Annotated in this window: 47 protein-coding genes (1 of these 47 running past the window's edge); 23 read left to right on the top strand and 24 right to left on the bottom strand. The window is 50.7% G+C overall.

From position 1 onward, the window contains the following. Both ACO0K9_RS10250 and ACO0K9_RS10245 read right to left on the bottom strand, forming a co-directional pair. On the bottom strand, positions 1–309 hold the 5' portion of the coding sequence (locus ACO0K9_RS10250) for a TetR/AcrR family transcriptional regulator (protein WP_422984465.1). Its footprint begins 279 nt before the window's first position; 309 of the gene's 588 nt are visible here — the first part of the coding sequence; the start codon lies at positions 307–309; its stop codon lies beyond the left edge, outside the window. 464 nt (positions 310–773) lie between these two features. Then, positions 774–2,177 carry an aspartate kinase gene (locus tag ACO0K9_RS10245; protein WP_422984463.1) on the bottom strand — a complete coding sequence of 468 codons (1,404 nt, stop codon included), beginning with the start codon at positions 2,175–2,177 and terminating at the stop codon, positions 774–776. 249 nt (positions 2,178–2,426) lie between these two features. On the opposite strand from ACO0K9_RS10245, the gene ACO0K9_RS10240 reads away from it, so the two are divergent. Further along, entirely contained in the window at positions 2,427–3,923 is a 1,497-nt protein-coding gene (locus ACO0K9_RS10240) for an FHA domain-containing protein (RefSeq protein ID WP_422984461.1), read from the top strand. A gap of 5 nt (positions 3,924–3,928) precedes the next feature. Here ACO0K9_RS10240 and ACO0K9_RS10235 read toward each other — a convergent pair whose 3' ends face one another. After that, entirely contained in the window at positions 3,929–4,804 is an 876-nt protein-coding gene (locus ACO0K9_RS10235; protein WP_422984459.1) for a hypothetical protein, read from the bottom strand. Positions 4,805–5,000: 196 nt separating this feature from the next. On the opposite strand from ACO0K9_RS10235, the gene ACO0K9_RS10230 reads away from it, so the two are divergent. Beyond that, entirely contained in the window at positions 5,001–7,283 is a 2,283-nt protein-coding gene (locus ACO0K9_RS10230) for a hypothetical protein (protein ID WP_422984457.1), read from the top strand. Between the two features lie 233 nt (positions 7,284–7,516). Then, a complete protein-coding gene (locus tag ACO0K9_RS10225) occupies positions 7,517–8,944 on the top strand; it encodes a protein kinase domain-containing protein (protein ID WP_422984455.1) in 1,428 nt (475 codons plus the stop codon). 28 nt (positions 8,945–8,972) lie between these two features. Here the strand turns inward: ACO0K9_RS10225 and ACO0K9_RS10220 are convergent, their stop codons facing one another. Together ACO0K9_RS10220 and ACO0K9_RS10215 are read right to left on the bottom strand one after the other, a co-directional pair. Next, complete coding sequence (locus ACO0K9_RS10220; protein WP_422984453.1) at positions 8,973–9,746, bottom strand: tRNA-uridine aminocarboxypropyltransferase; 774 nt, start codon at positions 9,744–9,746, stop codon at positions 8,973–8,975. A 305-nt stretch (positions 9,747–10,051) separates the two neighbouring features. Then, a complete protein-coding gene (locus ACO0K9_RS10215; protein WP_422984451.1) occupies positions 10,052–10,300 on the bottom strand; it encodes a DUF3297 family protein in 249 nt (82 codons plus the stop codon). A gap of 356 nt (positions 10,301–10,656) precedes the next feature. Here ACO0K9_RS10215 and katG point away from each other — a divergent pair, with 356 nt between their 5' ends. Next, complete coding sequence (gene katG, locus ACO0K9_RS10210) at positions 10,657–12,849, top strand: catalase/peroxidase HPI (protein WP_422984449.1); 2,193 nt, start codon at positions 10,657–10,659, stop codon at positions 12,847–12,849. A 193-nt stretch (positions 12,850–13,042) separates the two neighbouring features. Here the strand turns inward: katG and ACO0K9_RS10205 are convergent, their stop codons facing one another. Further along, positions 13,043–14,317 carry a flavin-dependent oxidoreductase gene (locus ACO0K9_RS10205; RefSeq protein WP_422984447.1) on the bottom strand — a complete coding sequence of 425 codons (1,275 nt, stop codon included), beginning with the start codon at positions 14,315–14,317 and terminating at the stop codon, positions 13,043–13,045. Between the two features lie 248 nt (positions 14,318–14,565). Here ACO0K9_RS10205 and ACO0K9_RS10200 point away from each other — a divergent pair, with 248 nt between their 5' ends. The 4 genes from ACO0K9_RS10200 (at position 14,566) to ACO0K9_RS10185 (ending at position 20,293) form a co-directional block, all read left to right on the top strand. Then, positions 14,566–15,099, top strand: coding sequence for a MarR family winged helix-turn-helix transcriptional regulator (locus ACO0K9_RS10200; protein ID WP_422984445.1), 534 nt, complete (start codon positions 14,566–14,568; stop codon positions 15,097–15,099). Between the two features lie 468 nt (positions 15,100–15,567). Further along, complete coding sequence (locus ACO0K9_RS10195; protein WP_422984443.1) at positions 15,568–16,710, top strand: ABC transporter substrate-binding protein; 1,143 nt, start codon at positions 15,568–15,570, stop codon at positions 16,708–16,710. A gap of 190 nt (positions 16,711–16,900) precedes the next feature. Continuing rightward, positions 16,901–17,875 (top strand): AAA family ATPase, encoded by a 975-nt coding sequence (locus tag ACO0K9_RS10190; RefSeq protein WP_422984441.1) that lies wholly within the window; start codon positions 16,901–16,903, stop codon positions 17,873–17,875. 21 nt (positions 17,876–17,896) lie between these two features. After that, the gene (locus tag ACO0K9_RS10185) at positions 17,897–20,293 is read left to right on the top strand and encodes a S8 family peptidase (protein WP_422984439.1); all 2,397 of its coding nucleotides are present in this window, start codon (positions 17,897–17,899) and stop codon (positions 20,291–20,293) included. A gap of 78 nt (positions 20,294–20,371) precedes the next feature. Here ACO0K9_RS10185 and ACO0K9_RS10180 read toward each other — a convergent pair whose 3' ends face one another. The 3 genes from ACO0K9_RS10180 to ACO0K9_RS10170 form a co-directional block, all read right to left on the bottom strand. After that, positions 20,372–20,899, bottom strand: coding sequence for a hypothetical protein (locus ACO0K9_RS10180; protein WP_422984437.1), 528 nt, complete (start codon positions 20,897–20,899; stop codon positions 20,372–20,374). A gap of 49 nt (positions 20,900–20,948) precedes the next feature. Next, positions 20,949–23,873 (bottom strand): polyprenyl synthetase family protein, encoded by a 2,925-nt coding sequence (locus tag ACO0K9_RS10175; RefSeq protein WP_422984435.1) that lies wholly within the window; start codon positions 23,871–23,873, stop codon positions 20,949–20,951. Positions 23,874–24,120: 247 nt separating this feature from the next. Beyond that, entirely contained in the window at positions 24,121–24,975 is an 855-nt protein-coding gene (locus tag ACO0K9_RS10170) for a DUF6920 family protein (RefSeq protein ID WP_422984433.1), read from the bottom strand. 389 nt (positions 24,976–25,364) lie between these two features. On the opposite strand from ACO0K9_RS10170, the gene ACO0K9_RS10165 reads away from it, so the two are divergent. From ACO0K9_RS10165 to ACO0K9_RS10145, 5 genes are all read left to right on the top strand, one after another. After that, positions 25,365–26,225: an ATP-binding cassette domain-containing protein gene (locus ACO0K9_RS10165; protein WP_422984431.1), complete on the top strand. Its 861-nt coding sequence runs from the start codon at positions 25,365–25,367 to the stop codon at positions 26,223–26,225. After that, on the top strand, positions 26,222–27,046 hold the full coding sequence (locus ACO0K9_RS10160) for a hypothetical protein (RefSeq protein ID WP_422984429.1): 825 nt from the start codon (positions 26,222–26,224) through the stop codon (positions 27,044–27,046). The genes ACO0K9_RS10165 and ACO0K9_RS10160 overlap by 4 nt, the downstream gene beginning before the upstream one ends. Beyond that, positions 27,046–27,786 carry a hypothetical protein gene (locus tag ACO0K9_RS10155; RefSeq protein ID WP_422984427.1) on the top strand — a complete coding sequence of 247 codons (741 nt, stop codon included), beginning with the start codon at positions 27,046–27,048 and terminating at the stop codon, positions 27,784–27,786. The genes ACO0K9_RS10160 and ACO0K9_RS10155 overlap by 1 nt, the downstream gene beginning before the upstream one ends. 191 nt (positions 27,787–27,977) lie before the next feature. Next, positions 27,978–28,655: a class I SAM-dependent methyltransferase gene (locus ACO0K9_RS10150; protein WP_422984425.1), complete on the top strand. Its 678-nt coding sequence runs from the start codon at positions 27,978–27,980 to the stop codon at positions 28,653–28,655. A gap of 164 nt (positions 28,656–28,819) precedes the next feature. Continuing rightward, positions 28,820–29,581 (top strand): alpha/beta hydrolase family esterase, encoded by a 762-nt coding sequence (locus ACO0K9_RS10145; protein ID WP_422984423.1) that lies wholly within the window; start codon positions 28,820–28,822, stop codon positions 29,579–29,581. Positions 29,582–29,721: 140 nt separating this feature from the next. On the opposite strand, the gene ACO0K9_RS10140 is transcribed toward ACO0K9_RS10145, so the two are convergent. The 6 genes from ACO0K9_RS10140 to dnaA all read right to left on the bottom strand — a co-directional run bounded on the left by ACO0K9_RS10140 (position 29,722) and on the right by dnaA (position 39,573). After that, positions 29,722–31,335 (bottom strand): ADP-ribosylglycohydrolase family protein, encoded by a 1,614-nt coding sequence (locus tag ACO0K9_RS10140; protein WP_422984421.1) that lies wholly within the window; start codon positions 31,333–31,335, stop codon positions 29,722–29,724. Positions 31,336–31,340: 5 nt separating this feature from the next. Then, positions 31,341–31,988 carry a DarT ssDNA thymidine ADP-ribosyltransferase family protein gene (locus ACO0K9_RS10135; RefSeq protein WP_422984419.1) on the bottom strand — a complete coding sequence of 216 codons (648 nt, stop codon included), beginning with the start codon at positions 31,986–31,988 and terminating at the stop codon, positions 31,341–31,343. Then, entirely contained in the window at positions 31,985–33,376 is a 1,392-nt protein-coding gene (locus tag ACO0K9_RS10130) for a 3'-5' exonuclease (protein ID WP_422984417.1), read from the bottom strand. Before ACO0K9_RS10130 ends, ACO0K9_RS10135 begins: the two co-directional genes overlap by 4 nt. Before the next feature lie 311 nt (positions 33,377–33,687). Further along, entirely contained in the window at positions 33,688–36,183 is a 2,496-nt protein-coding gene (gene gyrB, locus ACO0K9_RS10125; protein ID WP_422984415.1) for a DNA topoisomerase (ATP-hydrolyzing) subunit B, read from the bottom strand. 280 nt (positions 36,184–36,463) lie between these two features. Then, positions 36,464–37,570 carry a DNA polymerase III subunit beta gene (gene dnaN, locus ACO0K9_RS10120; RefSeq protein ID WP_422984413.1) on the bottom strand — a complete coding sequence of 369 codons (1,107 nt, stop codon included), beginning with the start codon at positions 37,568–37,570 and terminating at the stop codon, positions 36,464–36,466. Between the two features lie 614 nt (positions 37,571–38,184). After that, positions 38,185–39,573 carry a chromosomal replication initiator protein DnaA gene (dnaA, locus tag ACO0K9_RS10115; protein WP_422984411.1) on the bottom strand — a complete coding sequence of 463 codons (1,389 nt, stop codon included), beginning with the start codon at positions 39,571–39,573 and terminating at the stop codon, positions 38,185–38,187. 477 nt (positions 39,574–40,050) lie between these two features. Here dnaA and rpmH point away from each other — a divergent pair, with 477 nt between their 5' ends. The 7 genes from rpmH (at position 40,051) to ACO0K9_RS10080 (ending at position 45,700) form a co-directional block, all read left to right on the top strand. Next, positions 40,051–40,185 carry a 50S ribosomal protein L34 gene (gene rpmH / locus ACO0K9_RS10110; protein ID WP_061535510.1) on the top strand — a complete coding sequence of 45 codons (135 nt, stop codon included), beginning with the start codon at positions 40,051–40,053 and terminating at the stop codon, positions 40,183–40,185. Between the two features lie 40 nt (positions 40,186–40,225). Continuing rightward, positions 40,226–40,642 (top strand): ribonuclease P protein component, encoded by a 417-nt coding sequence (gene rnpA / locus ACO0K9_RS10105; protein WP_422984409.1) that lies wholly within the window; start codon positions 40,226–40,228, stop codon positions 40,640–40,642. 1 nt (position 40,643) lies between these two features. Further along, positions 40,644–40,940, top strand: a complete 297-nt coding sequence (yidD, locus tag ACO0K9_RS10100) for a membrane protein insertion efficiency factor YidD (protein WP_422984407.1) — start codon at positions 40,644–40,646, stop codon at positions 40,938–40,940. A gap of 9 nt (positions 40,941–40,949) precedes the next feature. Further along, positions 40,950–42,626, top strand: coding sequence for a membrane protein insertase YidC (gene yidC, locus ACO0K9_RS10095; RefSeq protein ID WP_422984405.1), 1,677 nt, complete (start codon positions 40,950–40,952; stop codon positions 42,624–42,626). 359 nt (positions 42,627–42,985) lie between these two features. Beyond that, on the top strand, positions 42,986–44,392 hold the full coding sequence (gene mnmE / locus ACO0K9_RS10090; protein WP_422984403.1) for a tRNA uridine-5-carboxymethylaminomethyl(34) synthesis GTPase MnmE: 1,407 nt from the start codon (positions 42,986–42,988) through the stop codon (positions 44,390–44,392). A gap of 9 nt (positions 44,393–44,401) precedes the next feature. Beyond that, positions 44,402–44,842 (top strand): hypothetical protein, encoded by a 441-nt coding sequence (locus tag ACO0K9_RS10085; RefSeq protein ID WP_422984401.1) that lies wholly within the window; start codon positions 44,402–44,404, stop codon positions 44,840–44,842. A gap of 33 nt (positions 44,843–44,875) precedes the next feature. Then, positions 44,876–45,700 (top strand): helix-turn-helix domain-containing protein, encoded by an 825-nt coding sequence (locus ACO0K9_RS10080; protein WP_422984399.1) that lies wholly within the window; start codon positions 44,876–44,878, stop codon positions 45,698–45,700. Between the two features lie 32 nt (positions 45,701–45,732). Here ACO0K9_RS10080 and ACO0K9_RS10075 read toward each other — a convergent pair whose 3' ends face one another. The 4 genes from ACO0K9_RS10075 to ACO0K9_RS10060 form a co-directional block, all read right to left on the bottom strand. After that, complete coding sequence (locus tag ACO0K9_RS10075) at positions 45,733–46,320, bottom strand: LysE family translocator (protein ID WP_422984791.1); 588 nt, start codon at positions 46,318–46,320, stop codon at positions 45,733–45,735. 112 nt (positions 46,321–46,432) lie between these two features. Continuing rightward, positions 46,433–47,134 (bottom strand): DUF6058 family natural product biosynthesis protein, encoded by a 702-nt coding sequence (locus ACO0K9_RS10070; protein WP_422984397.1) that lies wholly within the window; start codon positions 47,132–47,134, stop codon positions 46,433–46,435. 19 nt (positions 47,135–47,153) lie between these two features. Beyond that, complete coding sequence (locus ACO0K9_RS10065) at positions 47,154–47,498, bottom strand: antibiotic biosynthesis monooxygenase family protein (protein ID WP_422984395.1); 345 nt, start codon at positions 47,496–47,498, stop codon at positions 47,154–47,156. Continuing rightward, the gene (locus ACO0K9_RS10060) at positions 47,495–48,751 is read right to left on the bottom strand and encodes a cytochrome P450 (RefSeq protein ID WP_422984393.1); all 1,257 of its coding nucleotides are present in this window, start codon (positions 48,749–48,751) and stop codon (positions 47,495–47,497) included. Before ACO0K9_RS10060 ends, ACO0K9_RS10065 begins: the two co-directional genes overlap by 4 nt. Positions 48,752–48,776: 25 nt before the next feature. Between ACO0K9_RS10060 and ACO0K9_RS10055 the strand changes: the two genes are divergently transcribed. After that, positions 48,777–49,484 (top strand): ArsR/SmtB family transcription factor, encoded by a 708-nt coding sequence (locus ACO0K9_RS10055; protein ID WP_422984391.1) that lies wholly within the window; start codon positions 48,777–48,779, stop codon positions 49,482–49,484. Between the two features lie 8 nt (positions 49,485–49,492). Here ACO0K9_RS10055 and ACO0K9_RS10050 read toward each other — a convergent pair whose 3' ends face one another. Then, positions 49,493–49,816 (bottom strand): hypothetical protein, encoded by a 324-nt coding sequence (locus ACO0K9_RS10050; RefSeq protein ID WP_422984389.1) that lies wholly within the window; start codon positions 49,814–49,816, stop codon positions 49,493–49,495. 290 nt (positions 49,817–50,106) lie between these two features. Here ACO0K9_RS10050 and ACO0K9_RS10045 point away from each other — a divergent pair, with 290 nt between their 5' ends. Both ACO0K9_RS10045 and ACO0K9_RS10040 read left to right on the top strand, forming a co-directional pair. Further along, positions 50,107–50,904 (top strand): class II glutamine amidotransferase, encoded by a 798-nt coding sequence (locus tag ACO0K9_RS10045; RefSeq protein ID WP_422984387.1) that lies wholly within the window; start codon positions 50,107–50,109, stop codon positions 50,902–50,904. Beyond that, a complete protein-coding gene (locus ACO0K9_RS10040; RefSeq protein ID WP_422984385.1) occupies positions 50,901–51,827 on the top strand; it encodes a LysR family transcriptional regulator in 927 nt (308 codons plus the stop codon). Before ACO0K9_RS10045 ends, ACO0K9_RS10040 begins: the two co-directional genes overlap by 4 nt. A gap of 10 nt (positions 51,828–51,837) precedes the next feature. Here ACO0K9_RS10040 and ACO0K9_RS10035 read toward each other — a convergent pair whose 3' ends face one another. The 4 genes from ACO0K9_RS10035 to ACO0K9_RS10020 all read right to left on the bottom strand — a co-directional run bounded on the left by ACO0K9_RS10035 (position 51,838) and on the right by ACO0K9_RS10020 (position 57,486). After that, positions 51,838–54,087 carry an EAL domain-containing protein gene (locus ACO0K9_RS10035; RefSeq protein ID WP_422984383.1) on the bottom strand — a complete coding sequence of 750 codons (2,250 nt, stop codon included), beginning with the start codon at positions 54,085–54,087 and terminating at the stop codon, positions 51,838–51,840. Between the two features lie 267 nt (positions 54,088–54,354). After that, positions 54,355–54,693, bottom strand: coding sequence for a circadian clock KaiB family protein (locus ACO0K9_RS10030; protein WP_422984381.1), 339 nt, complete (start codon positions 54,691–54,693; stop codon positions 54,355–54,357). 16 nt (positions 54,694–54,709) lie between these two features. Continuing rightward, positions 54,710–56,410 carry a circadian clock protein KaiC gene (gene kaiC / locus ACO0K9_RS10025; protein WP_422984379.1) on the bottom strand — a complete coding sequence of 567 codons (1,701 nt, stop codon included), beginning with the start codon at positions 56,408–56,410 and terminating at the stop codon, positions 54,710–54,712. 635 nt (positions 56,411–57,045) lie between these two features. Beyond that, positions 57,046–57,486, bottom strand: coding sequence for a hypothetical protein (locus tag ACO0K9_RS10020; protein WP_422984377.1), 441 nt, complete (start codon positions 57,484–57,486; stop codon positions 57,046–57,048). Between the last annotated feature and the right edge of the window lie 185 nt (positions 57,487–57,671).

Raw genomic sequence — 57,671 nt, 5'->3', positions numbered from 1 at the left:
ACATTGCACACTTTCGCCCGGGCGTTCCGGCAACCAGCCTTGCCAGTAGCGCATCAGGCGCTGGGCTGCCGGTTCTTCACTGGTTTTCAAGAGCGCATCAATCGCTGCCAGATAGCCAGCAAAATAATCATCCAGCAAGGCTTCACCAAACAATTCCTTGGATTTGAAATAGTGATAAAACGAACCCTTGGGCACCGCTGCGGCTGTCAATACTTCATTCAAACCGACCACAGAAAAGCCCTTGCCCAAAATAATGGGCTTGGCTGTATCGAGGATATGTTGCCTGACATCGGCGCGCGGAGTAGTCATGGTTTGCATTCTAAAACAAATTAGACCAGTCGTCTAGTATTTTGTTTTCTGCGAAGGCTCACTGTTGTCAGGATTGACCGGAATAATTATCTTGACTCGTTCTGAACCTCAAAGACCGGCAGTGTTGCAGCAATTTCTCTTCATTGAAGACATGATTATTAAATTAATATTTCTTCGGCAAAAACTGCCTTCTAGGCCCCTTCCCCTTCAAGGGGAAGGTTGGGATGGGGATGGGTTTCCGACGTAAATTCATCTATCATTAATCGACCGAAACCCATCCCCACCCCAGCCCTCCCCTTGAAGGGGAGGGGGCGTCCTGGTCATTTTTTATCAGGTACATTATTCCGGACAGCAGTGAGCGCAGGCTGGAGCCCAGCGGCTTTCCTTGATCACGACAGAATTTTTTGCCGGAAAGCATCAAAGTCTGATTTTTAAGACAACAAAAGCTGCAAGCGCCGAACCCCTCACCCCCCAAAGAACTCCGCGTGTATGGCTTGCAAAGCCAGCTTCCTGTCATCCTGCTGCACCAGCATATACGCTGCCACTTCGCTGGCCCCGGCAGCAGCCAGGCAGACATGCACTCCGGCAGCAATGGCAGCCGACAGGGCGCGGCTGGCAATGGCACCGCCTACGTCGGATGCTTCCAGCACGCCGTCGCCCACCACCGCGACGATGGCAACTTCATCATTGCGTGACACTTCGACCACGCCTGCCAGATGATGTTCCACCAGCGCTGCATAGGCAGCATCGAGATGGTCGCGTGACACCAGGATATTAATCGCGGTCTGCGCCGTCAGCACACTCTTGATATTGATACCATTCGCATCCAGCGTCTGGGTCACCTGTGCCAGGATGCCTGGCTTGAATCCCACGCCGGGGCCATGCAGCTTGAGTATCGCCACGTCTTCGGTCGACGTGACGCTTTTCACCACATCGCGCGTCACCTTGCGTTGCGCATTGATGATGGTGTAGGGCTGCAAGCCGCGTTCCGGGCGGGTGATGTTCAAGATACGGATAGGAATATTTTGGTCAAACAAAGGTTCTACCGTGCGCGGATGTAAAATCTTGGCACCAAAGTAAGACAGTTCGGCTGCCTCCAGGTAATTCAATTGCGTGATCGTGTGCGGCACCGCCACCGTGCCGGGGTCGGCGCTCAGGAAACCATCGACATCCTTCCACACATCCAGCGATTCGGCCCCTATGCAACAGGCAATGGAGGCAGCTGAATAGTCCGAACCGCCGCGCCCAAACAACGTCGCCTTGCCATTGCTGTCTACGCCATAAAAGCCGGGTACGACTATCACTTCATCCCCTTCCAGTGCCTTGGCGACAGCCGGTGCACTGACTTTAAAATCGCAGGCAGCATTGCCGAACACACCATCCGTGACCAAACCTATATCTTCAGGCAAGGCTTCACGCGCCTTGATGCCACGACTCAGCAAGACTTCAGTCAGCAACAGGCTGGACAAGCGCTCGCCATAGCTGAGGATGGCATCATTCACGAAAGTGGGTACGTCGCCTATGCAATGTATGCCCGTCAGATAACGGTCTAACTGATCCAGGCGCACTGCCAGTGCTTTTTCTATACGCGCACGCTGCGCTGCATCGCTGATATTCGCTTCCAGGATCTGTTTTTTCAATGCGCGCAGATTGAGTGTGTAATTCTGGCTTTCGGCCAGGGCGGCTGCCGTGCCCGCACCTTCTTTGGCGGCTTGCACGCAGGCAATCAATGCATTGGTAATGCCATAAAACGCCGACACCACCAGCACCAGCGGGCGCTGGTAAGTTTGTACTACGTTGACGACGCGATTGATATCTTCAGGCTGACGCAGGTTGGAACCACCAAATTTGACGACGATTTTTTTCATTGCATTTTCCAAAACAGGGATGGCATATTGGTAACAGACATTTCACAAACATTCTGCAAAAAAAATCGTAGCAAATGCGAAATGCAGCATATCGGAACCGACAAGGGTAATGTAGGGGCGATGGCAGGTCAACGCAACTACCCGAGCATCCCGCAAGCAAATGGCAAAAGCCAGCCTTGTTCGCCAATATGATCTGGCGCTTTGCCCTCTATAGTAGGATCATCGCCCGTACTGTGACCCTGTCTTACCATGAAAAAATGCCAAGCCCCGGATCACCCCTATTGCACGCATTGGGTGGCTGAAGGCGAAGCCATCTGCGCCGCTGGCCACACGCAAGCCGCGCAGGTCAGCACCAGCCGCACCGCCGTGTTAAAGGCATCTGCAGGCGTCATCACCCGGCAAGCGGTACCAACTGCGCCAGCCAATCTGCACCTGCATTTCAGCGGGTATGACCCACGCGCAGCAGGTGGCCGTCAAACCATACGGCTGGAATTGCGTGGCACACTGCCGCCGGACATCCGCAGCCTGGCCGTGCATTTACGTTCAGACCTGATTGCCGCTGGAGCATCCACACATAGGCTATTGCGCACCGCGTCCGGTCAATGGCAACCACTGCTGATCAGCTTCACCTCCAAAAACAAAGAGCATGGACAATACCCGCTGGAAGTCGCCCTCTTATACGAACAGGCAGACAGCATCCTGCGCAAATGGCTGTGCACCAGCGTGCTCTTCATCCCACGGTCAGATGTCTCATTGACAGAAGTCCATAGCGTCTATTTAGCTGCACAAAAAAATGTCCGGGTCATGGCAGAAAATGGTGCGATTGCCACCCTCAGCGGGCTAGGGCAATCCAACGGCTATGCGCAGGGCAATATGAATATAGAAATCAATGCCAAAGATGCATCCATCGCCAAGCTCGACATGCGCTCACCCACGGGCAAATATGAAATCGCCATGGGCACCATTGCGTGGGATGAAGAATTGATCGAAGTCGCGGCGGACCAGGAAGCACCCGCCAAACCCGGGCCAGTTGCCCTACCAACTGTCGCAAAGACGCCAGTCAAGGCGGTCAGCAATACAGTCACCAGTGCAATCAAATCTGTAACAAATTCGGCCAGCCTGGCAGCAAGAGATAAGACGCAGCCGCACAGCACTATCCGGCTCTTCGCCCAGAATGAATGGGTACTCGGTCGCATGGAGCCACAACCCCAGGCCGATATCCTGCTATGCCACAGCAGCAGTGGCGCATCAGAAAATGCCCGACTGACCCGCCGCATCAGCGCCCGCCACGCCATCATCCGCAGAAAAGCCCAGGATGCAGAGATTACCGATGTATCACGCTACGGCACCTTGCTGGATGGCGTCAACCTGGAGAAAAATCAGCCCTATCCATTGCTGGCTGGCATGCAAATCGAATTCTGCGCCAGCGTCAGAGGCATAGTGAAGCTGCAAGTCCTGGCCATACTGCCGCATGCCATCATCATTGGCGATGCAGATGCCAATCTGGATACAGAATTGTTGTACCTGATGAAACCAGAAACCCACCCAATTTCTTCAGATACAAATGCAGCACCAGCATTGCCGTTGCTATTCCATTCCAAGGCTGGTTTTTGGTACAGGAACGCTCAAACTTTGCAAGACACACGGCTGGACGGCCTTGTAGGCGTAAAAGCACTACCGCAGCTACCAACGGGCTGCCGTTATTTCAATGTGCCGTACGTCAATGTTCAGGGGAAGGTCGCCTGACAACTTCAACATCCCCAACTATGCAAAGATGCTGTAGGTGCATTCTTACCTGGTTTGGCGGTGGAGGACAATAAAACAAACCTACCCCCGCTATTTGAGCCATTGATATCGATAATGAAATCAGGAAAACCATCACCATCGATATCTGCGATAGCGAGAACGCGCGAATCCCAACCAAAATAACCTAGCGCATACTCAAATTTCTTGCCATCGTATTCGATGAAGTAAGTCGCACCTTCACCATAAGGCGCACCATTTTTTCCTTTCAAACCATTCTGTACGCGCAGGCCGAATGGTATGCCATTCAATTCCAGATGATACTGATAATCCAGTTGCGGTTGTAAAGTACCTGTTCCATTTTTGAATACATAGATAGGCTGTTTGCCTGTTTTGAATTTGACACCCGGTACGCGCAGGTATTGAAGTCCATCATATTCCTGCGCCCTTTCGCCTTCCATATTGGCTTGCTGATCCTTTTCCGGGATTTGCCCTACGATTTTTTGCATCCAGTCCGGCATTTTCTCTTTATCTGAAGCAGGGGCTATTTCTAACAAGTTGTCCTTGATGGACAGGGAAACCCAGTCATTTTTCGGCCATTTGGCTGGTAATATTTTTTCAAATTGCTTCGGCACGCCATAACTGCCGACGTCCTGTCGCCATTCCCCCGACATCAGCAAAGCGCCGACTTCCTTATCCGCCGCATGACCGGCAGGTACAAATAAAGAGATGCTCAATAACAGCAAGGTGGGCCGAAAAGTTTTCATGTAGTAGATATTGAATAAGATTATTGCTTTGTTGAAATGAGGGGGTAGCAAATCTGATATAAATCTCATCTTTGAGCGTTCTGTATTATAACTTTCCCAATAACTGGCGCGTACCAAAAGGTATTTTTACCTCAAAATCGTTCCTTGACCAATGTGAACAATTGCAAAGGTGCGGCATCTACCTTACCATGCGCCGCCAATGCCCCGATCTAAGCCCGATTCCTCCTTCTGTTCACCTCTTTCAAATCCACCCCCGGTGCTACCATTTTTGCTCAGGTGCAAAATTCATGTCCCCGCACCGGAGGAGTCTCGCATGTTCAGTCTGTCCAGCCCGTTTAGTACTTTTAGTATTTTTAGTACTGCCAAACTCAAATGTCCCCGTTGTGACCACAACAATATACAAGCAGCCGTGTATTGCACGCATTGCGGTTTGATGTTGAGCAGCCCCAGGCATGACGCCGTGCTGCACCATAACCGCTGGTTACCGACCGAGAATGAAGTCGCCCTTTTTTTTGGCGTGCGCCCACTGAGTAGTATCACCAGACAAAATCTGCATATCCCCGTCTGTGCGCGCGCCTATGTGCTGCAAGATAGCCAGATTGTTGAATTACATGCCGGTGATTATGTGGACAAGGATATTTTTGGCCAGCTAGCGGGTTTGCAAACAGAGCAGGCGGCAGAAATCTTGCTGACACGTCTCAACCCCTTTGCCTTGCTATTCAGTTTTGATGATTTGCATACGGCAGAATTTTTGGCGATCGTTGCCAAGTTTGTGGTCAGCGTCAAGATTGCCGATGTGCCTGCATTTGCCAAACACTTCATGCATGCGCCTGGCATCATCACCTGCCAGCAATTGCAGCAATTGCTGGAACCCATGGTGCGCCAGATCGCGGTTGAATTTTTGGGTGCGCAATCGCTGCGCGAACTGCAAGACAATCTCCATCTGCGCCAGCAACTTGATGAACGCCTGCTGTCCGCCCTGAACCAGATGATAGCCCAATACGGCTTTGTGGCAACCCAGGCGGTCACCCGTGAAGTGCGTCACGACAAGCTGACGGATGACAGGGAAAAAATCAGCGAAAAAATCGGCACCCTGCATCTGGTCATCGACGGCCAGCGCGCACAGCTGGAACACAGCAAGCGCCTGGATGCCATCTACACCAATAGCGAATGGCAAAAAGTCGCCAAACAGGAAGAGCAAATCCGCCTTCGTTACCGGCGTGAAGAAATGCGCCAGCAATTTGGTAAAGACCTGGGCTGGCTGTATATGCAAGGCCAGTTGGAAAACGCCAAGAAACGCCTGGGCCGTGCCAAGCTGCGCCAGGATGAAAACGAACGCCTGCAAGCCATACGCGCGCGCGAGCTGGAATTATATGGCCGCGTCGTCGAAGCCACTAGCCGCAAGCATGCGCTGGAACGTGGTGCCGCAGAGACCATCAAAGAGCTGGAACACAGCCTCAAACAAAAGTCAGAACATCGCCAGAACGAAGCTGACCAGTGGCTGCACATACGTACCCTGGCGCGCATCAAGATGCGTTCAGAATCAGAAATCACCCAGTTGCAAAGCAAAGAAGCCGCGCAACTGATGCATCAAAAAATCCAGCATCAGTTACAAAAATTCCAGCTGGAACATGAAGTCGCCCAGGCCAGCCTGATCGCCGATCAAGACCAGCAAAAAGCCCAGACGGAATTACTGCGTCACAAGCAAAACCAACTGGCACGCCGTGAACAGGAACTGGAAGACGAAGAACAAAAGAGCCGTCTCATCCTCATCAGCATAGAAGCCGAAGCCAAGGCACGTGAATTCCAGCGCATACAAGCCTGGGAAGAAGAATTGCAGCAACAACGCAAACGTGCCCTGTTGCGTGAAGACAGCATCAGTGACGCCGATACCGGGCTACAACTGAGCCAGTTGCAAGAAAAGGTCAATAGCATCCAGCGCGGCGACAACCAGGCCGATGCCATGGTTCAGCATGAAAAACTGCTCAACACCTTGAAAGCCCAGTCTCTGTTTGAACAACAAGCGCAGCAACAACGCCATCAGACAACAATGGCAGAGATAGAAGCAGAAACCCTGCGCCAGCAACTTAAACAGCAGGATGACGAACGCCGCTGGCAAAGAGAATTGCAACAGGCAGAAGCAGAGCATGTCGACCAGTTCGCCAGACTGAATCTGGAACGTGAACAGCGTCAGGCACAACAGGCGCACGATGCCTTGCTGGCCCGCATCGCCATCGAGCGTATGAGCGCGATTGCCAACTTCAGCGAAACCGGCAAGATCGCCACTGCCGATGCGCCCAATGCAGTTGCCCTGGCCGAGATTGTCAAAATCCAGACACAAGCCAGTTTGACGGCAGAACAAATTCTGGCCATGCAGGCCGGCATGTCAGCACACGCGGCCCAAGCCATGAGTGCCATGGCCAGCGTGCAACAAGGTATGACCTGGGAACAGGCCGTCAAGATGCTGCAGGAACGCATCCAGGACGAGCGGCAACAAAGAGAAACCGAACAGCAAAGACGCCACGAGATCGATCTGAGTATGGCGCAAAACGCCAACCACCGCGCTTCACAAACCGGGCATGGTGGTCGCAAATGAAAATGACATGATTGGTCAATCAAAGAAATAACACACTGCACGACAACAATTGATTTTACCGTTTAAGAACCTGTTTACGATCTGTAGCGAGCGAGCGTCAGCGGGGTGAAGAGCAGCGCAAAAAGCGGAATGTACTTAAGTACATGAGCATTTTGAGCAGCGCATGAGCCCCGATCACGCTCGCGCAGTAAGATCGGAAACAGGTTCCAAGAAAAGTAGCTGCTATCAAAACTATGCAAACGCCAATACAAAAAATCCGTGAATTGCGCGCATTGCTGGATGAAGGGCTGCTGACAGAAGACGAATTCAAGCAGCGTAAAGACGCCATACTCGATACCGAACTTGCCCCTGTTATCTCCCGGCAGGCCAGCAAACCTGCACAAGAGAATAGCCAGGGCACCGACCTCGGTTTTCTGGCGGGGCAAGAAGTGGGCGGATTGTCCAAACGCTATCGGCTGGAGCGCCTGTTAGGGCAGGGTGGCATGGGCCAGGTGTGGCAAGCCACAGACCTGGCAACCCAGGCAGAGCTGGGCCATAGCGAAATGGTGGCACTCAAGATTTTGTCGCCGCAGTTGACCCAAAGTACCATGCATGCGCGCCTGCTGGTGGAAGAAGCATCTCTGGTGCGCAGGCTGGCGCATGAACATATCGTCAGGGTATATGACTGGGCGCGTGACCCTGCCACCAGCAGCTATTTCATCATCATGGAATACCTGGATGGGCAAGACCTGGAAAATTATCTGGCCAAACACAGCCGTTGCACCCTCAGGCAAGTGCTGGACATGCTTGGCCCCGTGGCCGATGCCCTCCACTATGCATGGGACAAACACAAACTCGTCCATCGTGATTTAAAACCCGGCAACCTCTTGCTGACGCAGGCTGGCGATATCAAATTGCTGGACTTTGGTATCTCGGCCCGTTTGCGCAGCCACACTGAAGCCGGGCTTGTTTCCACAGGCATGACGCCATCACGTTCACCCTATGCAGGCACCGCCGGCTACCGCGCGCCAGAAGCAGGCAGCCATCAGCACAGTCCGGGTCTGGATGTGTATGCAGTTGCCGTCATGATCTACCAGATGCTGGAAACGGCCATGCCCTTTGGCGAATACCGTCATCCACAACAACATCCCATGCCGCCCGCCGCACTCAATGCCGCACAATGGCAAGTCTTGCAAAGCGGCTTCGCCATCCAGCCAGACCAGCGCCCCGTCAGTGTGCGGGCATTGCTGCAAGCCTTGCAAACTGCCGGCAAACCAGGCCTGGGTGCAGTGCAGGGTAAAGTGAACGTCAGCAAGGCAGGCATTAAGGAATCGCCCATAGAAGCCGCTGCCCGCCAGCGTGCCGAACAAAGGCGGCAACGTAAAGAACTGGAAAAGCAAAGACGCGAACACGCCAGCGCCGCACTGCATGCACTCATCGCCAGGCAAAACCGTTTGCGCGCCATCGAAGACGCCCAACTACGCCAAAAGGAAGAACAGCTGCGTCAGAAGAAAGAACAGCAAGCACAAAAACGCCAGCAAGAAGAAGCCATGCTCGCAACAGCACAAGACGATGTACCTACCGATGTCACCATTACCTGGGAAGAAGCGCAACGCTATCTGGCTGCCATCAGCCGCAATGCCGGGCCAGATAATGGGAAGTTGCCAGGGGTGTCGGGCTAGTTAGATATCGCCCGACAGGACCAAGAGGTTAAGTCGAAGAAGCGGCCAATGCCCGCAACTGCAAATGCAAGACATCGTCCCACTCCACTTTCAACTGCTGTTTTGCCCGCAGATAGTGGTCTGTGAACAGGTCCAGGTACATTTCCAGTGCCTGCGCTGCGGCATGGTCGCCAGCCAGGCCCAGGCATATGGCGGCTACTTCAGATGTGCATAAATGATCATCGCGGCGTGAGCGGCGCAGGCGATAGCGCGACAATTGTTCTGGCAACAGGCTGAGTACCGGGAATTGCGTCAGGTAAGGGCTTTTCTTGAAAATTTTGCGTGCTTCTGGCCAGGTGGCATCCAGCAAGATGAATAGCGGGCGTTTGTTTCCAGCGCCGCTTGTTGTGGATGTCGGTTGCGTAGTTGCTGGTAACAATTCCGTAATCACCCGTTCAGGTGTCACAAACTCACCGGGAAAAACGACATACGGCTGCCATTGCGGGTCTGCCAGCACGGCCAGCAGTGCCGGGTCCACCTCGGTACGCGCCCAGCCAAATGCCATCGTATCTGGCACCACATCGGCAATCAGCCAGCCGGTGTTACTGGGCTTTAAGGTTTCGTGTTCCGCCATCAGCAGGCATACCCCGGCACGGGTGGGCACGACAGGCCGCAGCGTGCACAGGCAATGACTAAGGATCAGCCGACAGCCGCCACAACGTTCACCCTTGGGCCCACCACGCGCCAGAAATGGCCGGGTGCTGCGCAGCAGACGGGCAGAGCGCAGGCGCGATACAGCATGGGGCGGGTAGGAGGGTTTCATTAGCGGTACAGCGTCAAGGTATCATCAGCAAGCATACAAGGCAGCATATCAGTGGACTGTAACAATTGAAAACAGAGTGCCTTCCGCTTGCGCGACGACCATGGCTGCGTTGCAAATGCTCGCGATAGTTCACTATCGCTCCGCTTTGCGCCTTGCCCTGATCGCCGGGCAAGCGTCTTTCACTTCTGTTTCAAAGTTACAGTCCACTGTACAGCGCTTACCACTGCGCCAAAGACACCGGGCAAGCCCGGCAATAGAAATAATAGAAATGCTGGCTGGATGCTTTCTGCATCCAGCCAAATCAATCAGCGATAAAACGCCTCGACCACGCCCTTGACCTTGATCATCAAAGGATGGCCCTTGCGGTCACGTGCCTTGCCAGCAGCAACGCTGACCCAGCCTTCGCTGATGCAATATTCCTCAACATCGTTGCGCTCTTTGCCATTGAGCTTAATACCGACATCGTGTTCAAACACGGCGGCAACATGATAAGGGCTGCGCGGATCAACTGACAGGCGATCCGGTAATGGGGGGTATTGTGTAGTGTCGTTCATGAGCGCAATTATCCCTTAGAAGTGCAGTGGATTCAATGGCCCCGGTGTTTTGGTGTAAATAAGCTAATATGTAAATTCATTCAGCGCAGATACTACAAAAATAAGTACAAAAATAAGTACGAAAATAAGTACAAAAATAAGCCTGTCATTTTGAAGGCAGATGCAATGCTCAATCTGGCAGTCGATAGTTAAAATGAATTGAATCAATAAATTAAATTAAGTATACCTATTAATCATCCATCCCTACAATCGGCCATGTAATCAGTGTCATTCAGAGGCTGTTGCGAAATCAAGTTGGTGTTATGTCGTATAGCCAGCTTGATTTTGCAACAGCCTCCCCATCCAAGGAGATAACGATGTCAAACGAAGCAAAATGCCCGTTCGCGGGTGCCGCCCGCACTGCAGTGGCAGCCAGCCACGCCAACGCAGACTGGTGGCCAAATCAATTAAACCTCAAGATATTGCATCAACATGCCCCCGCATCCAATCCGCTGGGTGAAGATTTCAATTACGCTGCAGCATTCAAGACCCTGGACCTGGACGCCGTCATCAAAGACCTGCACGTCCTGATGACCGATTCGCAAGAATGGTGGCCTGCCGATTACGGCCACTATGGCCCCTTCTTTATCCGCATGGCCTGGCATAGCGCAGGTACCTATCGCACTGCTGATGGTCGCGGTGGTGGCGGCGCCGGTGCACAACGCTTTGCCCCACTCAACAGCTGGCCTGACAATGGCAACCTCGATAAGGCACGCCGCCTGCTGTGGCCCATCAAGCAAAAATACGGCAACAAACTGTCATGGGCAGATTTGATGATACTGGCCGGTAACGTCGCGCTTGATTCCATGGGCTTCAAGACCTTTGGTTTTGCCGGTGGCCGCCCCGACATCTGGGAACCAGAAGAAGACATCTACTGGGGCCCCGAAGGCAAATGGCTGGATGACCAGCGCTACAGCGGCGACCGCGATCTGCAAAACCCGCTCGCCGCCGTACAGATGGGCCTGATCTACGTCAATCCCGAAGGCCCGAACGGCAAGCCAGATCCGCTTGCATCGGCACGCGACATACGCGAAACCTTTGCCCGCATGGCCATGAATGACGAAGAAACCGTCGCCCTGGTAGCCGGTGGCCATACCTTCGGCAAAGCCCATGGTGCAGGTGATCCATCCCAGGTCGGCGCAGAACCAGAAGGTGCCAGCCTGGAAGAACAGGGCCTGGGCTGGAAAAACAGCTTTGGCACAGGCAAAGGTGTGCACACCATCACCAGCGGTATCGAAGGTGCCTGGACCGCCACCCCAACCACCTGGGACAATTCTTACTTTGAAACCCTGTTCGGCTACGAATGGGAACTCAACAAGAGCCCAGCCGGTGCCCATCAATGGACACCCAAAGACCCAGCCGCCAGGACCACCGTGCCCGATGCGCACGACCCGGCACTGCGTCACGCACCAATGATGACGACCGCAGATATGGCCCTGCGCACCGACCCGGCCTACGAAAAAATCTCGCGCCGCTTCCTGCAAAATCCGCAAGAGCTGGCTGATGCCTTTGCCCGTGCCTGGTTTAAACTCACCCACCGCGACATGGGCCCCATCGCCCGCTACCTTGGCCCTTTGGTACCAAAAGAAGAACTGATTTGGCAAGACCCTGTTCCAGTCGTTAACCATGCCCTGGTGGATGACGAGGATGTGGCTAGCCTCAAGGCCAAGCTGCTGGCGTCTGGTCTGTCTGTATCCCAACTGGTGAATACTGCCTGGGCATCGGCATCCACCTTCCGTGGCAGCGACAAGCGCGGCGGTGCCAACGGCGCACGCTTGCGTCTGGCCCCGCAAAAAGATTGGGACATTAACCAGCCTGCAGAGCTGGCCACTGTGCTGGCCAAGTTGGAAGCCATACAGGCAGAGTTCAATGCCAGCCAATCCGGCAAAAAAATCTCGCTGGCAGATTTGATCGTGCTGGGTGGCAGTGCCGGTATCGAAGCAGCGGCGAAGAAAGCTGGCCATGACATCAAGGTGCCTTTCACCCCAGGGCGCATGGACGCCACACAAGACCAGACCGACGTCGCATCGTTTGAAGTGTTGGAACCGGCGGCAGACGGCTTCCGCAACTACCTGCGCAAAGGTTTGGAAGGAACAGCTGCTGCCTTGTTGATCGACAAGGCACAGTTGCTGAACCTTGGTGCACCTGAGCTGACAGTCCTGATAGGTGGCCTGCGCGTACTGGACGCCAACGCCGGAAAAACACAACTCGGTGTATTCACCAAACGACCAGAAACCCTGAGCAATGATTTCTTCGTTAATTTGCTGGACATGAACACCAAGTGGCAACAGTCAGGCACCGCAGGCGTACTGGAAGGCCGCGACCGCGCCAGTGGCGAGGTGAAATGGACTGCCAGCGTGGTTGACCTTGTCTTCGGTTCCAATTCACAACTGCGCGCCGTGGCAGAAATCTACGCAAGCAGCGATTCGCAGCAGAAGTTTGTGAATGATTTTGTGGCGGCGTGGACCAAGGTCATGAATGCGGACAGGTTTGATTTGGCAGTACGTTGAGCCGGTAGTAGGGTAACTCCTCCCCTTCAAGGGGAGGTCAGGGTGGGGATGGGGTTCCGTTGATTAACTTGCGATCAAATTGCAAAAGAAACCCATCCCTACCCTAACCCTTCCCTTGAAAGGAAGGGGACTCGCCACTGCCCGATATGAGATCACTGGTATTTCAAAAACAATTAGCCTTCCTCGTTGCAGCTCAAGAATTTTTATCCGTAGGCCCAGCCATTCCAGCCACCCCTGTCCCCCGTAAGGCATCCTTATCAAACCCAGCCAGTCGCTTATAGCGCAAAGAAATCGCCTCCAGCTCTGACTGCGCGATCACATCCGTTACATTCGCAAAACCCTGCGGCGCACGTTCTTCTGCCAGTTGCATCACCTGTTCAGGCCCGTTCATACGGTTGCGCAACACAATGCCGGTGGTGCGTGGCAAGCGTTCTGCTTCGTATTCGCGCAGGGCGCACAGGACGTTGACTTCATTGCTCAGGCAATCGGCCAGGTAACGGGCATCCAGAATCGCCTGTGCACTGCCGTTTGAACCTATTGGATACATAGGGTGGGCGGCATCGCCCATCAGCGTTACGCGCTCGAAGGTCCAGCGCGGTAACGGGTCGCGGTCTACCAGTGGAAATTCATACACCACCTCTGCCGCTTCGATCAGCGCAGGGATATCGATCCAGCCCCATTTCCAACTGTCAAACGGCTTGCTGAAGGTGGACTTGTCGACCTTGCGGTTCCAGTCTGACGTAGGCAATTCACCACCCGGCACGCGCAGCTCTGCAATCCAGTTGATCAGCGAGCGGCCTTGCGTGCGCAAGGGTTCAGAGATAGGGTAAGCAACAAATTTCTGGTCCTGGTAGCCTGCCATGAACATACTGCGCCCATCCATATAAGGCTCTGCCTCCGTCACCGCTCGCCATAACATACGGCCAGAGAAGCGTGGCTGATCACCCTGCGGATACAAAAAGCGCCGCACTGCAGAATGGATGCCGTCCGCACCGATCAACAAGTCAGATTCCACCTGCACCGCCGATTGGTCTGCCTGCCTGGTAAAGGTAGAAATCACCTTGTCTGCCACTTGCTCAAACGACGCGAATGCATGTCCCTGGTGAATGTGGTCCGCGCCCAGCCGGTCTATCGCGCTTTGCAATAAGGTCATTTGCAATTCACCACGGTGTATGGAATATTGTGGCGAATCATAGCCAGCGGCCCGACCACGTGGCTCTTGCCAGATTTTCTGGCCAAATTTATTGAAATAAGATAGCGATGCAGTCTCAATACCGCGCTCGGCCAGGCAAGCTTCCAGCCCCAGCTGACACAATTGCTGGCTGGCATGGGGCAACAAATTGATGCCCACGCCCAGCGGCTTGATTTCACTGACTGCTTCGTACACCTCTACATGGATCCCACGCTCATGCAACATCAGCGCAAGAGTCAGGCCGCCTATGCCGGCACCGGCGATAACCACTTTCATGTCTGCCTCCAGCAGGATTTTATTTGGCACGCCTTTATAAGTGTGGCGTAATTGTTATACTGTATTACAGTTATCCAAGGTAACACAAGATTTGTTGCATTTTCCTGGAGTTGCGAGTGCGTGAATTCAGGCTTGCGGCAGTGCCGGATGCTACCGTGTTTGTGTATCAGCAAGGTTCCCCCGTTTTATAACGACGCCCAGCATGTACAATAGATAAGACAAGAAGCCCACCGCAAATACGTCTTAACATGCCCAAACAGAAACCAGCCACCAGCAAACGACAGCCTGGCACCGCAATGCCCAGGCGCTCAACCAGCACGGCGCAAGCTATCACTTTCAATGCGCGCATAGAAGGCATCAACTACGACATCCTCGAAGAACTGACAGGCTACGCCGTACGCCGTGCCCAGTTATCGATTTACGCAGATTTTACGGTCAGCCTGGGTGCTTATGACATTACCCCCCAGCGCTTTTCTTCATTGGTCATTATCAGCAGCAACCCCGGCATTTCGCAGACCCGCCTGGCCGAAGTCATGGGCATTGCACGATCAGGTGTTGTTTCCATCATAGACAATTTTGAACAGGCCGGCCTGCTGGAACGACAAGATTCCGGCGACCGCCGATCCTACAACCTGCACCTGACCAAAGAAGGCCAGCGCCAGTTGGAAAAATACAAACAGGCAGTGAAAGAACATGATGACAGAGTCAGCCAGCAATTGACCGCAAAGGAAAGGCAACAGTTGCGGGCATTGTTAGGTAAGTTGTGTATAGAGTCCAAATAAAGCAGCGGTCATTTGGCGGCGGTTGAGCATATTTGTAGGGTGCGCCGCGCGCACCGTCCAATTGCCAAAATTCAATATATGCTGATTTCGTGCACCGCAGCATGTTCATACACCAACAAACCGGTGCGCGTGGCGCACCCTACGGGGTACAGGTCAGTTCGTAGGTTGGGCTATGCCTTATCAGCCCAACACTCAGCATTTAAATAACGTATTCGTTTAACATTGGCCCAACGCGGTCCGGCCGAACCCATGCGGTGCAGTCATCCACTAACACCCGCCCCAAAAAACCTCAAACCCCACTTGCATCTCACCCAAAATATTATTATATTGAATAACTGTTATACAGCATAACAATAACGAGTCGCAATAAGCACCCCCATCAATTCCAAGCCCAGCCTGGCAAACAAGGCGCAATAACACCCAGCCACACCCGCATCCGCAATACCAACAATAAAACAGGAGACTGCAATGCAACTCATCACCAAACCCACGCTACTGGCCCTGCTGATAGGCGCGACCATAGGCACCGCCCAGGCCGACATCACCATCGGTGTCAGCCTGCCCCTGACCGGCCCTGCATCCGGGCTAGGCATCCCCACCAAGAATGGCATTAGCCTGTGGCCCGACACCATCGGTGGTGAAAAAGTCAAACTCGTCATCCTTGACGATGCATCTGACACCACCCAGTCCAGCAAGAATGCCCGCAGGCTCATCACCGATGACAAGGTGGATGTCATCATCGGCTCCACCGCCACACCCGCTTCGGTGGCCCTGGCAGAAGTCGCATCTGAACTCAAGACGCCACAAATCTCTACCTCACCAGTTGAAATGGCACCGGGCAAAGGTGCCTGGACCTTCCGCATCGCGCAGTCAACATCGCTCATGGCTCATGCCGTTGCTGACCACATGAAAAAAGTGGGCGTCAAAACCTATGCCTACCTCGGCTATTCAGACGCCTATGGCGAAGCCTGGTTGAAAGGCATCACAGCCGCCGCCAGCAAAGATGGCCTGCAGTCCGTCGCCACTGAACGCTTCAACCGCCCCGACACCAGCGTCACCGCACAAACCCTGAAGCTGGTTGCTGCCAAACCTGACGCCATCCTCATCGGCGCATCCGGCAGCGGCTCAGCCATGCCGCACAAGGCCCTGATAGAACGCGGCTACAAAGGCAAAATCTACCAAACCCACGGTGCGGCCTCGCGTGACCTGATACGTCTGGGTGGCAAAGATGTGGAAGGTGCTTTCGTCGTTGCTGGCCTGGCCATCCTGCCAGAGCTGCTGCCAGAAGATCACCCCTCCAAACGTCTGGCCACCGACTTCACCAATCGCTATGAAAAACAATTCGGCGAAGGCACCAGAAACCAGTTCGCCGCCCACGGCTATGATGCCTACCTGCTGCTGAATCGCGTTATTCCGCTGGCACTAAAAAAAGCCAAACCCGGCACACCGGAGTTTCGCACCGCCCTGAAAGACGCCATGGAATCCGAAATCGACATCCCCATCACTCAGGGCGTGTTGCATTACACCGCCAATGACCATTTCGGCCTGGAAGAAAAAGCGAGGGTGATGTTGATGATACAGAATGGGAATTGGAAAGCGGTTGCGCCTTGAGGCGTAAAAGGAGCCGCTACAATTTGCAGTATCGTTTATGTGAGCAATGTCTTTCACGGTAAAGAGTAGTCTGCAGAAAAGATTGAAATTTGTGTTTTTTTTCCCAAAAGAGTAAGCATGACTGAGATAATCGGCATATGATGGTAATGCTTGCTTAATTGATATTTAATATTGAAATATTGGAACTTGTATGGCTAGTGGAAAAATCTTGCGACAACTTTTGAAAGCGGGTACCGCTGGAGATAAGGAGGGTTTCCGCTTAGCTTCAGAGTCGATAATTGAAGAAGAACGGTTAAAGCAACACCATCTTCTCGCGAATGATTTAGAAAAAATTCTTTATACGTCCGGCGTTGATTCAGAGGGAAAATTATCAAGACTATTTCCTTCAGTTCCAACGGATAAAGAGCGTGGTTTACCACTTTTTGATATTAGGCATTCGCAGCGAACACTAGAAGAATTAATCCTCCCACCAGAAAATTTGTCTGCCGTGGAGGAATTACTTGGTGAACATCGCAGGCAGGATATTTTGCGATCTTATGGCATGCGACCAGCAGGTAAGGTTCTTTTTTTCGGACCACCTGGGTGTGGAAAAACGTTGACTGCAGAAGTTATCGCTTGTGAACTGGACCTTCCTTTAGCAATAGTAAGGCTTGATGCTCTGGTATCTTCATTTCTTGGTGAAACTGCGGCAAATTTGCGTAAAGTTTTTGACTATATTAGTCAGTATCCAATGGTCGCGCTTTTCGACGAATTTGACGCGATCGGTAAAGAGCGCTCCGATAGCACTGAACATGGCGAATTACGGCGGGTAGTTAATGCTGTGCTCCAAATGATGGATGCGTATCAAGGAAATAGTTTGATAATCGCAGCAACCAATCATGAGCAAATTTTGGACAGTGCAATTTGGCGGAGATTTGATGACGTTTTTGAATTTTCAAAGCCTTCTCGCGACATGATAGGTGCAATTTTACGCTCTAAACTGCGCGGTGTTCGGAGACAATTTGAAACTGATCAGGTAGAGATTCTCGACTTATTTGATGGATTAAGTGGCGCAGATATTGAGCGTGTAGTTCGCCGTGCGATCAAACGCAATATTCTCAAAGGTCAAGAATTTCTCAATCTTAAAGATCTTTCTAGCGCACGAAGCAAGGAAATTAGGCGGTAGGGATTATTGGGGAAGCTAACAATGGCAGAACTGTATAAACATATCCGTATCAAGAAAGAAGAGCTCATAAATGATCGACGAACACGACAATATAAAATTCCTGCCTTTAAGCGTGGCGACCTAGCTACTCACGGGCAAAAACTAGGTAGCCTTCTCCAAGAAGCCATCTTTGAGGCTCGAAAGCAAAATTCTTCAAATGCCAATCGATTTGTCCTCAAGTTAGAGCATATCGGTATGCTTGATATTCAGCACTTGAATAAGCATGGGGTTGAATTCATCAGTCAAGAAGAGGCAGGTATTTGCATTGCATTTGCAAATGAATCTGGATTAGTTCAGTTTGCAAATCACTTATCACTTTTGGGTTTGGATGATAGTAAATTAACCTACAAGCAAATTCTTACAGCGCTGGAGAGCGTTGGTAATTGGACTCGCCAAGATCGTGAGAGTTGGGCTGTTAAATATTATGGTTTGCCTGACAGCCCTTTGTTTAGACTTGACGTGGAACTTTGGCCTATAGAAGTAAGTAACCATCCAATGAGGGCGCGTTTAGTTGCAGAATTTGGAAATTGGTTGACTGGCAACGGGATTCATCAAATCGACCTTATTAGCTTGGATAGCCTTTTACTATATAGGCTAGAAGTCAGCTCAGCTCAAGCAGATTTGCTTTTTGAACACAGCGATGTACGATATATCGATTTATTGCCTCAATCAGGTATACAGCACGCGCAGCTGAATATTGATATTTCTGATATTCCAAATCAATTACCTTCTCCAAATCAAGATAGCGCCAGAATCTGTATTTTAGATAGTGGTATAAATACCAATCATCCTTTACTCAGATCAGCCGTCGCAGAAAATACCAGCTACATTAGTGGGGTAGCCGAAGATGACGATGTTGGTCATGGCACAGCCATAGCCGGGATTGCATTGTACGGAGATATAGAAGCCTGTGCCGAAAGTAACTACTGGAAACCTGACTTATGGTTGTTTAGTGGGAAGATACTATATTTAGATAAGCATACGGGTGAAGCGCAATTTGATCCAAGAACGATTGAGACAGTATTGAGTAGTGCAGTGCATTATTTTTATACTGTTCATGGGTGCAGGATTTTCAATTTGTCTATTGGTAATCGTAATGCTCCGTATGACAGTAGACATATAAAGGGTGTTGCATATTTACTAGACAAATTGGCTCGTGAATGTAACGTGCTGTTCGTTGTGTCGGCTGGTAATTTTAATGGATCGGACACCCCGCCCGTTCCTCGTGAAAGTTGGAGGGCTGAGTATCCTGAATATTTGACTTGCCCAGAGTCAATAATTATTGATCCTGCACCTGCTTTAAACGTTCTTACAGTAGGTAGTGTCGCTAGACATAATGCACACATAAATGAGCAGCGTTACCCCGAGATTCATGCACTGTCCCCAGCATCTGATCGTCAGCCTTCCCCATTTACTCGACATGGCCCGTCAATCAAAGGTGCAATCAAACCAGACGTAGTGGCTACGGGAGGAAACCTCGCTTCTCCTATGAGACAAGAAGGGGGACAGTGGAAAGCCGATGCAAGGGGAATGGGGGTATTGACTCTACATCATGATTTCATAGGAAAAACTCTGCTAAAAGAAATTTCCGGCACTAGTTTTGCTGCACCATATATTGCACATTTAGCTGGCCGGATACTCAATGAATACCCGGGGTCTTCTGCAAATCTGTTAAGGGCAATGCTCGTAAATCACGCGGTATTGCCTCAGCAAGCAAAAGAAATATTTACTGATGAACTTAAAGACAACCATAAAGAAAAGTATGGAAGTAATTTATTTCATGATGTTCTAGGATACGGCCTTGTGGATACTGATACCTTGTTTCGTTCATCAGAATCTGCAGTAGTATTATTTTCTGAAGAAGTAATAGAACACGACTCACATCAGTTTTTTGAATTACCTTTACCCGATTCTTTTTTGCGCTCAAATAGAGCGAAAAGAGAGTTAAGAGTTTCGTTAGCTTACTCTCCTCCAGTGCGGACAACACGGTTAGATTATGTAGCTACAAAGATATTTTTCCGGTTGGTTAAAGGAAGCTCGTTAGAAGAAGTACAAAAATCGTTTAATCATGAAACTCAATTGGATACTGAAGTTAGAAATGACGATGCTATAAGTAATCGTTCGATTAGTGCGCAAGCTAGAGGTAAAGGTACTGTGCAGTCTTCAACATGGGAGTTTAAGCAGTTGTCGCCGAAAGTCAAATGGTTCATTGTAGTAACCCGCCAAGATCGTTTGGGTTGGGGAAATGAGCTTTGTAACAAAACCGAATCATATGCATTAGTTGTAACTGTTACGGATAGAGATAATGCTGAAGCACAACTCTATGCGCAAATACAAAGCCGTATTGAAGTTCAAGAGCAGGAGCGTGTACGAGTTTAGAAATTATTATTGTGAAACTAGTTGGGAGTTAGGAATGCTCAATGTTACAGCACACAAAATTACTGTATCGACGGGTAGTTATACTTTGGGATCAGTCCAGACGCCGCCGCCAAATCCATCGCGAGCATAAATCTTTAATGGTTGTCTGGATATATATTTTCTGCCGTCTAAATCTTGGTAACTTACTGAAATCTCAATTTCTGTCCCGTAGCGCAACCAGGGATCGTCAGAAGGGTTACTATTTGTAGCTCCGAATGACGTACTCAATTCTTCGCCATTTCTTAGCAGAGGAATTTTGCTTTCTGATGTGAAGACCCTAGAGATGGAATCGAATTTCTCTGGTTCAGCATTCACGTCAAGTAAGCTAGATATTTCGTCGCGCGAAGCATGTAGTTGGACATGCACTGCTGGGCGACTGCCAGTGTTGGCAATAGTCAGATTAAATACCGCAGCCGTATTTCCCGAGCTATGCTCAACGACGAAAGCAGATATGACGGGGCGGTTTGATTGAAGCCAATTAATTCTGGTGAAATAAAGTGATAGGAGTGAAGCAGCGAAAGCTAGTAGTGAAATCGCTGTCTTGATGTCATCCGGTGTGAGGGCCATAAGAAATAAAAATATATCGTGATTTGTGAAAGGCTAGACAGTGTCTATACTACCGCAATCGCCTCGTAGACGCCCGCGCCAATTCAATCAGTGCAGCCTTCGCGGCAGAATGCCGCACCGGTAGCAAGACCTCGACCCCCAGCGCAATCTGTCTGGCGGCTTCGGCCCGTGTAGCATCCAGCGCTGCGTTGGCGACCAGCCATGCACTGACCTTAGCAGCGTCAGCAAAGCCATCAGCCGCCAACACATCAAAACCTTGCGGGTCGCGTTGGCGTGCCAGTAGCAGAGGGTAAGTCAGCAGGCCAGTAGACAGGTCGGTGAAGCGGGTTTTGCCGGTGTCGCTGGTGGCGGGGTCAAGGTCCAGTATGTCGTCTATCAGTTGAAAGGCCAGGCCCATGTGGCGGCCAAACTGGGCGGTGGCAGTGACGGTGGCGGCGTTGCAGCCGCCTACGGTGGCACCGGCGCGGCAAGACCAGGCGAACAGCCCTGCGGTTTTGCCATCGATGATGCGCAGGTAATCTTCTTCGCTGGCTTCCAGGTTGCGTCGGCCTGACAATTGGTCAGATTCGGCAGCGATCATGGATTCTATGACTTCGAAAAGGTCGTCTGCCAGCCCGTTATAACCGATGCGGTACAGTGAACGCACGGCGCGTGACACCAGCAGGTTGCCTGCCAGCACACCAGCACCCACGCCATATTTTTTCCATGCGGTGGGGTGGCCGCGCCGCTGATCGGCTTCGTCGATGATGTCATCGTGCAGCAAGGTGGCTGCGTGTATGGATTCGGTGATGATGGCAACCTGTATCGCTTCGTCCGACAAAAACCGCCGCATCAGCATGGAGCAAAGCAGGGCGCAGCTTGCCCGCAAGCGCTTGCCGGATTGAAACAACGAATCAGCCAGCACGCCATCAATCAGATGGCGCTGGTGGCTAGCCCCGTATTCACGAAAATGTTTATCCGTCTGATCAAGCGCGCTAATCAAATGCGCACGCAGCTTGTCCAGATCGTCAGCCAGCGCCTTATCATTAATTGCACCGACAACATCATTGATAAGGGCATACACACCAGATGCCTTAGCTTGTGCCTCTTGCTTACCGTGATCAGGGGTGTCTGTAGTATTGCCCGTAGTATGGCCCGTATTATTGCCCGTACTGCTGGCCCACTTGGATACAGGGGCCACACCCCGGCCCAGGTTGTTGATAAAACGCATGGCCCTGGATTCAAATTCAGGCAAGCGTTTGTCCCAACCCAACTGGCGCACTAGGTCACCGGCCTTCACTGAATAGTCGGCGACGCGGGTAGTCATTGCGCCCAGCCATGCGATGGTTTCCCCAGAAAATACCGGCACCAGATCCAGCAAATGCGGCAAGCCAGCATCAAACCGCAGCTTGTCGATGACCTTGAGCGGGGTCAGTGCCGTCGGTTCTTCCAGCGGGAATAGCTGGCAGCGCTGTGCACTGGAACCAGTCAGTTCCAGCAAGTGGTTGACAGCCCTGCGTGCGGATTCATTGGCGCTTTCCATCGTCGCCACGTCAGTAGACGTACGCACAAAATCGCCAGCGACAAACAGGTTGCTGATACCGATATCAAGCTCTGGTCGCGCTGCCCATGATCCGGCAGTGTTGACGAATAGTGGCGCATCGTTTTCCATACCCGCAGCAGTCCAGCGCAATGACGGGTCGATGGAGCAGGCAATGACCCCGGCAGCTTCAAGTTCAGCCCTGTCTGCTGGTGCAAGGTGGGCGAGGATTTGTTGCCAGACTTCTTCCTGAATTTCTGCTGGCGTGCAATCCCTGGCGGGTTTGCGTATGTATTCGCCGGGTGCATCGAAATCAGATATGCAGACGCTAAGTATGCCGTGCACCGTGCCATCCCCATATTGCGCCAGCCCACGCGGCCAAAAACGCTGCTGGCACAACGAGGTCAGTGCCCATGGCGCATCCAGGAAAATAGTGTGCCCGTGATTCAGTTCTATGTCTTGCCCCAGATAGAAAAGGATGCCGTTCATCCACTCGGTTTTGAGCTCGTCCAGCCTGCTAAGACCAGGTGCCCTGGCCAGCATGTCTTCATTGCTGATTGCCTGCAAGGCTTCCAGCGGCAACGCCAGGATGAAATGGTCGGCTGTCAATTCTGTGCCGTCACTGAGTTGCAGCGCACGTGCTGCTGTACCATCCCACAGCACATTTTCTACAGAAGCACCAAGTACAAATTCCACCCCCAGATGTTGAAGATGCGTGACCCACGGTGCTATCCACACCTCGCTGGTGGGGCCGTTCAACACCCTGTCGGCACAACTGCGGTAGATATCACTGAGCAATTGTATGCCTACCACCACGTTGGAGCGTGCACTCATATCCGCTGCGCGACAGGCCACCAGAGTGCGGGTCACCGCATTGATGACATATTTTTGATAGGCTTCTGAGCGTGACGGTGCCTGGAAATAATCCCAGGCGGAGAGGTTTTCGAATTCACCAAAACGTCGCTCGTCCGAGCTGGTCAGCATGGTGAACACGCAACGTACATAGTGCAGCATATCTTCGCGTGGCACATCAACACCACTACCCACAAAAAGATCATACAGAAATGAGAGCAATGACGCCGCATCATGCGATGAAGACCTTAACTGGTTGGGTACCTCCCACCGACCCTTCTTTGACAATGCAAGCGTGCGGGAAGTGTGCGCCAGGTTGTCTGCCACGCTACCGTAAGAGCCATCGGCCAGCACGCAGGGAATACGCGCCATCGTATCGGGGATATGTCGGTAAAACCCCGGAAAGAAGCGAAAACCATGTTCACCCGGCAAAGCCTGGCTATCTGCAGTAGCTGATCCTTCCACCGGGATACTGCGCGATTTTCCGCCGGGTGCGGCCAGCGCCTCTACCACTGTCACCAAAAATCCACGTTCGGCCAGCTCCTGGGCTGCCGTCAAACCAGCGATACCTGCGCCAGCAATAAGTACTCTAGTTTGCTTCAACGAGCTTTCTCCTGAAGTGAAATCGCGGAGATGAGTCACAGATGAGCTCACCCGCCAGTAATCAGCAGGTATTATGCTGGCAGTCTGCAGGTCTTAGGCAAGCAAAGTGCTGGTGAGCTTTGATTTGTTTAAAAAAACAGACAGTGGCGATCAGTCAGCTTTACTTTATGCGCATTCTAATGCTGCGTCATAAGTTGCGTCACAACAGGGCTTAAAGCTATGCATAGCTGCCATGCCGGTTGCCAGCTTAAAATTCATACGTCATTGAGGTGATGGTGCCGCGCCAATAAGGCTGGCGTCCATCAGGGTGCAGCCACGCTGCCTCGCCGCTAAGCGGCACCAGCATGCCATTACGTTCTTGATAGTTGTACCAGCGCCCTTCCCACGGTGTAGGCACGACGACCTTGCCCACCGTCGCGGCACGTGCCGCAACGTGTACCGATTCAATCAGGCCAGCCGGGTTGAAATTGACCAGCATACTTGCGCTGATTGTTCCATCGGCAAGCGTGGCAATGGCAGAATGGTCGTCAACAGCTTGCCAATGTACCCCCTGGCTTGGGAGTAAAGCCGTGGGGTACCAGGCAGCTTCAGCAAAAAACCGTATGAATTCACCTTCAGCCAGATCGCGGGCGCTGATGTTGCCCGCCAAAGTCAACAAGCCAAGTAAGGCAGGCGTCAGCATGCCTTCACCGCCCACATAAGCGTCGTGTACATAAACACCTATACCCGGAGCCATGGCAATACGGGCATTCCATACAAAGCCGGGCCTGCGGGTGATAACCCGCTGTGCGGATGCAAAAGGCTTCCACTTATCCGCAGTCGCACTCAGGTTAAAGCTGCCCACATGTTCAACCCTTGCCGCAGAGATGATACGCTGGCCATCCTTCAATACGGTACGGAAGTATCTGCTTACCGGTGCCGGCAGCTTGTCGATTTCCTGAACGTCATATGACAACGGTATTACCGACAGGCGAGTGTTTTCAAGCCGCAGCAACAACGCCCGCGTCTTACCTGCCCAGCGCGCAGCACCGTAAGCGGCAAGGCCAGCTACAATGGCTGCGGCAGAAACAAGGGCAAGTAACACCCATATAATCCAGGTCATAGTGAATTTGCCAGTGAAGGGGAAGAGATGGAGTAGATTATGCCCAAAGCACACAGCCTTGTTTGTCGGGTATCAAACATAAGCGAACCGGATTTGTGCCGGTGTTTTCAATTCTCTTTACCTGTCAGAAAGCAAGTGTTGATACGGCGCGTTTGCCACGCGGGCTTTTCTTGTTCGTGATGGAAGCGCACTAGTCGTAATGGTGTGAACTTTTGAATTTCCTTTATTTGCAAAAAAGTAATAAACTCTGACACTTTGCAAGTACATCTTTTGCTGCAAAAGATGCTTGAGGGATTTTGCTTACAGAATGCCCTCAGTTGAAAACGGCGAGCCAAAAATAATAGATGTCTACAGGAACCTCAGGAACCTCAGGAACTTCAGGAACTTTGATGATCAAAGTCACACAACTGCAATTTGAATATGGGCGCAAACGCGTCTATGACGATTTTTCGCTGACGCTTGCCCAGCCAGGCGTATATGGCTTGTTTGGACGCAATGGCAGTGGCAAATCGACGCTATTAAAGATACTGTCGGGTTTGCTGTTTCCCCACGGCGGCAGTGTAGACGTGCTGGGGTACAAACCTACGGCCCGCTTGCCCACGTTTTTGGAACAAGTGTATGTAGTCCCCGAAGAGTTTCACTTACCCAATATCAAGCTGGAGGTGCTGCTGAAGACGCATGCGCCATTTTATCCGCGCTTCTCCAGTACCGATTTTCAAAGCTATACAGATATTTTTGAAGTGCCACGCGACAAGGGCTTTGCCTCCATGAGCCTGGGGCAAAAGAAAAAAGCCGTGATCGCCTTTGCGCTGGCAACCCACACCCCAGTGCTATTGATGGATGAACCGACCAATGGGCTGGACATTTTAGGCCGGGCGCAGTTTAAAACCATCATGGGCGGCAAAGAACACGCAGATCGCATCGTCGTCATCAGTACCCACCAGGCACATGATTTGGAAAGCCTCATGAGCCACGTGCTGTTTGTTGATGCCGGCAAGCTGGCATTGTCCGCCAGCATGGACACACTGCAACGCGCCTTGCATCTGGGCGTCGCAGACAATCAGGCAGACATTGCCGACAGCATCTATCAAGAAGCAATCGGCCATCAATGGGCCTATGTCGCAGCCAACAAGGGCGATGCCCCGGGGGCAGTCAATCTCGAATTGTTGTACAAGGCCCTGAGCATGAACAAGCAAGCCATTCTGGATGCAGTGGCAGTTCATCAAGACCCAACAAGGAATCCGCAATGAGCAATTTTTTCAACAGCGCGCGTTTTGCCCGCTTGTGGCGCGCCCATTGGGCAGAAAGTTGGCGCGACTATGCCTGGTTCGTCGGCATCATGGTCATGATCAATCTGATTACCATTCTGATTTCCTTCACTACGGATACAGAGCATACATTCTCGCAGTTTCACTTCGGCAGCCAGGTTCAATGGTATGTGGGGGGCTTGCTTGTGTCGGCAATGGTGTTCTCTGGCCGCTATTTCAAACACATGGTCAACCCTGGGGCCAGCCTGATTACCCTGATGCGCCCAGCTTCGGTGTTTGAGAAATGGTTGCTGGCATTCGTGTTCATCGGCATCTTGTTCCCGCTGGCATATACCCTGGGCTATATGCTGATGAATTATCCCGCCGTCCAGTTGGCCAAGGCGTCATACATTACGCCACCGCTTTGCGAATCCTGCTCCCTCGCCCAACAGGACTTTGGCTTTTATATCCCATTCATTACCTCAGAAATGGGAAAGACCGGTGCCGATGTGCAGAGATTCATTAAGATGCAAATATTTTTTATGCTGTTCTTAACGACGGGGCAGGCAGTAATTGCCGGCGGCACGGTATTTTTTAAACGTTCGCCCGTGCTAAGAACAGTTTTGACATTGTTCTTACTAGCCATCTTCATGGCATGGATAGGCTGCTTCCCACAGTTGGAAATATTTGCATCGCTCAATGACGATGTGCTTGTTCCGCAGGGTGCGGTTGAATATGGTCTTTCAATTGGCTTATGGCTTGGTTTGCCTGTGTTGCTTTGGGCGGCACTATTCTTCCACCTCAAAGAACGTGAGGTGTCATGATGAAACGCCTGTTTTCAAAAGCTGGAGTCTGGCTATTTCTCGCTGCCGTAGTCTGGTATGTGGCAGGCAATTTCACACTGGATAACATCAATAAAAATAACCGGGCACGCGCCAAAAGCCAGCACCAGGCCGAGCATCATTTCGATATCGGTGAACAGGCAAGCGTGGTGATTCGCACACAAGGTAACGAAGTCCATACCGGAGGAATCACGGTCATTTTTGACCCAAATGTGTCACAAGCATCGGTTAATAATGAGAACCTGCGCCTGTCCGTCAACGGAAAAACGGTTGATGGCATCTTGAACATTACCCTAGCCAGCGTTGAAACGCATCTGTATCGCTCATTCAATAAATTTACGATCCATCTGCCATCGTCGGTTAAAAAAGTAGCATTTTCTGGTGTTGGTACCACTGAACTGTCTGGCACTTTACCTGGTGCTGAATTGAGTTTGGAAATTGCAGATTGTCAGTCAACTGTGAATATGACAGATTTAAAAGTCAACCACCTCAAACTCACGTCGACATGCCAAATGCCACCCAAAAAAGATTGGCGCACGAATGGTTTTGTTTTAGGTGATGGCGTACAGATCAATCGACTTGATGTGTCAATGCAACGCGGTTTGCTGGATTTTTTTGCAGCCACTATCCCGCAACAGATTCAGTTGAATATCGGTGATGAAGTGGCCGTGTCTGGCCAGCGAGAATTTTTAAAGTCAGCGCGTTTTAGTAACAATTTTTGATGAGGTGGTAGAACAATTGGACGCTTGCGTACCATCCAAGATGTGCTCACGACATTACGGTGTCATTCCACGGGACTGCGTGGTTAAACAATATGTAGTGCAGCGGGATGAACCTTGGAGCCAGCCGAACGCAATATAAATGTGCTGGATAGACAGCTACAATTCGAACGTAGCTCAACATGAAAGCAATAATGAAAACTGCCAATCAGAATTTAACAACTCTAAAAGTCGAACGGTCGCAGCGATATTTTAATAAAGTGAGTTTATTTTTCTACGACTTCATCTTGTATGGTGTGATTTCCAAATATGCCTGGGGCAGCTCTATCCAGCGTTTGGACGCGCATTATAAAAAATACGTCTCTTCCAATCATCTCGAAGTCGGTGTTGGAACTGGGTTCCTATTAAACAGGGTTGTCTTTGATTCCACCAAGCCGAGACTCGCTCTGATGGATCTAAGCCCTGAGTGTCTGGCAAAAACCAAATTCAAGGTTTCAAGATATGCGCCGGAAACATACATTCAAAATTTGTTGGAGCCGGTCCAACACAAGATGGCTAAATTTGACTCCATTGCGATCAATTATGTAATGCATTGCGTTCCAGGTAGCTTCAAAGAAAAGGGCATTGCATTCAGCCATCTACAACCACTTCTCTCTGAATATGGCGTGCTGTTTGGAACCTCTGTCTTATCTGAAGATGTACATAAAAACTTGTTTGCAAAGCCATTCATGTGGCTGATGAATTATCTAGGCGTCTTTAACAATCGAAATGACAATGCACGCGACCTGAAAGATTTCTTGGAAAAGAATTTTCAAGTGCTTGATTTTAAGGTGGTTGGCGTTACCGCATTTTTTGCCGTTAAAAATAAATAATTCAGTGAATGTACGTCCAGCATATAACTATCGGGATGATCCACTGGTTCCCAAAGTTCCATGTGACAGACCGGACATTATTTGAACGCACGTGTAAATTGTGAAATCATTCTTGGACATCTGGATTCTAAACAGCTTGAAGTCTGCCCAAAGGTGCACCGCTAGTGCTCGTCATGCACGGCTCAGGCCAAAGCGCAGAAGATATACGCGTCGAAACCGGCTACGGTTTCGAACGCCTCGCCGACCAGCATGGCTTCGCCATCGCCTATCCCGATTCCTACAGCTTTGACTGGAACGATTGCGGCAAGGTCGGCGACTATCAGGTCAATGGCCGCGACATCGACGACGTCGGCTTCCTCAATGCCCTGACCGACAAACTCATCAACGACCTCGGCACTGACAAGACCCGCGTGTTTGCAACCGGCGTGTCCTCGGGTGGCTTCATGTCACTACGCCTGGCGTTAGAATCATCAACCCGCTTCCGCGCCGTGGCCGCAGTATCCGCAAGCGTGCAAGCACCCCAAAACTTCCGCTGCAAACCCGCTGGCACCGGCACATCAGTCATGATCATGAACGGCACCAAAGACCCGCTAGTGCCATACAGCGGCGGTGAAGTGAACCTGCTAGGCCTGTTCTACAAATGCGGCGACGTACTCAATGCCCGCGCATCAGCACAATACTTTGCAGACCTGAACAAGATCACAGCCACACCCACGGCGCAGACGACCGCAGTATCAAGTGTCGATGTGGAACGCATTAGCTGGAAGCAAGACCCCAGAACCGAAGTCGAACTCGTTACTATCCACGATGGGGGACATGGCCTGCCACAGCCCTACTACCGCCGCGCCCGCTTGCTAGGGCCGTCGCCAATGGCACCGAATGGGGCGGAAATGATTTGGGAATTTTTTGAGCGGCAGCGGTCTTGAGCCATTCGCCCGGAGTGGCCTAGAAGAAAAATTTGCAGGTGATGTTGAGCATACGGCGAATATTAAACATTGATGAAAGAGATAAGATTGCGATGTCATGGTGTGACAAAGAAATTTTTGAGCTCCTTAAAAGATGCTTTTTATCGTTTGCTCCTAGCTATTTTCGCTTTTGCGATTATTGCGGAAAATGCTATGCATCTTTCAATTCCATTTGGCTCCGTTGCTAAAGATAATAGTGTTTCACCAATAATTTTTGCGTCAAATCCCGATTGAATGCAGAGTTGTGTACACACATCAATATTCAATTCGGTCGAATTTGGAGTAAGTGCGCGTTCAATAATATGGGGAGTTTTTTTTGCTTGTGAAGCACTGGATTCAATTGCTGCTCCAATTTTTCGGGGGTATGGTGTATTAATTTGGTTCCTCCTACGTTTTGCTAGTACTGTTTGTCCAAAAGGCAGCAAACACCATTGCCACATTAGCTCATTTCCTTTTTCGGAGGAGAATGAGCTGTTAAAAGGTACGATTTCTCCCAATCCGCTCAGATTAGGTTTTTCATCAATTTCGATCCATGCATCACTTTGATTTTTCGGTGGAACCCATGTTAGCAAATCGGGATATTTAAAACTGCTTTGTTTTTTTCCCGAGCCTATTAGATATAGTCTTCGCGCCTCTTTTCGAATATATTCTGCGTCTTGTATCTCACAATTAGGTGCTGTTTCTGAGACTGAACCAATTAGAGCACCAGCCATTGTAGCAATCGTATCAGTATCACTGTTGAACGTATTTGCAGACACAAGTAAGGCGACTTCCGGTTGATCGTTTCTAAATAACCACGCAAGGACAATTGCAAACAGAGCAGTTTTTAAACCCGAGCCGCGCTCTGAAGGCTTGAGTCCCCCGAGTGCCGTAACTATTGATCGATAGGCTGAAACGGGATCTTTAAAGTTTGCGCAATATTTTCTCGCAAGGTCAACAGATTCGTGCCATTCTAAAATAGTGTTGGACCATTCTGTTTTTAGCTCTTTCCCTGAAAGGTGCTCCCAGTTTGGGACCCAGACTAATGCTAGTTCCGGATCAGAAGTTAATGTCTCATAAGCAGATATTGCTGCAGTATCGCCAATTGAGGCCCAATCTTCAGGCGGTGTAGATTTTTTTGTTACTAGTGCGTTATATAAAAAGAATGCATGAACTGCAGCTCCTATGATTGCTCGTGGATGGCCGTGTGTGCAAATGGAGTTTTTAATAACGGCATTCATGAATGAATTTGGACCTTCTGCATGCGCTTGCCAAACGTGCGGTTGTATTCTCATTGCCGCTCCATTACCTCCACCATTACAGTAATGAATGTCGCCAGATTTGAAAAAATTTTGTGACCACGTTGATTCTCGAAATGCTAAATTTGCTGCGGCAGCTTTCGATCCTCTTCCTGCACCTAACGCATAGTTTAGCCAAACGGGTAATTCAATTTTTGCAAAACTTTCAACGTCAAAATACCCGTCACCTCTTATGGCACGTGATGTACTTAGTCTTAATTGAGTATCATCTGAGTACGTGCCAATCGCGAATGTTATTTTAGGACCAAAAAGTCCGCCAACTCGGCGAGTCCATTCAATCGGACCTTGGACCAACTCAATGTTGTTTCTTTTTAAGAATTCTTGCTCGGTGAGTAGTTCTGTTGGGAACCCAACTACGTCTCCATAGGCCGCCCAAAGTGCAGAGCGTATAATCTGATTTTCAGCGATATTGACCATAATTATTAAGAAAAGAGCTCTGGGGCGACAATTAAATCTAATGTTCCAACAATATTAGGGGAGCAAACGCCAATTTGGGCTTCCACCTCATGTAAATGTTCGTAAGAACTCAAATAGATACGCCGAAGGTAAGAGATAGATACAGATTTTGGATATAAAATTTCTGCTTGATTACACGTAGTGTGCATCATCTGCGCAGTTTTTGGTCGTATTATCAATTTCGTTGGAAACTGTCTAACGCTCGGCTTAAATAGCGACTCAAATCCGGCGTGCCCTGTAGCTCTTTCAGTTAAATCATACGCATTATTCGTTGTTGAAAAAACCACATTTTCATGGGTCATTATTTCTGGCGAAAAGCTCAAAATGCACCAAAAAATGTCAGCACTTGCATGCCATCTTTTTGAAATACTAAAAAACGTTCCATTTATTTTTGAGATGGATAGATTTACATACGAATGCCAAGCTGAATCGCGACTTCTATCCTTACAATTAATTTGAAGTATGTGAGATAGTCGTTTTTCATTTGGGAGTTCAGAATGAGCCAATAAACTTTCAGTTGAAAATATGCCAAGTAAGCCGTTATTTGTTGTGAAATGTAGCACTTCGGTAATATTCCGTTCCGAGATTTTTGCCTCCAAATCTGCAAATGTCATAATTGAACCTTTTCGCATGCACTAGCATCTAAGCTATTCAAAATTGCGGGCTCTTCTCCAGATTTGTATCCTAATACAACTTGGATTCTCGCACGTGCTATTGCCATTGATAGCAACCGACAAGCTGTTTCGAATCTGTCGTCACCTGTAGTGAACTCTCCATCAGGTAAATTTTCTTTGCTTAACCCGATAATAATGCAATGGTCAAAATCCAAACCTTTCGCTGAATGTAGAGTGCTCAGTGCAATGTTTGTGTTCGAAGTTGGCCAATCAGACTGCCTAGTTAGCTCTACGTATTTTAAACCTGCATCTTTTAGACGAGACTCCAAATATGAGAACCAACCCTTTGGATTTAAAAATGCAACTGATTCAGTAGAAAGATCAACATTTTTTTTGATATATTCAATGCACCAACTAACCTGTTGATTAAAGAGGCCTTCTAGTAAAATTGGTTTCGGATTTCCAGTTAAATCTAAAAGCTCCTGGGAAGTGCCATCATTGTCAAGCGTGACACAATTAATTAAACTTGCGGCTAAGCGAGCAATTTCAGGTGTGTTCCGATAATTAACTTTTAGTCTATAACTGTCTTCGGGGCGGATTGTTAAACCGATTTCTGACCAAGTGAATCCGCCTGCATAAATTCGCTGGGCAGTATCTAATATGAAGCATTTTGCACTTTCATCATTTGCTTGAATCATAATTGAACGAAGCTGGTTCGCAGAAAAATCTTGAGCTTCATCAACAATGATAATGTCATAGGAATGATATTTTTTCACCATCATTGACACTGCCACATCATTCCAATCCATGATATTTTTTCTTGATTTCCATTCCTGAAAAGGTTTGATAATAAGGTCAAGAATCAATTGTCTAGTTGGTTTCTCAACACGTGGGATAGCCCCCCTACCGTCACGCCTGCAATTTAAATATTCGTTAATTTCAGCTGGTAAAAATCGTCCCATTACATATCTAGCTTCGTTTGCGAGAAAGTCAGGTGGGAGTCCGATTTGTGTAGATGCTGACGCACAAACTCTCTCCAAATCAGCATCTTCACAAACCTTTGGTTTTCCAAGTGTTCCATAAGCCCAGTGACTAAAAGTATCAACAGTTATTTCAATATTTCCAGTTGGAATGCTGTTTTTTACAAGGTCGTGTACATATCCTCGAAGAGTTTTGTTAAACGTCAATACAAGGGCACGAACGGGCTCATTGCTTTCTTCTCTGCGTCTGCGCGATTGCACCCAAAGAATTAGAAGTTTAAGTTTTAAAAGTGCGGTAGTTGTTTTACCACTCCCTGCCGCCCCTCGAATTATCTCTACGCCAGCCCGAACTCTTTTAATAATTAACAATTGTTCTGGAGACGGATTGACTGATGATAAGCTTTTCAAAATAGACTCGCCAAAAAGTATTAAAAAATAAATATTATTTATTAATACTAGATGATTATTTACTTTGCGTATGTAAAATTTTGCAATATTTTTTGATTGAAATGGAGAGTTGCACTAATGCAAAATATGGAGGGTTTATGAGCATCAGTGGCTTGACGCTGGATATATTAATTAAAGTTATATAACACAATCAAATTTCGCTAACTGATTTCTATTCGAACAAATCCGAGGAAAGTTTATTGCGATGTAAAACTAAAAGGTCAATCATTTCTGATTGACCTTTTAGTTTTACATCGCAAACGTCAGCAGCATCAAACGTCAATATTCCCCGCCCGCAACGCATTCGATTCAATAAACGCCCTGCGCGGTTCCACGTCGTCGCCCATCAGGGTGGTGAAGATCTGGTCGGCGGCGATGGCGTCTTCGATCTGTACTTTGAGCAGGCGGCGGACTGTGGGGTCCATGGTGGTTTCCCAGAGTTGGCTTGGGTTCATTTCGCCCAGACCTTTGTAGCGTTGTTTGCTGACGCCGCGTTCGGCTTCGTCGCGCAGCCACAGCATGGCCTGGTGGAAGTCTTGTACGGCGATTTCTTTGGCTTTTTCGCCTTCGCCACGGCGCATGAAGGCGCCTTCGGTCAGCAGGCCTTTGAAGGTGCTGGCGGCGTTTTCCAGCACTTTGTAGTCGGCGCCATCGACAAAGTCGGCGTCGATGCTGCTGACTTTGATGTTACCGTGGTACAGGCGTTCTATGCGCAGGCTGAATGCGCCTGACAGTTCGTCGCTGCGTACCACGGCCTTGACGGCAGTGTCGCCAATGGCGGCGGTCAGGGCGATGGCGGATGCTTCGGCGTTTTCTGGCGTATCCAGTTTCAGGGTGACGCCGGTCATGATGGCGGTGAGGGCAGCGCGGTCAATGACGCGGGTCAGGCGCATCATGATGGCGTTGGCCAGGTTGTACTGGCGTACCAGTTCGCCCAGGGCATCGCCGATGATGGGGGTTGCACCTGTGCCTGGGGTAAGGGATGCACCGGTCAGGGCCACGGTCATCATGTAGGTGGCCTCTTCGGCATCATCTTTGAGGTAACGTTCATCACGGCCGGCCTTGACCTTGTACAGTGGTGGCTGGGCGATGTAGATGTGGCCGCGCTCTACCAGTTGTGGCATCTGGCGATAGAACAGGGTCAGCAGCAGGGTGCGGATGTGGGCGCCGTCAACGTCGGCATCGGTCATGATGATGATGCGGTGATAGCGCAGTTTGTCGGCATTGAATTCGTCCGGGCCTATGCTGGTGCCCAGGGTGGCGATCAGGGTGGTGATCTGTTCGCTGGACAGCATTTTTTCAAAACGGGCTTTTTCTACGTTCAGCACTTTACCGCGCAGTGGCAAAATCGCCTGGAACTTACGGTCGCGACCTTGCTTGGCTGATCCACCCGCAGAGTCACCTTCGACGATGTACAGTTCACACAGGGCGGGGTCTTTTTCCTGGCAATCTGCCAGTTTGGACGACAGGCCCAGGCCATCCATGACGCCTTTGCGGCGTGTCAGTTCACGGGCTTTGCGGGCTGCTTCACGGGCGCGGGATGCCTCGACGATTTTGCCGCAAATGATTTTGGCGTCGTTTGGTCTTTCTTGCAGAAAATCAGATAGCGTCTTGGCGACGATTTCTTCTACCGGGCCACGCACTTCGCTGGAGACAAGTTTGTCTTTGGTCTGCGAGCTGAACTTTGGTTCTGGCACTTTGACGGACAAGACGCAGGTTAAACCTTCGCGCATGTCGTCGCCGGTGACTTCGACCTTGGCTTTCTTGGCGTATTCGTGTTCTTCAATATACTTGTTGATGACGCGGGTCATGGCGGCGCGCAGGCCGGTCAGGTGGGTGCCACCGTCGCGCTGCGGGATGTTATTGGTGAAGCACAATACCTGTTCATTGTAGGCGTCATTCCATTGCATGGAAACGTCCACAGTGATGGTGGTGTTCTGGTCAGACTGGCGTTCGCCGGTGGCCTGGAAAATGGTCGGGTTGAGTACGCTTTTGTTTTTGTTGATGTATTCAACAAAGCCACGGGTGCCGCCTTCGAAGGCAAACAATTCTTCTTTCCCGGTGCGGTGGTCGTTGAGTTTGATGCGTACGCCATTATTCAAAAAGGACAATTCGCGTATGCGCTTGGCCAAAATTTCATAATGGAATTCAACATGGGTGAAGATTTCTTCATCAGCCCAGAAGTGGACTTCGGTACCACGTTTGTCGGTGTCACCCAGGACTTTGATGGGTGAGGTAAGAATGCCGTCAACGGTTTCCAGCTCGCGGTTTTGCGGTACACCACGCACGAACTCCATGGCGTACATTTTGCCATCGCGGCGGATAGTCAGCTTGAGCAATTTTGACAGGCCGTTTACGCAGGACACGCCCACGCCATGCAGACCGCCGGATACTTTGTATGAGTTTTGGTCAAACTTGCCGCCGGCATGCAGTTCGGTCATGACGATTTCTGCCGCGCTGCGTTTGGGGTCGTGCTTGTCATCCCATTTGATGCCGGTAGGGATACCACGGCCATTGTCGGTAATGGAGATGGAATTGTCGCTATGGATGGTGACGTTGATCTCGGTACAGTGGCCTGCCAGGGATTCATCAATCGAGTTATCCAGCACTTCAAATACCAGGTGATGCAGACCGGTGCCGTCCGAGGTGTCACCGATGTACATGCCAGGGCGTTTACGCACGGCTTCCAGGCCTTCCAGAATCTGGATCGAGGATGCGCCGTATTGATTTGGCTGTGCTGGAGTATTGTCTTGGGTGTTATCGGACATGGCTACCTTCTGAAATATTTACAACTGTTTCACTTCTGGATTACTGCTTGTTCAAAAACGAACTGCAAAAAACTGGTGGTGCTTTTTTGCGAATTACGAATGCAAATTAATTTGGTGAATTCGAATTTGCTAACTCCTTCCCCGGGTTTTACTTAAGCTTGGGGAAGGTTGGGATGGGGATGGGGTTCTTACGCAATTTGTTTGTGTTGTTGATCAACCGAAACCCATCCCCACCCTGCCCCTCCCCTTGAAGGGGAGGGAATAAAGGGACATCTACAACTTATATCCGCATCGGCATCACGACATATTTAAAGTCGGTGTTGTCGGGAATAGTGATCAGGGCGGATGAGTTGGAATCGCCCAACGATACGCAGATCTGGTCGCATTTCAGGTTATTCAATACATCCAGCAGATAGCTGACGTTGAAGCCGATATCCACGCTGTCGCCACCGTAGTCGATTTCAATTTCTTCTATCGCTTCTTCCTGGTCCGCATTGGTGGACAGGATCTGCATGCTGCCTGGGGTGATGACGCAACGCACGCCCTTGAACTTGTCGGATGTCATGATCGCGGCACGCTGCAATGACCGCAGCAATTGCTCGCGGCCCAAAGTGAAGCTGTTTTTATAGCCTTTGGGGATGACGCGGTTAAAGTCAGGGAACTTGCCTTCGACCAGTTTGGAAATCAGTTCGATATCGGCAAAAGTCAGTTTGACCTGGTTGTTGGCGATGTCGATCTGGACCGGGTCTTCCTTGTCTTCCAGCAGGCGCTGCATCTCGATGATGGTTTTGCGCGGGATGATGACTTCATGGCGCGGAAATTCTTGTTCCACTTCAACCTGGCAAAACGCCAGACGGTGGCCATCGGTTGCCACGGCAATGACGTTCTTGCCATCGACGACCAGCAGCAGGCCATTCAGGTAATAACGAATGTCTTGTTGCGCCATCGAGAAATGCACCATGTTGAACAGGTGCTTCAGGGTTTTTTGCGGCAGGTTGACGCTGGCATTGAAATGCTCGGCCTGGGCCACGGTAGGGAATTCTTCCGCTGCCAAAGTCTGTAAAGAGAAGCGCGATTTGCCTGACTGCACGCTCATCTTTTTGTTTTCAAGCTTGAGTACGACATCATTGTCATCAGGCAGGGCGCGCAAAATATCCAGCAATTTGCGGGCGGCCACGGTGGTGGCAACGACATCGCCGCCAGAACCAATGGCTGCCTTGGTTGTGATCTGCACTTCGATGTCGGTCGACAAGAACGACACCTGTTCGCCATCTTTGCGAATGAGGATATTGGCCAGAATCGGCAATGTGTGCCGACGCTCGACAATACCACTCACAATTTGCAAAGGCCGGAGCAGGGTGTCCCGGTGGGTTTTAACCAATTGCATTTGAATATCCTCACTTATTATGTTGATAAGGGACCTAAGTATTTCTTACTGCTTTTTTATAAACTGCTTTACCTATTTGCTGCGGTCATGCTTGTTACTCTGGTGCGCATGGCGCACCCTACAAATTTCGCTCCCTCCCTTTCAAGGGGAGGGTTAGGGTGGGGATGGGTTTCGGTTGATTAATCCGCAATCAAATTGCACAAGAAACCCATCCCCATCCCAACCTTCCCCTTGAAGGGGAAGGAGTTAAAACCTTTGCCAGCCGTAGGGTAATGCGCCATGCGCACCGTACTTGTCCGGCTTTATAACGATGGTGCGCATGGCGCACCCTACAAATTCTTCATTCCCTCCCTTTCAAGGGGAGGGTTAGGGTGGGGATGGGTTTCGGTTGATTAACTTACCATCATATTGCTTTGGAAACCCATCCCCATCCCTGCCTTCCCTTTATGGGGGAAGGAGTTAAAACCTTTGCCAGCCGTAGGGTGCGCCATGCGCACCGTTTGAACCGGCTTTACTGCCATGGTGCGCATGGCGCACCCTACAAATCTTGAACCTACAAATCTTTACCCTGCCAATTACAAACCACACTTGCACATCCTACAACATCCCTGTCATTAACCCTTGAGCGTTTGCTCTAACACATGCAATTCATGATTGCATTCGGGGTTTTTGGTGCGGTCTGCGGTGATCTTGCGTACGGCGTGCAAGACCGTGGTGTGGTCGCGGCCGCCGAAGAGTTCGCCGATTTCTGGCAGGCTCTTTTGTGTCAATTCCTTGGCCAGGTACATGGCAATCTGGCGTGGTCTGGCGATATTCGCCGGACGTTTCTTCGAATACATGTCGGCGACTTTGATGTTGAAGAAGTCAGCCACGGTCTTTTGTATATTTTCTACCGATATCTGGCGGTTTTGTACCGACAGCAAATCTTTTAGTGCTTCTTTGACCACGTCGATGGTGATTTCTTTACCATGGAAGCGGGAATAAGCCAGGATCTTGCGCAGCGCGCCTTCCAGCTCACGCACGTTGGAACGCAAATGCTTGGCCACAAAGAAAGCCACGTCGTCAGAGATATGCACACCTTCTGAATGGGCTTTCTTGAGCAAGATCGCCACGCGCATTTCCAGCTCTGGTGGTTCAATCGCGACCGTCAAACCAGAATCAAAGCGTGAAATCAGGCGGTCATCCATGCCGGTGATTTCTTTGGGGTAAGTATCACTGGTGATGATGATCTGTTTCTTGGCGGCAATCAAGGCCTCAAACGCATAAAAGAATTCTTCTTGTGTACGGCTCTTGCCACCAAAGAATTGAATATCATCGATCAGCAACAAATCCAGCGAATGGTAATAGCGTTTGAATTCATCAAAACCCTTGCGCTGGTAAGCGGTCACTACGTCGCGTACATATTGTTCAGCGTGGATGTAGCGGATTTTGGCATGCGGGTTATCAACCAGGATCTGGTTGCCGATAGCGTGGATCAAATGCGTTTTGCCTAGGCCAACGCCGCCATATAAGAACAGCGGGTTGTACGATACGCCAGGGTTATTTGCCACCTGGATGGCGGCGGCGCGTGCCAGCTGGTTGGCCTTACCGGTGACGAAGCTGTCAAAGGTCAGTTCGGAATTGATGCGGCTTTGTTCACGGCGTGGCGATATCACTTCTGGTGCAGCGGGTTCGGACATCATTTCCGGCATGTTGCCCTGGGCATCGAGGTCGGCGTTCAAACCTTGCGGGCGGGGGGCGGGGGCGGCAGGTTTTTTGCTGCCGCGCGGGTCCAGCACAAATTGCACTTCTACTTCATCATCCCAGAACTGATTCGCCAGTTCCGAGATGCGATTAGCGAACTGGGCTTTGACCCAGTCCAGCTTGAAACGGTTAGGCGCAGCGATACGCAGCTTGCCGTCTTCAAAGTCGAGCGGAACCAGCGGTTTGATCCAGGCACTATATTGCTGTGGTGGAAGCTCTTGCTCAAGTTGGGACGAACAGGCCTGCCAGAAATTTTCCATGTATGACTTTAATTATTAAATGCAAATGCGCGGTGCCGAATTAACATTCTACCCAGGTGAAGTAGGCTAAACTTGCGCCACTAATTCTGCCTGTATCGCTGGGTGAGTTGTCTGAAAGACATAAAACGGTGCCGCGCTAATCCGCTATTTTAACCCCGCTTGACTGAGTTATCCACAGGTTTGGTTTTAAATTTATTCTTTGCATTGCACCAATAGATGTGCCTGTGTTGATTAAAATTTGCGCTAAGTGATTGACAGCCAAGTCAAAAGTGGTGTCTAATTCAGGGTTCCCTACCCCTCTTTTATTGGTGTGGCGCTGATAAGCGGTTTATCCGGTTATCTTGCACACACCATGAGCAGCGGTTTTGGGGCAGTAAAGGCGAAAGGCCTGACGAACATGTGCAAGCCGAAGTCGCACCCGAGACAGCCTTTATCCGTAATTCCGATTTTTTTTATTGCTCAAATAGCGAGACCAACATGAAACGTACTTACCAACCTTCCGTCGTTCGCCGCAAGCGCACCCACGGTTTCCGCGCACGCATGGCAACCCGCGGTGGCCGCGCTGTTCTGAACGCACGTCGCGCCAAAGGCCGTAAACGCCTGGCAGCTTGATTTTCAGTTTGTTGGTCTGCGGCAGCTTTGCTGAATTCGCATGATCAATCATATAACTGAGTCAGTTCAGGCAGGTGCCGACGGTGCAGATTTTGCACGCGTCAGGCGCATCGTTAAAACGGATGAGTTTTCATCCGTTTTTCGTTTGCGCCCCGTACAAAAAACTGCACATTTCGTGCTGTATGCCAGAACCAATGATTTGCCGCATGCCCGTCTGGGCGTGGTGGCCGCCAAGCGTTTTGCGCCACGTGCCGTGACGCGCAATACGATCAAGCGTGTTACCCGCGAGATTTTCCGGTGGACAGCCTTATTGAATGTGGATTGCATCGTGCGTTTGTCCCGACCTGTTAACAGCAAGGATGGCCCTGCCACAACTGCCCAGCTCAAGCGTGAGCTCAGGGCGGAAATCCTGCGTCTGTTCGCCGCACCGGCCTGCCAGCCACATAAGGCAGCTTGAGATGAAAACCCTGCTGCTCCTGTTGCTGAAGTTCTATAAACTGGCAATCAGTCCTATGCTGGGGCAGAATTGCCGTTTTTATCCCAGCTGTTCTGAGTATGCGGCAGAGGCGATCAAGATTCACGGTGCCGCCAAGGGGAGCTTGCTGGCAGGCAAACGCTTGTGCAAATGTCATCCCTGGCACCCCGGTGGTGTGGATCATGTGCCACCTGCTAGTGAAAAAACGCAAAACGCCCCCACATCCGCCAAGTGCTGCCATGAAACTGGCCACACTGGTCATTCTTCCCCCCTTTCCTGACATACACAAATGGATATCAAACGTACCGTCCTGTGGGTAATTTTCTCAATGTCGCTGCTCCTGATTTGGGATAACTGGATGCGCCATAACGGCAAAGCATCCCTGTTTTTCCCGACACCGACAGCGCAGACCAAAAATGCCAGCGCTTCTGCATCCGCCAATGGGGCTGTCCCAAGTTCTGCTTCGGCAACTGCTGCCAGTGCCGCTACTGCTGCCACCGGCACCCCAGCCACTGGCGAAGCTGCACCCGTCATCAAGAGTGAGATCATCACCGTCACCACTGATGTGGTCCAGGCCGAGATCGATACCATTGGTGGTGAGCTGAAACATCTGGAATTGCTCAAGCATAAAGATGGTACTGATCACACCCGTAACATGGTCTTGTTTGATCGCTCGACCAAACGCACCTATCTGGCACAGACAGGCTTGCTGGGTGGCGCTTTCCCTAACCACAGGTCCGGCTTCGTCGCTAAACCTGGTGTTCGCACCCTGGGTGATGGCAATCAGGTGCAACTGGTGCTGGAATCTGAACAGTCTGGCATCAAGCTGACCAAGACTTATACCTTCAAAAAAGGTGATTACGCGATTGACGTGCGCCATGACGTGACCAATAACAGTGGCGCAGCCATCAGCCCTTCGCTGTATCTGCAACTGCTGCATGACGGCACCAAGCCTGAAAGCGGCGGCATGTTCTCTGGCAGTGGTGAGTTTTATGCGCCTGCCGTGTATACCGAAAGCGACAAGTTCCAGAAGCTGGATTTTGAAAAAATCGGTAAAGGTACGGATAGCCACGCCAAGCAGTCTGACAACGGCTGGGTAGCGATGTTGCAGCATTTCTTTGTTTCCGCTTTCATCCCGCAAGAAAAAACCAAGCGTGAAATCTTCACCAAACAGGTTGATACCAATCTGTACGCGGTTGGCAATGTTCTGCCTATGGGGTCGGTAGCGCCAGGTGCGACGGTGACGATGAATGCGCGTTTGTATTCTGGTCCGCAAGAATCGGCGAAACTGGAATCCATCGCGCCAGGTTTTGAGCTGGTCAAGGATTATGGCGTACTGACCATTATCGCCAAACCACTGTTCTGGGTCATGGAACAAATCCACAAGATGCTGGGTAACTGGGGCTGGACGATCGTGGTCTTCACGATTTCTATCAAACTGGCACTGTTCCCCTTGTCGGCTGCTGGTTATCGCAGCATGGCGAAGATGAAGGTCGTGACACCGAAGATGCAGGCCGTGCGCGAGCGTTTCAAAAACGATCCGCAAAAAATGAATCAGGCCATGATGGAGTTGTACAAGACCGAGAAGATCAATCCTCTCGGCGGCTGCTTCCCTATCCTGATCCAGATGCCGGTCTTTTTGGCACTGTACTGGGTCTTGCAGGCCAGCGTGGAAATGCGCGGCGCGCCATGGGTGGGCTGGATCACCGATCTGACTTCTCCTGATCCATGGTATATCTTGCCTGTGGTGTATGCGATATCCATGTTCATCACCACCAAGCTGAACCCAGCCCCGGCTGACCCTATGCAAGCGAAGATGATGATGTTCATGCCACTGGCATTCTCGGTCATGTTCTTCTTCTTCCCGTCTGGTCTGGTACTGTACTGGGTAGTGAACAACATCCTGTCGATAGGACAGCAGTGGGTAATCAATAACAAGTTGATCCCGCCTGAGCACAAGGCTTAAGCGTAAAAATTGAGCAAATGAGAAAGCCCGCAAGTTTGCTTGCGGGCTTTTTTGTTTTGGTGACGGCTTTGTTTTAGCTCCTTCCCCTTCAAGGGGAGATTTGTGGGAATTCGCAAAGCATGCTTTGCGCCACAAATTTCTAAGCCGCTTGCAAGCGGCGCGGTGGACAGGTTGGGATGGGGATGGGGTTCTTTCGAAAATTTCGTAACGGTTGATCAACCGAAACCCATCCCCACCCTAACCCTCCCCTTGAAGGGGAGGGGATAATATCGACAAGACATAAACCCTTGTCGCATTTGCGTCACAGCAACAGAAACTAAATTGCACCCATAGGGTGCAAGCACAGATAGAATTTCAATATGATCTATGATCCCATTCCCATCGCCGCAATAGCCACCGCCCCTGGGCGTGGCGGCATCGGTGTCGTGCGTATTTCCGGCAAAGACCTTGCCCCGGTTGTCACGGCCCTGTTCGGCACTACCCAATTCAAGCCGCGCCATGCCAGTTATCTGCCGTTTACCCTGGCTGACGGCACTGTCATTGACCAGGGCATCGCCATTTATTTCAAGGCACCGCATTCTTATACCGGTGAAGACGTGCTGGAACTACAAGGCCATGGCGGCCCTGTCGTCATGCAGATGCTGCTGTCGCGTTGCCTGGAGGCTGGCAAGGATGCGGGTTTACGTCTGGCAGAGCCGGGCGAATTTACCCAGCGCGCCTTTTTGAATGACAAGCTTGATTTGGCGCAGGCAGAAGCCGTGTCTGATCTGATCGAAGCATCGACCGAAGCGGCCGCCAAATCGGCATCGCAATCGCTGTCCGGTGCATTCTCCAAAGTCATCCACGCACTGGTAGAAAAAGTCGTGCACCTGCGCATGCTGGTAGAAGCGACGCTGGATTTTCCGGAAGAAGAAATTGACTTCCTGGAAAAATCCAATGCCCGTGGCCAGTTGGCAACCATACAGGCAGCGCTGCAAAAAGTGTTTGAACAGGCAGCACAGGGTGCCTTGCTGCGTGCAGGGTTAAACGTGGTGCTGGCAGGCCAGCCGAATGTGGGCAAATCATCCTTGCTGAATGTGCTGGCTGGCGATGATGTCGCCATCGTTACCCCCATCGCCGGTACCACCCGCGACAAGGTGACCGAAACCATCCATATCGAAGGCATCCCCCTCAATATCATCGACACCGCCGGTATACGCCATGAGCATGACGAAGTCGAAGAAGGCCAGACCGCCAATGCCATCGACACGGTAGAACGTATAGGCATAGAACGTACCTGGGCCGAAGTTGAAAAGGCCGATGTCATCCTGCACCTGCTGGATGCCAGTCGTGGCCCGACGCGTGCTGATGAAGCCATCGTCGCCCGCTTCCCAGACTGTGTGCCAGTGATACGCATCTGGAACAAGATAGACCTGTCCGGCCACCACGCCAGCGTCGATGAAATGTCTGACGCCACGCACATCTATCTGTCAGCACATGAACACACAGGCATCGATTTGTTGCGCAAAGAATTGCTGCGCGTCGCCGGTTGGGAGCAGACGGGTGAATCACTTTACCTGGCCCGCGAACGTCACCTGATCGCCCTCAAGCACGCGCATGAACATCTGCAAAACGCCGCAGAATACGCAGCACAAAATGACCAGTCACTGGATTTGTTCGCCGAAGAACTGCGCCTGACCCAGGACCGCCTGAACAGCATCACCGGCGAATTTACATCGGATGATTTGCTGGGGGTGATTTTTTCGCGGTTTTGTATTGGGAAGTAATCTATCTCAATGCAGGAATTGAAGCCTGAATTTGACAAGGCCATCGTCCGTTTTCGGGTGTTCCTTCTGAGTCAGGGCGCTCCGGGAAAAATCGTATGGGTCGCGCCGGAACATACGATATGTTGTGGTCCGGATTGGAAGATTTTTAAGGACGAAGGTATTCCGGAGTCGTTAGTGAAAGAATGGTATCAGCAGGCAAAAGATTCAGAATTGGGGCTGCGGTTCTGTCTCTTGTGTAAAGATAGCGAAACTTCTTATTGCTACCTGTACACCCCTGTCGATGTTGAGGATGCGGAGTATAAATTACTGCTGAACGGAAGCCTGAAAATGTCCGTCCCCTCAGATATACCGTCTGCGACTGTGATTTCCAGAGGTGTAGCTTCTGTCTGGTTCAGGTTTCGAGAATTGAAATTTAGAAAATGGAAGTATTCTGCGTTCAGGATGGCCTGACACCAAGCTGCCGCACTGCTATTCCCAATCAAAATGCCCAAGCCCACTGAAAAGACCCCGCCAGAATTTACCCCGCGCTTCTGGCGCGACGACAGGCTGCCATTTATTGAGGCACGCTATCTGGCAGATGGTCGTCGGATCAGTTATGACAGACATGCACACAAGCTGTTTTCCATCGGTGCCATCATTGCCGGAGAGAGCAGTTTTATGCATGGTGATGATGACTACCGTGTCGCAGCGGGCAGCGTGGTTATTATCAATCCGGGCTGCGTGCATGCTTGTAATCCGCTGGAAGATTTACCCTGGGCCTATTGCATGCTGTATGTGGATGCTACCTGGCTGGCGGATTTGCAGGGGGCATCGGGCCAGGCATTTCAGGGATATGCGACAGCGGTCAGTAACGACCAGGTATTGTATGCAGGTTTGCTGGAGTTGTATCAGGTGTTGATAGCCGAAGATGCAGAACTCTTGCACAAGCAGGGCAGTGCGATTCAGTATTTTTCTGAAGTGCAAAAGCGCCTGCAGGCAGCGACACCAGAATTGCAACTAGAAAATGGCAAGCTTAAAGTGGCGGCAGACTTCATTGATACACATTGCGCGCAAGACCTGAGCCTGGACGATATTTCTGCGCAGGCCGGATTGTCGGCCTCTTACCTGTTCCGCGCATTTAAAAAACAATATGGCATGACACCGCATGCCTACCTGATCAATCGCCGCGTGCAATATGCGCAAGAGCGATTGAAGAACGGCGCCACCATTGCCGAAGCTGCACTGGATGCCGGCTTTGCAGACCAGGCGCATTTTCAGCGTGTGTTTAAACGCATGCTGGCAGCGACGCCGGGTCAGTATTTGAGGTAATTATCCACCGTCAAGTCAGCATCAGATCAGCATCAAGTGAGCATCAAATAGACTGCACTGATCAATAACATCACCGCCAGACTGCGATTAAAAGCACGCATCAGGGCAGGTCGCCTGAATAGCTGGCGCAAGGCCGTGCCTGCATACGCCCAGGCGGCAATCGATGCATAGCAAATAAAAAAATAGATGATGGTGAAATGCCATACCATGCTGATATCACCATTCGCTGCATAGGCACCCATGCCTGCGATGGACGCCAGCCAGGCTTTGGGGTTCAGCCATTGCATCAGTGCGCCATACCATGCAGACGGACCCTTACTCTGTTCATCCACCTGCAATTGCCCATCATCGACAGCCAGCTTGTAAGCCAGGAACAATAAAAAAGCGACCCCTGCCCATTGTATGACCTGTGTCAGTGCAGGGATTACATTCAATAATTCATGCAGGCCCAGTCCGGTTAACAATAATAAAACCGTAAAACCTATGGTTGCGCCACTGACATGCGCAAGGCTGGCGCGAAAACCGTATTGCGTGCCGGAACGCAGCGCTACAATATTCACAGGGCCGGGTGAAATGGATGCAGCCAGTGCAAAGGCTGCCATGGAGAGATAGAGTTTCAACATAAGCGTAGAGGTATAAGTTGGTCGGTATTCAAACTTATACCTGGCCACGCATGCCGCGTATTGAAGAAAACTACCCTGCCAGGCTGAGCCGATCCGCCCGGTTGCAGATTTATGCAGCGATTGCCGTCAGCAAATGGGGGCGCAAATCATCCACCAGTCGTTTGCGGCTGCAACGTGGATATTCCGCTGGTGAAAACCACATGGCTGCGTGGGCATAATCATCGACCAGTGGCAGCAGGTCTTTGGCTTCTGCGGTACTGTAAATACGTTTGTTGCCATGGTCGGTCAGGGCGCCCAATTTTTCTTGTAATATTTCTTTGCGTGCTATCGCTGCTGCAGATACCGGGTTGGCGACACACAGGCTGAACGTGCCCATTAAAAAATGTTGCCAGGCAAAATCGGCACGTGTTTGCAAGCCTGCGCTGATGACCGCGCCATCGCTGGTAAAACTGTCTTGCACATGCCATAGCGTGGTATTCAGTTCGGTGATTGCATCAACAAACTCTTGCATGAAATTTTGCCTGAATACTTGAGCCGCCTGATCGCCGTGTGCAGCAATCGCCGCTTGCGCCTTGTTGTACCACACTGTATTGGCCGGGTGAAAATACTCACCTGCATCAGTTCCGGCTGCATCCATTTCACCAAAAACAGCAGAGTAGATCCTGGCGTTTTCTGTCACCACATACGATGGGGCGGGCAATAGCTGGGCCCGTATCAAGGTATCGATCTCTGTTGCCGTGCAATTGCAGACTGCGGCAAATTGCACCTTGTTCAGGTAGTGTTCTTTAAGGTAAAGATCAAGTGCGGACATGTTGTGCTTTCCGTTTTTTTTAACCGTGGACATTGCGACTGTCCGCAGGTGCCTGTTCTCTTTCATGCAGGCCGTAATCACGTACCACGGCGGCAATGCGCAGGCGGTAAGCGGCAAACACATGGCCGCGCCCTTGCGTCTGTGCAGCCCTGTGTTCTTCGGTATTGCGCCAGTTGGCGACAGCGGCTTCATCGCGCCAGAAAGACAGCGATAAAATCTTGGCCGGATCAACCAGGCTTTGAAAACGCTCTATCGAGATAAAGCCATCCATCTGCTGTAACAAGGGTGCCAGCCCGGCGGCGATGTCCAGGTATTCCTGCTTATTGTCTGCATGGGGGATGACTTCAAAAATAACGGCGATCATGTGGTCTCCTTAGGGATATGGGTGAATACCGGAATGCGGCCATTCAGCGAAGGACGGTAAGTCCAACTTAATTTACCCCAGTCAATCTCGCTGCTTGTTAACAGATGGCGAAGACTGCTGGCGCTGGTCTGTTCGGCAATCGCCTGGCCGGGGCATGCATGGCGCGCATGGCCAAAGCTGAAAACCTTGCGGTTGGGTCTGTCCAGTTGCAGGCTATCGGCATCTGGGTTGGCTGATTCATCACGATTGGCTGCCGCCAGCAAGACCACGATTACTTCACCGGCTTGCAAAGCCTGTCCTGCAATTTCGCATGCCTGTGTGACGAAGCGCCGTGTGTTTTGTACCGGGGCATCATGGCGGGCAACTTCTGCAACCAAGTCTTTTATTCTTTGTGGCTGCTTAGCTGACTCTTCACACAGCCCATGCAACAGGTCTGGTCCTTGCTGCAAGGCGATGATGCTATTGCCCACCAGGCCGGCTGTTGCTTCATACGTCTGCGATAACAAGCCTATGAGGTTGGCCAGCAGTGCATCTGCATTGTTCCAGCCTTGCTGCTGCGCATCTGCCTGCAGGCGCGCCAGGAAACTGTCTGGCTTGGCCGCACTGTCTTGCAGCAGTTGGCGAAAACCCGCTTGCAAAGCCTGTGCTGCTGCATGCGCAGCCTCGATTTGTGGCGGCGTACTTAGTGGTGACAGGCAGCGCACAAAATCAGCCATCCAGGTGGCCAGCATGGCCAATGCATCTTGCCTGAAACCCAGGGTACTGCCCATGACATGGATGGGCAAGTCGAACAGGTACTGGTTTAAACCTTGACCATCACCCAGTGCATATTGCCTGGATAGCGTCTGTGCATGCAGTCGGATGTGCACAGCAATAGCCGACAAATCCAACTTGCGCAATGCGCCTTGCATGACTTGTTTGGGCTGGGTATGGGGCTGGCCTTCGTTCATGCGCATCAGGTGGGCGAATATTTCACCGGCTGAACCACCGGCGATAGCGCTCGGTACCGGTTCGGCTGTTGGCCTGACGGCGCAGGTGGCTGATTCCAGTACTTGTTGCACCACGTCTGCCCGGCTGGCCACCCAGCATTTGAATTCAGCTTCGTAGGCCAGGGCTGGGCCCTGCCGCAGGCTGGCGTAATACGGGTAGGGGTCAGAATGGCTGGCGGCATTCAGGATGTTGATGGTGCCTGGCTGGGTCATGGCTGTGCTGGATAGGTAGGTGATGTGATGCAGTATAGGGCTTGTTTGCATTGAACAATTCGTCTACCATCAAAGTATGAATGCAGATAATGTCCACTATGCAGATACCCAATTAGCCAGGCTGGCCGGTGCGATAGCCGAGCCGGCCCGCGCCCGCATGCTGTGTAATCTGATGGATGGACGCGCCCGTACCAGTACCGAACTGGCAACAGTGGCCGAAGTCAGTCCTTCCACCGCCAGTGTACATTTAAGCAAATTGCTGGAACAGCATCTGGTGAATGTGGTGGCGCAGGGCAAGCACCGCTATTACCAGCTGGCCAGCCCCGAAGTGGCGAATGCGCTGGAATCCCTGTTATTGATTGCTGGCTTGCCCAGGCCACGTTTTGTACCCAATACGCCAGACCGCCTGCGCAAGGCACGTACCTGTTATGACCACATGGCAGGTGAGGTCGCGGTAGGTGTGCATGATTATCTGTTACAGCAAGCATGGATCATCACTGTGAAAGGTGAAGAAACCGCCTATGAACTGACAGCCGAAGGTGTGCTTGCGCTGGAAAAACTGGGGCTGGATGTGACTGCCACACGCAAGGCCAGACGCAGGTTTGCCTGTTCTTGCCTTGACTGGAGTGAGCGCACACCGCACCTGGGCGGCGCACTGGGCGCAGCTTTATTGAATTTATTGCTGAGTCATGCCTGGCTGGAGCGTGATCTGGACAGCCGGGCACTGGCGCTGACAAGCAAGGGCAAACGCGAATTCCAAAAAGTGTTTGCCCTCAAGACTTGATCTGCAGATTAAGTCTTGATTTTTGCCAGACGCGCGATGATGGCAGGCTTCAGCTTGCGGAAGTAGAGCAGGTCAATGACGAATATGGATGTCAGCGTACTGGCAAAAGTGACCACGCCGCTGACCCAGATCGAGCTGGAACCCAACAGCTGTGTGGACAGATACACAGTCATGAAGAGGGTCAGGCCTATCATCAATTCACGCCAGAACGGCTTGCGTGTCTTTGATGTCGCCTGCTCTGCCTGGTAGATCAATTCCTGGTAGTGTTTAGGCGCGACATCTTTTAACTCAGGTACGGCCAGTAATAAGGCGTCGGTGCTGAAGTTTTGCATGATAGATTCCTTTATCAGCCTGAAGTCAGGCCATGGGTAGATTATCTGCTTCACTATGCGTCAGGTCTACGGTCAAATTGTAAGTCATTTACCGTAGGCATGATTGCTACAGATTGTGTCGCGGTGCGCCTGCCGGATAAGCTTAGCTTGCCATTCGCTTGTCTAAAAGATATGTCAATGTACCCTGAGTGCAAATCACATAAGGAATCACAAAAATCTTATAGCTTTGTGAATAATAAGCGGGTTTGCCTATGGTAAGGTATGTGCAAACTGTTTTCACTATTTGCATCATGTGTCAATTACTTGGAATGAACTGCAATACCCCGACTGATATCGTCTTCAGTTTTACCGGGTTTGCTACGCGTGGCGGTTTGACAGACGAGCACAAGGACGGCTGGGGTATCGCTTTCTTTGAAGGCAGCGGCGTGCGCCTGTTTGTCGATCACCAGTCGGCGGTGGATTCACCGGTGGCCGAGCTGATCAAGCGCTATCCCATCAAATCCAAAAACGTCATCGCCCATATCCGCAAGGCCACCCAGGGTCAGGTCAGCCTGGAAAACTGTCACCCTTTTGTGCGCGAATGCTGGGGGCGTTACTGGGTATTCGCCCACAATGGCGACCTGAAAGAATTTCACCCGGTGCTGGATGGCAGTTTTCAGCCGGTCGGCAATACCGATAGCGAGCGGGCATTTTGCTATCTGCTGCAACGCATGCGTCGCCATTTTGGCGAGCAATTGCCATCGGTACAGCAGCTCGCATCGTTCATGCACGAGATCACGGCAGAAATTGCCAGCTTTGGTACCTTCAACATGATGTTGTCGAATGGTGAGGCCTTGTTCACCCATTGTTCCACCAAGCTGTACTACATCGTGCGCCAGCACCCCTTCAGTACGGCAGCCTTGACGGATGAAGATGTGGCCGTGGATTTTTCCCAGGTCACCACGCCTGCCGACAAGGTCGCCATCATCGTCACCGAACCGCTGACCACCAATGAACACTGGACCCAATGCGAATCGGGCCAGATACTTGTCTTTGTCGATGGTGATGTGTTGCCTTTGGTATTGCCAGTGCCGCAGGCGGCAGCATGAACCAGCGCCTGGTTGATCAGCTTGATACCAATCTATTGCGTGTCCTGCATACCCTGCTGACCGAGCGCAGCGTGACCCGTACTGCAATGAAGCTGGGGCAATCGCAACCCGCCATCAGCAATATGCTGAAACGTCTGCGTGAAATCACCGGTGACGCTATCCTGGTACGCGGTAAGAATGGCATGACTGCCACCGAACGTGGCGAAGAATTATTGCTGCTGGCCCGCCAGGGCTTGAACGTGATGGAAAGCATCGCCAGCCCGGCCCCTGCCTTCATGCCGGCATCGACCCAGCGCGTTTTCCAATTGGGCGCACCCGATTACCTGAGTGCCTTGCTGATCCCGCTGATCATAGAAAAACTGCGTGAGCAGGCACCGAATGCAGGCCTGACGGTACATGCACTGAATGCCGGTTTTGATTATGCCAATGCGCTGGAAACCGGCGAGCTTGACTGCGTCATCGGCAACTGGCCAGACCTGCCGCAGCATCTGCATCTGGCACAACTGTTTGAAGATGAAGTGGTGTGCATGGTGCACCGCAAGCACCCTGTCGTCAGCAAGGGGCTTTCGATCAAATATTATCTGGAAATGGCGCATCTGGCCCCGACACCCTACATGATGGGCCACCGCAGTATCATCGATAGCGCGCTGGCAGAGCAGGGCTTAAAGCGCAAGATACAGATGACCATCCCTTACTTTGGCATGGTGCCCTATGTGCTGGCCCGCACCGACCTGATCTTCACCACCAGCCGCAGCTTTGCCGTGCAATGTGCCAAAGACTGGCCGATAGAAGTCCTGCCCATGCCTATCACCGTACCCAAAATGAAATTTTTCATGCTCTGGCACGAACGCGCACATGCCGCGGCGGAAGTGCAGTGGTTACGGCGGATAGTGGCCGAGGCATCGGCCAAGGTGATGGCCTAGGATAATTATCTCACTTGCATGATTTCGCTTCGTGCAGCAGTTCGTGGTGTTCGAATGCCTCGCGTATGTCCTTGCGCAGTATTACATCATCCCAGGGTTTGGTAAAAAATCGGTAAATGGCACCGCAATTGATGGCAGTGATGATGGAATCGAGATTGGTATAGCCCGAAAGCATGATGCGGATAGTATCTGGATACAGATCCTTGACCGTGCTCAAAAATTCGGTACCGCTCATATCTTTTGTACGGTGATCAGAAATAACCACCTGCACGTCATGCAAAGCCAGTAATTCGAAGGCCGCACTGGCGGTTGAAGCAGCAAGAATATGATAATGATCGGGACGAAACAGACGCTGCAAAGCAGTTACTATGCTGGTTTCAGCATCTACAATCAGCATGGTTTTTCTGGCGGTGGGTTGTCTGCTGAAGCTCAATGATAACGGCTTGCCTTGCAAAAAAAATTGTTCACATGCAGCGGGCGACAGGGGGCAACTAAAATAATAACCTTGTATTGCGTCGCAAGAATGGGATCTGAGATAAGCCAGTTGGCCTTCAGTTTCGACACCTTCGGCAATCACTTTTAGTCTGAGGCTGTGTGCCAGCGCAATGATGGAACAGGCAATTGCGGCATCATCGGGGTCACTGGTAATATCCTTGACGAAGGATTTGTCGATTTTTAAAAAATCGATAGGAAAGCGCTTCAGATAATTCAGGCTTGAATATCCGGTGCCAAAATCGTCGATAGATAACTTGATACCCATATGTTTGAGTTTGCCCAGCGTGGCAACCGCTGACTCAACATTGTGCATCATCATGCTTTCGGTGAGTTCCAGATCCAGATAAGCTGGGTTCAGGCCGGTCTCTTGCAATACACGGGCAATGACTTCTGCTAAATCCTGTTGCTTGAACTGGCGCGCAGACAAATTGACTGCAACGCTGATCTTGGGAAAACCGGCTCTGTGCCATGCCTGCATTTGTGCACAGGCGGTACGAAGTACCCATTCACCAATAGGGACGATCAAGCCCAGCTCTTCCGCCAGAGGGATGAAGTCTACCGGTGAAATTACCCCTTCCGACATATGATTCCATCGTATCAATGCCTCCACGCCGACGATAGCTCCAGTTTGCAGGGAAACCTGCGGCTGGTAATGCAGGAAAAACTCATCGCGCTCCAAAGCATGCCGCAGCATGGATTCTATGGAGAGTCTTTTGCGTATTTTTTGATTCAGTTCTTCTGTATAAAACTGTACATTGTTGCGCCCTTGCTCTTTGGCGCGATACATCGCCGCATCGGCATTTTTTAGTAGCGTATCTGCATCCAGGCCATCGATAGGATAGAGGCTGAAACCGATGCTGCAGGTAACCTGCAATTCACGCTCTTCTACCATGATAGGTTCAGCGACCGAAGCCAGTATCCTTGACATCAGCAAGGAAATGACAGCCTCATCTGAATGGTCAATCACCACCACGAATTCATCGCCGCCGTGGCGGGCCACTGTGTCATTCTCGCGCATACAGGACTTCAATCGCGCAGCCACAGCCTTGAGTAATTCATCACCCACATGATGGCCCAGACTGTCGTTGATGAATTTGAACAGGTCGACGTCAATAAAAGCCACCGTGACCTGGTGTTTATAACGTTCTGCAGATACGATCGCCTGCTTCAGGCGATCATGCAGGCGGTTCCTGTTTGCGAGGCCAGTCAGGGCATCATAGTTGGCCAGATATTCCAGCCTGGCTTCGTATTGTTTGTGAGATGTCAAATCCATGGCGACCATGTAGATGACGGTGGGTTCATCCTTGATTTGCAGTATCTGGGGAGACAGGAAAACCGGTAGGTTCTTGCCATCGGCACCGGACAACCATATCTCTGCTTTTTCGGTTTCCACACCCTGCAACATTTTTTCCACCATCGCAATATTGGCTGGGGCAACATATTTCTGCAGTAAATTCCCGGCGATCTTGTCCAGAGGTATTTTCAGCATATCGGAGAAACAGCGATTGCAATACAGTATGGTTCCATCACTTGCCAGCGTTATTACTCCTTCGTTCATCGCTTCGACCATCAGGCGATAGGTGTGTTCAGCACCTTGCAGGGTGAAAATCTTTTCTTCGTCGTTTTTTGATATCACCAGGGCGTCAACGCGTCCATAGCGTATCGCATCCAGTGTTTCCTCTGCTTCGCGCAGGCGCGTACGCAAGCAGTCCATTTCGGGGGATGAATCCGGCAGTAAATGAAGCACGCTTGAAGCATTGCTCATAGGTACTCCATTTGATCAACTGACAGCAGCAGACACGGTGTGTCATGCATGTCGCCAATTACGCGTTTGATACAAGTGAAAATTCCTGTACCAAGCGCCATTACCATCCCATCACTTCTCTTATTGAAAAAAGGCGTGATAAAGATCCACAATTCAAACATAATGCGCAGCCCTATGCTCTTCCAACAAATGTTCCGTGCAGCCTTGCTGCGCGTACAGGAAGGTCAGCGCCAAAGGGAAATTACAGGTACATTTTTATGCAGCCTGTCACGTCTCAGCGGCATGCACATCCAGTCCCATCAATACTCTTTCGGTATTGGAAAGGTCACCAATAATTTTTCTTACGGGCATAGGCATGTCACGCACCAGGGTCGGGATGGCCAGAATCTGGTCTACCTTTGCCAATTGCGGGTTTTCCAATAAATCGATGACGTCGACATGATATTTATCTGGCATATGTTGTTCACAAATTTTGTGAAGATTCGCACGTGCGACGGCGGATTTATGGGTTTGACCGGCTACGTAGAGACGTAGCATCCATTTTTTATTCCCGGTATTCGTCATCGATAGTGGCATTTTTCCAAATTCCATAATTAATTCAAGCATGGTGCAGGCCTCTTTTCTAAAGAGCAGTCAAATCAGCACGTCTTAGTTTTGCCATATCGGCGCGGTCATGAATAATGACTGCGTCCCTTTGTTTTTCTTCTTCCGAAAGACTTTCTATGATTTCGGTGGCAGTATCAAATTCTTCGCGTAGTGCCGCGATGTTGGCTTCCAGTGCTTGTCGCTTATGTTCATATTCGCGCTTCTTGCGCTGGAGGTCATGTTGACGTGACACGACGTTGGATCGGTCCAGCGCTTCCTGTCCGACACGGGCAGCGCCAGTCAGTACACCTTTCCGGCCCAGATAGACATCGAACAGGTCTATGCCTTTGCTGCTCAAAATAAATTCGCGGATCTGGTTAGAGTGCGCCATGCCGCGTGATTTCAAGATGTACATGCCGCGATTACGTTCGCCCTGATGCTCAATATCACGCAGACTTAACCAGGTATCGATCAGGGATGGAATCTCTTCGTTGCTTGTTTCCAGTTTGTCGCCGACATGGGTTAAACCGGTCAGCAAAGTTGTGACCTTGCGGGTCTTGAGAAAGCCGATCAGGCGTATTAACATTGATTTGGCTTCAGTGTCTGAACCAACCACAGTCAACGCCGATATCGGGTCCACGACCACGTGGGCGGGGTTGCATTCAAGAATGAGCTTGTGCATGGTGACCAAATGCATTTCCAGCCCATGCACGGAAGGGCGTGATGCATGAAAGCGCAGCAGCCCTTGCTCAACCCAGGGGGCAAGGTCTATCCCGATGGAGAGCATATTACGCATGATTTGCTGTGGTGATTCTTCAAAGGCAAAGTACAGACAGTTTTCGCCACGACCACAGGCCGCCTCAACGAATTTGGCCGCTACACTGCTTTTGCCCGAACCGGCAGTGCCAGATACCAGAATTGAACTACCACGGAAATAGCCTTCTCCGCTGAGCATGGTATCCAGGCGTGGAATCCCGCTGGAAATTCTTTCATCCGACACCGTATGATCAAGGCCGAGAGAGGTAATCGGCAATATCGAAATGCCCTGCTTGTCGATGAGGAAGGGATATTCATTGGCACCGTGTTCACTGCCACGATATTTGACTATGCGCAGACGTCGGGTAGCGATTTGTTCCACGACCCTGAGATCTAGCAGAATCACGCAATCGGCCACATATTCTTCCAGGCCATAACGGGTCAAGGTACGCTCTCCGCGTTCCCCGGTGACGATGGCCGTCACGCCTTTTTCTTTAAGCCACCTGAACAGACGGCGTAATTCTGCGCGCAGGATTGCCGTATTGGACAAACCGCTAAATAGTACTTCTATGGTATCGAGTACTATCCTTTTCGCACCAATTGCATCAATTGCCTGACCGAGTCGAATGAAAAGCCCATCCAGATTATAGTCGCCTGATTCTTCTATTTCACTGCGTTCAATGTAGATATACTCAATTGATAATAGCTTCCTGGTATCCAGATCCCTGAGGTCATAGCCTAATGTATTGAAATTGCTGGTCAAGTCTTCATCGGTTTCTTCAAATGACACAAAGACACCCGGTTCGCCATAATCGAGCGCTCCGTGCAGCAAGAATTCCATGCCCAGGATGGTTTTGCCACATCCGGCATTGCCACATATCAGACTGGGACGCCCCTTGGGCAATCCACCTTCGGTAATTTCATCAAGACCGCGTATACCAGTCAGCGATTTCGCCAATGACTGCGTGTTTGAGGTGTTCAATAGCACTCCCAATTTGATGTTACTCAATACTTGTGTATGTAACTATGGGAGATTTTGTCTTTGGAACATCATCGCGAAAAAGCGCTGCACGAATAGTGAGACTGGCTGAGATTAAATAGATCGCATTTCAATGTACCACGTATCGATGATGTCAAGTGATTAATCTATGAGGTAGATTTTCTGATTCGATAAGCGGCGCTGAAGGTGTCGTGACGGCAATGGAGTCCCGCAGATTGGGAATGAGTTCCAGCAAGAAAATGAAGATAAAGATACAGACCAATGCGGCCAGTTTTTCTCATCTTGCCAGCTGCAATGCCAGCAAGATGTAGATGATCATTCATCCCTTACTTTGGCATGGTGCCCTATGTACTGGCCTGCACCGACCTGATCTTCACCACTAGCCGCAGCTTTGCCGTGCAATGTGCCAAAGACTGGCCGATAGAAGTTCTGCTCATGCCATCACAGTACCCAGGATGAAATTCTTCATGCTCTGGCACGAACGCGTAGATGCCACAGCGGAAGTGCACTGGTTAAGAAGGATCGTGGCCGAGGCGTCGGCGAAGGTGATGGTTGGATCTGGTGTTTAGCTATTTCGTGTAATGTAATTTCAAATTGAAAGATGAACGAGCATTTTTTTACTTGTCTTTTGATTCGTCAAGGATTTCCGCTTTTAGGGATATTCCAAAACTACCGGCAACTTTGTTTAAAACGTCTAGCTCACTCTGATCAGTAGTTGTTTTAAATTTTTCTAAAACTCTTGATTCAAGTTTAGCTAGTGGCTGTTTTGTAAACGTAATATTTGAAGATACAAGCCATTCGATCCTATGCCAACTGTCTTTGCCAAGCCAAAGGTAAAGTTTGGACATTATTTTCTCGCCATCAACTTCAGTTAAGTGAGGGAGTAAGCACTGTTTTAACGCATTGAATTCGGCATCACCTAAGTAATCTTCGTCAGATTCAAAAAATCTTTTTACGAATTTCTTTTCAAATATTTCTTTGTCCAAAATTTTACTTAGAAAGTAATCAAAATCCTCCAAATTCTTTTTCGGAATTTTTTTTTCACCAAGCATAGACATGAAGTATTGCTCGAATGCATCAGTATATTTGTGATCAAATTTAATGTTTAAATGGAGTCACTAGCGTCCGGTTAAAAGTCGAATAAATTCAATTGGTTAGCGTTGGGTGCTGTTTCAGAAATGTAGTCATCGGTCTGAAAGGCGCATGAAATCTCAGTTTTCTCAAAAACAGAGACCGATAAGAC

It is taken from the genome of Undibacterium sp. Ji50W, from assembly GCF_049340445.1.
Taxonomy (GTDB): domain Bacteria; phylum Pseudomonadota; class Gammaproteobacteria; order Burkholderiales; family Burkholderiaceae_D; genus Undibacterium.
Note: the sequence above shows the minus strand (reverse complement) of the source record. Positions and strands in the feature narration are given on the sequence as shown.

Excerpts from the sequence above, each read along its gene's own strand:
- ACO0K9_RS10245 (WP_422984463.1), bottom strand. The coding sequence starts at position 2,177 with ATGAAAAAAATCGTCGTCAAATTTGGTGGTTCCAACCTGCGTCAGCCT.
- ACO0K9_RS10065 (WP_422984395.1), bottom strand. The coding sequence starts at position 47,498 with ATGATCGCCGTTATTTTTGAAGTCATCCCCCATGCAGACAATAAGCAG.
- ACO0K9_RS10170 (WP_422984433.1), bottom strand. The coding sequence starts at position 24,975 with ATGACCTGGATTATATGGGTGTTACTTGCCCTTGTTTCTGCCGCAGCC.
- rpmH (WP_061535510.1), top strand. The coding sequence starts at position 40,051 with ATGAAACGTACTTACCAACCTTCCGTCGTTCGCCGCAAGCGCACCCAC.
- ACO0K9_RS10205 (WP_422984447.1), bottom strand. The coding sequence starts at position 14,317 with ATGAAAGTGGTTATCGCCGGTGCCGGCATAGGCGGCCTGACTCTTGCG.
- yidC (WP_422984405.1), top strand. The coding sequence starts at position 40,950 with ATGGATATCAAACGTACCGTCCTGTGGGTAATTTTCTCAATGTCGCTG.
- ACO0K9_RS10140 (WP_422984421.1), bottom strand. The coding sequence starts at position 31,335 with ATGGTCAATATCGCTGAAAATCAGATTATACGCTCTGCACTTTGGGCG.
- ACO0K9_RS10160 (WP_422984429.1), top strand. The coding sequence starts at position 26,222 with ATGAGCAATTTTTTCAACAGCGCGCGTTTTGCCCGCTTGTGGCGCGCC.
- dnaN (WP_422984413.1), bottom strand. The coding sequence starts at position 37,570 with ATGCAATTGGTTAAAACCCACCGGGACACCCTGCTCCGGCCTTTGCAA.
- yidD (WP_422984407.1), top strand. The coding sequence starts at position 40,644 with ATGAAAACCCTGCTGCTCCTGTTGCTGAAGTTCTATAAACTGGCAATC.
- ACO0K9_RS10070 (WP_422984397.1), bottom strand. The coding sequence starts at position 47,134 with ATGTCCGCACTTGATCTTTACCTTAAAGAACACTACCTGAACAAGGTG.
- ACO0K9_RS10040 (WP_422984385.1), top strand. The coding sequence starts at position 50,901 with ATGAACCAGCGCCTGGTTGATCAGCTTGATACCAATCTATTGCGTGTC.
- gyrB (WP_422984415.1), bottom strand. The coding sequence starts at position 36,183 with ATGTCCGATAACACCCAAGACAATACTCCAGCACAGCCAAATCAATAC.
- ACO0K9_RS10080 (WP_422984399.1), top strand. The coding sequence starts at position 44,876 with ATGCCCAAGCCCACTGAAAAGACCCCGCCAGAATTTACCCCGCGCTTC.
- ACO0K9_RS10195 (WP_422984443.1), top strand. The coding sequence starts at position 15,568 with ATGCAACTCATCACCAAACCCACGCTACTGGCCCTGCTGATAGGCGCG.
- ACO0K9_RS10060 (WP_422984393.1), bottom strand. The coding sequence starts at position 48,751 with ATGCAAACAAGCCCTATACTGCATCACATCACCTACCTATCCAGCACA.
- ACO0K9_RS10200 (WP_422984445.1), top strand. The coding sequence starts at position 14,566 with ATGCCCAAACAGAAACCAGCCACCAGCAAACGACAGCCTGGCACCGCA.
- ACO0K9_RS10045 (WP_422984387.1), top strand. The coding sequence starts at position 50,107 with ATGTGTCAATTACTTGGAATGAACTGCAATACCCCGACTGATATCGTC.
- mnmE (WP_422984403.1), top strand. The coding sequence starts at position 42,986 with ATGATCTATGATCCCATTCCCATCGCCGCAATAGCCACCGCCCCTGGG.
- ACO0K9_RS10165 (WP_422984431.1), top strand. The coding sequence starts at position 25,365 with ATGATCAAAGTCACACAACTGCAATTTGAATATGGGCGCAAACGCGTC.
- ACO0K9_RS10190 (WP_422984441.1), top strand. The coding sequence starts at position 16,901 with ATGGCTAGTGGAAAAATCTTGCGACAACTTTTGAAAGCGGGTACCGCT.
- ACO0K9_RS10240 (WP_422984461.1), top strand. The coding sequence starts at position 2,427 with ATGAAAAAATGCCAAGCCCCGGATCACCCCTATTGCACGCATTGGGTG.
- ACO0K9_RS10035 (WP_422984383.1), bottom strand. The coding sequence starts at position 54,087 with ATGAGCAATGCTTCAAGCGTGCTTCATTTACTGCCGGATTCATCCCCC.
- ACO0K9_RS10135 (WP_422984419.1), bottom strand. The coding sequence starts at position 31,988 with ATGACATTTGCAGATTTGGAGGCAAAAATCTCGGAACGGAATATTACC.
- ACO0K9_RS10020 (WP_422984377.1), bottom strand. The coding sequence starts at position 57,486 with ATGTCTATGCTTGGTGAAAAAAAAATTCCGAAAAAGAATTTGGAGGAT.
- ACO0K9_RS10085 (WP_422984401.1), top strand. The coding sequence starts at position 44,402 with ATGCAGGAATTGAAGCCTGAATTTGACAAGGCCATCGTCCGTTTTCGG.
- ACO0K9_RS10180 (WP_422984437.1), bottom strand. The coding sequence starts at position 20,899 with ATGGCCCTCACACCGGATGACATCAAGACAGCGATTTCACTACTAGCT.
- ACO0K9_RS10155 (WP_422984427.1), top strand. The coding sequence starts at position 27,046 with ATGAAACGCCTGTTTTCAAAAGCTGGAGTCTGGCTATTTCTCGCTGCC.
- ACO0K9_RS10225 (WP_422984455.1), top strand. The coding sequence starts at position 7,517 with ATGCAAACGCCAATACAAAAAATCCGTGAATTGCGCGCATTGCTGGAT.
- ACO0K9_RS10050 (WP_422984389.1), bottom strand. The coding sequence starts at position 49,816 with ATGCAAAACTTCAGCACCGACGCCTTATTACTGGCCGTACCTGAGTTA.
- ACO0K9_RS10220 (WP_422984453.1), bottom strand. The coding sequence starts at position 9,746 with ATGAAACCCTCCTACCCGCCCCATGCTGTATCGCGCCTGCGCTCTGCC.
- rnpA (WP_422984409.1), top strand. The coding sequence starts at position 40,226 with ATGATCAATCATATAACTGAGTCAGTTCAGGCAGGTGCCGACGGTGCA.
- katG (WP_422984449.1), top strand. The coding sequence starts at position 10,657 with ATGTCAAACGAAGCAAAATGCCCGTTCGCGGGTGCCGCCCGCACTGCA.
- ACO0K9_RS10150 (WP_422984425.1), top strand. The coding sequence starts at position 27,978 with ATGAAAACTGCCAATCAGAATTTAACAACTCTAAAAGTCGAACGGTCG.
- dnaA (WP_422984411.1), bottom strand. The coding sequence starts at position 39,573 with ATGGAAAATTTCTGGCAGGCCTGTTCGTCCCAACTTGAGCAAGAGCTT.
- ACO0K9_RS10185 (WP_422984439.1), top strand. The coding sequence starts at position 17,897 with ATGGCAGAACTGTATAAACATATCCGTATCAAGAAAGAAGAGCTCATA.
- ACO0K9_RS10230 (WP_422984457.1), top strand. The coding sequence starts at position 5,001 with ATGTTCAGTCTGTCCAGCCCGTTTAGTACTTTTAGTATTTTTAGTACT.
- ACO0K9_RS10055 (WP_422984391.1), top strand. The coding sequence starts at position 48,777 with ATGAATGCAGATAATGTCCACTATGCAGATACCCAATTAGCCAGGCTG.
- ACO0K9_RS10030 (WP_422984381.1), bottom strand. The coding sequence starts at position 54,693 with ATGCTTGAATTAATTATGGAATTTGGAAAAATGCCACTATCGATGACG.
- ACO0K9_RS10215 (WP_422984451.1), bottom strand. The coding sequence starts at position 10,300 with ATGAACGACACTACACAATACCCCCCATTACCGGATCGCCTGTCAGTT.